48 protein-coding genes, 3 tRNA genes, 2 rRNA genes and 1 pseudogene (1 of these 54 running past the window's edge) are annotated in these 57,671 nt (G+C 66.2%); 25 read left to right on the top strand and 29 right to left on the bottom strand.

The genetic code is table 11. From position 1 onward, the window contains the following. Nucleotides 1-608 (top strand): annotated as a pseudogene (locus tag IB223_RS01520) (IS30 family transposase) (it extends 553 nt beyond the left edge of the window). Nucleotides 609-754: 146 nt separating this feature from the next. On the opposite strand, the gene IB223_RS01515 reads toward IB223_RS01520, so the two are convergent. The 5 genes from IB223_RS01515 to dtd all read right to left on the bottom strand — a co-directional run bounded on the left by IB223_RS01515 (nt 755) and on the right by dtd (nt 6,870). Beyond that, nucleotides 755-830: transfer RNA gene (locus tag IB223_RS01515), tRNA-Ile, on the bottom strand. After that, nucleotides 793-2,763, bottom strand: a complete 1,971-nt coding sequence (gene mdoH / locus IB223_RS01510) for a glucans biosynthesis glucosyltransferase MdoH (protein ID WP_192201197.1) — start codon at nt 2,761-2,763, stop codon at nt 793-795. Before mdoH ends, IB223_RS01515 begins: the two co-directional genes overlap by 38 nt. A gap of 2 nt (nt 2,764-2,765) precedes the next feature. After that, on the bottom strand, nt 2,766-4,304 hold the full coding sequence (locus IB223_RS01505) for a glucan biosynthesis protein G (RefSeq protein WP_343227123.1): 1,539 nt from the start codon (nt 4,302-4,304) through the stop codon (nt 2,766-2,768). 168 nt (nt 4,305-4,472) lie between these two features. Next, complete coding sequence (gene rpoD / locus IB223_RS01500; protein WP_192199927.1) at nt 4,473-6,329, bottom strand: RNA polymerase sigma factor RpoD; 1,857 nt, start codon at nt 6,327-6,329, stop codon at nt 4,473-4,475. A gap of 100 nt (nt 6,330-6,429) precedes the next feature. Next, complete coding sequence (gene dtd, locus IB223_RS01495; RefSeq protein ID WP_192199926.1) at nt 6,430-6,870, bottom strand: D-aminoacyl-tRNA deacylase; 441 nt, start codon at nt 6,868-6,870, stop codon at nt 6,430-6,432. 98 nt (nt 6,871-6,968) lie between these two features. Between dtd and IB223_RS01490 the strand changes: the two genes are divergently transcribed. The 5 genes from IB223_RS01490 to IB223_RS01470 are packed head-to-tail and all read left to right on the top strand — an operon-like array spanning nt 6,969 to nt 12,459. Next, complete coding sequence (locus IB223_RS01490) at nt 6,969-7,868, top strand: lauroyl acyltransferase (protein ID WP_192199925.1); 900 nt, start codon at nt 6,969-6,971, stop codon at nt 7,866-7,868. Between the two features lie 22 nt (nt 7,869-7,890). Next, nucleotides 7,891-9,348, top strand: a complete 1,458-nt coding sequence (locus IB223_RS01485; RefSeq protein ID WP_192199924.1) for an SEL1-like repeat protein — start codon at nt 7,891-7,893, stop codon at nt 9,346-9,348. Between the two features lie 5 nt (nt 9,349-9,353). Then, complete coding sequence (locus IB223_RS01480) at nt 9,354-9,842, top strand: PH domain-containing protein (RefSeq protein ID WP_225590751.1); 489 nt, start codon at nt 9,354-9,356, stop codon at nt 9,840-9,842. An 11-nt stretch (nt 9,843-9,853) separates the two neighbouring features. Then, nucleotides 9,854-11,374: a PH domain-containing protein gene (locus IB223_RS01475; protein ID WP_343227122.1), complete on the top strand. Its 1,521-nt coding sequence runs from the start codon at nt 9,854-9,856 to the stop codon at nt 11,372-11,374. Between the two features lie 2 nt (nt 11,375-11,376). Beyond that, complete coding sequence (locus IB223_RS01470) at nt 11,377-12,459, top strand: glycosyltransferase family 9 protein (protein WP_192199921.1); 1,083 nt, start codon at nt 11,377-11,379, stop codon at nt 12,457-12,459. Here the strand turns inward: IB223_RS01470 and IB223_RS01465 are convergent. From IB223_RS01465 to IB223_RS01455, 3 genes are read right to left on the bottom strand one after another with little or no spacing between them, the layout of a single operon-like run. After that, complete coding sequence (locus tag IB223_RS01465) at nt 12,435-13,250, bottom strand: glycosyltransferase family 2 protein (protein WP_192199920.1); 816 nt, start codon at nt 13,248-13,250, stop codon at nt 12,435-12,437. The two genes, IB223_RS01470 and IB223_RS01465, sit on opposite strands and share 25 nt — an antisense overlap. Nucleotides 13,251-13,306: 56 nt before the next feature. Further along, nucleotides 13,307-14,335, bottom strand: a complete 1,029-nt coding sequence (locus tag IB223_RS01460) for a CDP-glycerol glycerophosphotransferase family protein (RefSeq protein WP_192199919.1) — start codon at nt 14,333-14,335, stop codon at nt 13,307-13,309. Then, nucleotides 14,335-15,162, bottom strand: coding sequence for a glycosyltransferase family 2 protein (locus IB223_RS01455; protein ID WP_192199918.1), 828 nt, complete (start codon nt 15,160-15,162; stop codon nt 14,335-14,337). Before IB223_RS01455 ends, IB223_RS01460 begins: the two co-directional genes overlap by 1 nt. A gap of 152 nt (nt 15,163-15,314) precedes the next feature. Here IB223_RS01455 and IB223_RS01450 point away from each other — a divergent pair, with 152 nt between their 5' ends. The 3 genes from IB223_RS01450 to IB223_RS01440 are packed head-to-tail and all read left to right on the top strand — an operon-like array spanning nt 15,315 to nt 18,054. Next, a complete protein-coding gene (locus IB223_RS01450; RefSeq protein ID WP_192199917.1) occupies nt 15,315-16,253 on the top strand; it encodes a UDP-glucuronic acid decarboxylase family protein in 939 nt (312 codons plus the stop codon). Between the two features lie 2 nt (nt 16,254-16,255). Continuing rightward, nucleotides 16,256-17,167, top strand: a complete 912-nt coding sequence (locus IB223_RS01445; RefSeq protein WP_192199916.1) for a glycosyltransferase family 2 protein — start codon at nt 16,256-16,258, stop codon at nt 17,165-17,167. After that, nucleotides 17,164-18,054, top strand: coding sequence for a glycosyltransferase family 2 protein (locus tag IB223_RS01440; protein ID WP_192199915.1), 891 nt, complete (start codon nt 17,164-17,166; stop codon nt 18,052-18,054). The genes IB223_RS01445 and IB223_RS01440 overlap by 4 nt, the downstream gene beginning before the upstream one ends. A gap of 33 nt (nt 18,055-18,087) precedes the next feature. Here the strand turns inward: IB223_RS01440 and IB223_RS19000 are convergent, their stop codons facing one another. The 4 genes from IB223_RS19000 to def form a co-directional block, all read right to left on the bottom strand. Then, on the bottom strand, nt 18,088-19,302 hold the full coding sequence (locus IB223_RS19000; RefSeq protein WP_192199914.1) for an O-antigen ligase family protein: 1,215 nt from the start codon (nt 19,300-19,302) through the stop codon (nt 18,088-18,090). 213 nt (nt 19,303-19,515) lie between these two features. Then, entirely contained in the window at nt 19,516-20,811 is a 1,296-nt protein-coding gene (rsmB, locus tag IB223_RS01430; RefSeq protein WP_192199913.1) for a 16S rRNA (cytosine(967)-C(5))-methyltransferase RsmB, read from the bottom strand. Continuing rightward, nucleotides 20,808-21,728, bottom strand: coding sequence for a methionyl-tRNA formyltransferase (gene fmt / locus IB223_RS01425; RefSeq protein ID WP_192199912.1), 921 nt, complete (start codon nt 21,726-21,728; stop codon nt 20,808-20,810). The genes rsmB and fmt overlap by 4 nt, the downstream gene beginning before the upstream one ends. A gap of 75 nt (nt 21,729-21,803) precedes the next feature. After that, nucleotides 21,804-22,316, bottom strand: coding sequence for a peptide deformylase (gene def, locus IB223_RS01420; protein ID WP_192199911.1), 513 nt, complete (start codon nt 22,314-22,316; stop codon nt 21,804-21,806). 132 nt (nt 22,317-22,448) lie between these two features. Here def and IB223_RS01415 point away from each other — a divergent pair, with 132 nt between their 5' ends. From IB223_RS01415 to IB223_RS01370, 10 genes are all read left to right on the top strand, one after another. Further along, the gene (locus IB223_RS01415) at nt 22,449-23,573 is read left to right on the top strand and encodes a LysM peptidoglycan-binding domain-containing protein (RefSeq protein ID WP_192199910.1); all 1,125 of its coding nucleotides are present in this window, start codon (nt 22,449-22,451) and stop codon (nt 23,571-23,573) included. Between the two features lie 78 nt (nt 23,574-23,651). Beyond that, nucleotides 23,652-24,827, top strand: coding sequence for a DNA-processing protein DprA (gene dprA / locus IB223_RS01410; RefSeq protein WP_192199909.1), 1,176 nt, complete (start codon nt 23,652-23,654; stop codon nt 24,825-24,827). Then, nucleotides 24,824-25,297 (top strand): DUF494 family protein, encoded by a 474-nt coding sequence (locus IB223_RS01405; protein WP_142123186.1) that lies wholly within the window; start codon nt 24,824-24,826, stop codon nt 25,295-25,297. The genes dprA and IB223_RS01405 overlap by 4 nt, the downstream gene beginning before the upstream one ends. Before the next feature lie 26 nt (nt 25,298-25,323). Continuing rightward, nucleotides 25,324-26,061: a GYF domain-containing protein gene (locus tag IB223_RS01400; RefSeq protein WP_192199908.1), complete on the top strand. Its 738-nt coding sequence runs from the start codon at nt 25,324-25,326 to the stop codon at nt 26,059-26,061. A gap of 51 nt (nt 26,062-26,112) precedes the next feature. Continuing rightward, nucleotides 26,113-27,015, top strand: coding sequence for an RDD family protein (locus IB223_RS01395; protein ID WP_192199907.1), 903 nt, complete (start codon nt 26,113-26,115; stop codon nt 27,013-27,015). A 19-nt stretch (nt 27,016-27,034) separates the two neighbouring features. Then, nucleotides 27,035-28,081: an RDD family protein gene (locus IB223_RS01390; RefSeq protein ID WP_192199906.1), complete on the top strand. Its 1,047-nt coding sequence runs from the start codon at nt 27,035-27,037 to the stop codon at nt 28,079-28,081. A gap of 207 nt (nt 28,082-28,288) precedes the next feature. After that, nucleotides 28,289-30,811 (top strand): DNA topoisomerase I, encoded by a 2,523-nt coding sequence (locus IB223_RS01385; protein WP_192199905.1) that lies wholly within the window; start codon nt 28,289-28,291, stop codon nt 30,809-30,811. A 24-nt stretch (nt 30,812-30,835) separates the two neighbouring features. Further along, complete coding sequence (locus IB223_RS01380; RefSeq protein WP_192199904.1) at nt 30,836-31,399, top strand: L-threonylcarbamoyladenylate synthase; 564 nt, start codon at nt 30,836-30,838, stop codon at nt 31,397-31,399. 65 nt (nt 31,400-31,464) lie between these two features. Continuing rightward, nucleotides 31,465-32,181, top strand: coding sequence for a DUF4124 domain-containing protein (locus IB223_RS01375; RefSeq protein ID WP_192199903.1), 717 nt, complete (start codon nt 31,465-31,467; stop codon nt 32,179-32,181). After that, nucleotides 32,178-32,831 (top strand): DUF4124 domain-containing protein, encoded by a 654-nt coding sequence (locus IB223_RS01370; RefSeq protein ID WP_225590749.1) that lies wholly within the window; start codon nt 32,178-32,180, stop codon nt 32,829-32,831. The genes IB223_RS01375 and IB223_RS01370 overlap by 4 nt, the downstream gene beginning before the upstream one ends. A 47-nt stretch (nt 32,832-32,878) precedes the next feature. Here IB223_RS01370 and IB223_RS01365 read toward each other — a convergent pair whose 3' ends face one another. After that, a complete protein-coding gene (locus IB223_RS01365; protein WP_192199902.1) occupies nt 32,879-33,934 on the bottom strand; it encodes a type 1 glutamine amidotransferase domain-containing protein in 1,056 nt (351 codons plus the stop codon). 181 nt (nt 33,935-34,115) lie between these two features. Here IB223_RS01365 and IB223_RS01360 point away from each other — a divergent pair, with 181 nt between their 5' ends. Continuing rightward, nucleotides 34,116-34,775, top strand: coding sequence for a hypothetical protein (locus IB223_RS01360; RefSeq protein WP_192199901.1), 660 nt, complete (start codon nt 34,116-34,118; stop codon nt 34,773-34,775). On the opposite strand, the gene IB223_RS01355 is transcribed toward IB223_RS01360, so the two are convergent. Continuing rightward, nucleotides 34,763-35,539 carry an SDR family oxidoreductase gene (locus IB223_RS01355; protein WP_192201194.1) on the bottom strand — a complete coding sequence of 259 codons (777 nt, stop codon included), beginning with the start codon at nt 35,537-35,539 and terminating at the stop codon, nt 34,763-34,765. The genes IB223_RS01360 and IB223_RS01355 overlap by 13 nt on opposite strands. A 58-nt stretch (nt 35,540-35,597) precedes the next feature. Here IB223_RS01355 and IB223_RS18955 point away from each other — a divergent pair, with 58 nt between their 5' ends. Then, nucleotides 35,598-35,726 carry a hypothetical protein gene (locus tag IB223_RS18955; RefSeq protein ID WP_255431469.1) on the top strand — a complete coding sequence of 43 codons (129 nt, stop codon included), beginning with the start codon at nt 35,598-35,600 and terminating at the stop codon, nt 35,724-35,726. A 96-nt stretch (nt 35,727-35,822) separates the two neighbouring features. On the opposite strand, the gene map is transcribed toward IB223_RS18955, so the two are convergent. The 4 genes from map to IB223_RS01335 all read right to left on the bottom strand — a co-directional run bounded on the left by map (nt 35,823) and on the right by IB223_RS01335 (nt 40,417). After that, nucleotides 35,823-36,599 (bottom strand): type I methionyl aminopeptidase, encoded by a 777-nt coding sequence (gene map, locus IB223_RS01350; RefSeq protein ID WP_192199900.1) that lies wholly within the window; start codon nt 36,597-36,599, stop codon nt 35,823-35,825. Continuing rightward, nucleotides 36,596-36,808 carry a ParD-like family protein gene (locus IB223_RS01345; protein ID WP_192199899.1) on the bottom strand — a complete coding sequence of 71 codons (213 nt, stop codon included), beginning with the start codon at nt 36,806-36,808 and terminating at the stop codon, nt 36,596-36,598. Before IB223_RS01345 ends, map begins: the two co-directional genes overlap by 4 nt. Before the next feature lie 261 nt (nt 36,809-37,069). Beyond that, a complete protein-coding gene (gene sppA, locus IB223_RS01340; protein ID WP_192199898.1) occupies nt 37,070-38,974 on the bottom strand; it encodes a signal peptide peptidase SppA in 1,905 nt (634 codons plus the stop codon). Between the two features lie 63 nt (nt 38,975-39,037). After that, nucleotides 39,038-40,417, bottom strand: coding sequence for an MATE family efflux transporter (locus tag IB223_RS01335; protein ID WP_192199897.1), 1,380 nt, complete (start codon nt 40,415-40,417; stop codon nt 39,038-39,040). Between the two features lie 101 nt (nt 40,418-40,518). On the opposite strand from IB223_RS01335, the gene IB223_RS01330 reads away from it, so the two are divergent. Further along, the gene (locus IB223_RS01330; RefSeq protein ID WP_192199896.1) at nt 40,519-41,730 is read left to right on the top strand and encodes a DUF3667 domain-containing protein; all 1,212 of its coding nucleotides are present in this window, start codon (nt 40,519-40,521) and stop codon (nt 41,728-41,730) included. A 101-nt stretch (nt 41,731-41,831) separates the two neighbouring features. On the opposite strand, the gene IB223_RS01325 is transcribed toward IB223_RS01330, so the two are convergent. Further along, on the bottom strand, nt 41,832-42,404 hold the full coding sequence (locus IB223_RS01325) for a DUF3106 domain-containing protein (protein WP_192199895.1): 573 nt from the start codon (nt 42,402-42,404) through the stop codon (nt 41,832-41,834). Nucleotides 42,405-42,411: 7 nt separating this feature from the next. Continuing rightward, nucleotides 42,412-43,377, bottom strand: a complete 966-nt coding sequence (locus tag IB223_RS01320; RefSeq protein WP_192199894.1) for a hypothetical protein — start codon at nt 43,375-43,377, stop codon at nt 42,412-42,414. A gap of 444 nt (nt 43,378-43,821) precedes the next feature. Here IB223_RS01320 and IB223_RS01315 point away from each other — a divergent pair, with 444 nt between their 5' ends. From IB223_RS01315 to IB223_RS01305, 3 genes are all read left to right on the top strand, one after another. Continuing rightward, entirely contained in the window at nt 43,822-46,008 is a 2,187-nt protein-coding gene (locus IB223_RS01315) for a primosomal protein N' (protein ID WP_192199893.1), read from the top strand. Beyond that, nucleotides 46,008-47,327, top strand: coding sequence for an MFS transporter (locus IB223_RS01310; protein ID WP_192199892.1), 1,320 nt, complete (start codon nt 46,008-46,010; stop codon nt 47,325-47,327). The genes IB223_RS01315 and IB223_RS01310 overlap by 1 nt, the downstream gene beginning before the upstream one ends. Before the next feature lie 73 nt (nt 47,328-47,400). Beyond that, nucleotides 47,401-48,678, top strand: coding sequence for an NAD(P)/FAD-dependent oxidoreductase (locus tag IB223_RS01305; RefSeq protein WP_192199891.1), 1,278 nt, complete (start codon nt 47,401-47,403; stop codon nt 48,676-48,678). On the opposite strand, the gene IB223_RS01300 is transcribed toward IB223_RS01305, so the two are convergent. The 9 genes from IB223_RS01300 to IB223_RS01260 all read right to left on the bottom strand — a co-directional run bounded on the left by IB223_RS01300 (nt 48,651) and on the right by IB223_RS01260 (nt 57,647). Continuing rightward, nucleotides 48,651-49,154 (bottom strand): DUF1203 domain-containing protein, encoded by a 504-nt coding sequence (locus IB223_RS01300; protein ID WP_225590746.1) that lies wholly within the window; start codon nt 49,152-49,154, stop codon nt 48,651-48,653. The genes IB223_RS01305 and IB223_RS01300 overlap by 28 nt on opposite strands. 44 nt (nt 49,155-49,198) lie before the next feature. Then, entirely contained in the window at nt 49,199-50,623 is a 1,425-nt protein-coding gene (locus IB223_RS01295) for a hypothetical protein (protein WP_192199890.1), read from the bottom strand. A gap of 131 nt (nt 50,624-50,754) precedes the next feature. Next, complete coding sequence (rpoH, locus tag IB223_RS01290) at nt 50,755-51,633, bottom strand: RNA polymerase sigma factor RpoH (protein ID WP_192199889.1); 879 nt, start codon at nt 51,631-51,633, stop codon at nt 50,755-50,757. A 194-nt stretch (nt 51,634-51,827) separates the two neighbouring features. After that, nucleotides 51,828-52,670, bottom strand: coding sequence for a metal-dependent hydrolase (locus IB223_RS01285; RefSeq protein WP_192199888.1), 843 nt, complete (start codon nt 52,668-52,670; stop codon nt 51,828-51,830). Between the two features lie 111 nt (nt 52,671-52,781). After that, a complete protein-coding gene (locus IB223_RS01280) occupies nt 52,782-54,011 on the bottom strand; it encodes a dipeptidase (RefSeq protein WP_192199887.1) in 1,230 nt (409 codons plus the stop codon). 93 nt (nt 54,012-54,104) lie between these two features. Further along, nucleotides 54,105-54,219 (bottom strand): 5S ribosomal RNA (gene rrf / locus IB223_RS01275). 126 nt (nt 54,220-54,345) lie between these two features. Continuing rightward, nucleotides 54,346-57,224, bottom strand: a 23S ribosomal RNA gene (locus IB223_RS01270). 255 nt (nt 57,225-57,479) lie between these two features. Continuing rightward, nucleotides 57,480-57,556: transfer RNA gene (locus IB223_RS01265), tRNA-Ile, on the bottom strand. A 15-nt stretch (nt 57,557-57,571) separates the two neighbouring features. Next, nucleotides 57,572-57,647 (bottom strand) — tRNA-Ala (locus tag IB223_RS01260). Between the last annotated feature and the right edge of the window lie 24 nt (nt 57,648-57,671).

Below are 57,671 nucleotides of genomic sequence, written 5' to 3'. Positions count from 1 at the left end.
TGAAACAGGAGCTGCTCGCGCACCTGAGGCGCACGCGGGCGATGCGTCGTTCACGACATCACACCCAGAAGACAGAGAACCACGGCCGGATTACCGACACTGTCTCGATCAGTAAGCGGCCGGCCAATGCCGAAGATCGGGCCGTGCCGGGGCACTGGGAAGGCGACCTGCTGTTCGGTGACCGGAACAGTCAGATCGCCACGCTGGTGGAGCGGCAGACCCGCTATCTGATGTTGGTGAAGGTGGCAGGCAAGGACACCGAGACCGTGATCAACGCACTGATCAAGAACGCACGCCGCCTGCCGAAGCAGCTGTACCGGTCGCTGACCTGGGATCGGGGCAAGGAAATGGCGGCGCACCGCCGCTTCACCTTGGCCACGGACATCCAGGTCTACTTCTGCGATCCGCATCATCCCTGGCAGCGCGGTACCAACGAGAACACCAACGGCCTACTGCGGCAGTACTTCCCAAAGGGCATCAACCTCGCCGATGTCTCACAGGCCAAGCTGGACGGCGTGGCACGCCAGCTCAACGAACGGCCACGCAAGACGCTCGGCTACGAAACACCGGCAGAGCGATATCGACAAACTGTTGCGTCGATCAGTTGAATCCAAGGTCGAAAGCCGCCAGAACGCCCCCATCTGGCCGTCATTCGGAGGCAAGTCGTTGCAACTATCGCCCTTTTTCATCGTAAGTTGAAACAACGTTTCAACTTACGGGGTCGGTACCAATCGCCGGAATTCAGACTACTTTTTGGTGGGCCCACCAGGACTCGAACCTGGAACCAAAGGATTATGAGTCCTCTGCTCTAACCATTGAGCTATAGGCCCCCAGCGCCAGGATTGTACCGGAGGCCACGGGTGCCGATGGCGCGTCGTCGGGTGCGGCGCGCAACGCCAGGGCGCGACTGAGGATGGCCGGAGGCGTGGACTCCTCGGGAATGCGCAGCCATCCTGCAGCACGCAGGCGCTGGCCGACCACGGTCGATGCCGTCAGGACGTTGATGGGGATGGACAGGACCATGCCCAGCACGACCGGCGCCATCCACGCGGCGAGCGCGGGCGACACCAGGTAGGCGACCACGCCGCTGCTCGCGCCGAACAACGTCAATCCCGCGTAACGGCGCACGAGGCTCGCGAGGGGCACGCTGCCGTCGTCGCGGCGCTGCGTCTCCCAGCCGGAATCCTGTCCGGCCAGTACTTCCGCCACCCCACGCGATTGCACGTACATGGTGACGGGCGCCATCAATGCCGCCATCACGGTTTCCAGCAATGCGCTGCCGATGATGCGCAGCCCACCGCCGCACTGCCGACGCAATGCCGGCTGCACCAGCGTGGCCATGCAACCCATCACCTTGGGCGCCAGCAGTACCGTCATCGTGAAGTAGAAAACCCAAAGGAAGCGGGCGGGATCGCCACCGCGCCAGTAGAGCGCAGGGGTGAAGCCTTCCAGATGCGGCTGGCTCAGGTTGAAGCCGGCCTGCTGCAAGGGGATGGCCAGGCCGACCAGCATCAGCATGGCCCACATCGGCGCAGTGAAATAGTGACCAATGCCGACCAGCAGGTGCAGCCGATGCATGCGGTGCAGGCCACGCGCCGGCAGCACCGCGCCGTGCTGCAGATTGCCCTGGCACCAGCGGCGGTCGCGCACCAGCATGTCCGTCAGTGAAGGCGGGCCTTCCTCGTAACTGCCACCCAGTCCCGGCGCCATGTGGATGGCCCAGCCACCGCGACGAAGCAGCGCGGCCTCCACGAAATCATGGCTGAGCACGGCCCCCTCGAACGGCTTGCCGCCGCGAAGATGGGGCAAGCCGGCGTGCCGGGCGAACGCTGCGGTCCGGATGATGGCGTTGTGCCCCCAGTAGTTGCCTTCCGCGCCATGCCACCAGGCGATGCCATGCGCGACCACCGGGCCATACACGCGGCCGGCGAACTGCTGCATGCGCGCGAAGAACGTGCGCCCATTGACGATCATCGGCAGCGTCTGGATCAGTGCAACGCTGGCGTTGCGTTCCATCGCATCCGCCAGACGGACCAGGGTGGCGCCGGTCATCAGGCTGTCGGCATCCAGGATCAGCATCTGCGGATACGCAGCGCCGAAACGCCGCACCCATTCGGCGATGTTGCCCGCCTTGCGCTCCGTGTTCTCGCGGCGACGGCGATAGAACACGCGTGCGTCGGCACCCAACCTGCGCCGCAGAGCCCGGACGGCCGCCACTTCCTGATGCCCAACTTCCGGGCGCGTGGTGTCGCTGAGGATGAAGAAGTCGAAGCGATCCCCTTGTCCCGTACCTTGCAGCGACTCATGCATCGCATGCAGGCCGGCCAGCACGCGATGCAGGTCTTCGTTGTAGGTCGGCAGCAGCAGGGCCGTGCGCGTCGATAGCACGGGAAGCGCCGCCGCGTCATCGATGCCGAGTGGATGCGGGCGTCGGCGCAACAGCAGCACGAAGCCAGCCAGTGCGCTGGAGAACGACAGCGCGATCCAGGCGAACAGCGCAACAAACAACGCGAGCAGCACGCCCTCCAGCACATTGATGCCGTCGCCGCGCAATACCCACCAGATCTGGTAGGTCGCGAACAGGGTCAGCGCGATCGCAGTACCCATTACCAGCGCACGCCGCCGCCTGATGGCGGGGGGCGATGTCGGCAGCGCTCTTGACGATAGACGGCCTGTCCGCAGGTCCTGTACCGGCATGGCAAGCGGCGATTCCGGGGGCAGCCACTCCTGCTGCAGCGGATCATCCACGCGATGTATGTTCATGGTCAGGTGCTCCAACGGTACAGCCAGGTTTCGGACAACGGCACGTGCCCCTCCAGCACGCGCGCATGCAGTTCCACGTCACGTCCATGCGTGTTCCCTGCCTGGGGGCGGAATTCAAAGCTCAACCGCCAGCCTCGCGTCTCCGGATTCGGATAGACCACCGCGCCGACGATGTCGCCCCTCGCCGCCCAGACATCCGGTGTCAACTTCGCATCGCGCGGCAGCGAGGCCAGGCGGCCGCCATCCAGATCGATCACTACCAGTCGACGCGCAGGATCAGGCGCCGCGCCAATGCGCGTGTCGGTGACGACGGCCAGGTCCGCGTCCCACTGATACGTGTCGCACCAGTGCATGCGGTAATCGAAGTGGTATTCACGGCCCGCACGCAGCGGCGCGGCGGGCCGCCAGAACGCCACGATGTTGTCGTGGTATTCGTCGCCGGTGGGAATCTCCACCAGCGTGACGGCACCTCTTCCCCAATTTCCCTTGGGTTCGATCCAGAGACTGGGACGCTGGTGGTAACGCGCCTCGATATCGGCATAGTCGCCAAAGCCACGCTTGCGCTGCATCAGGCCGAAGCCGCGGGGACCGGCATCGGCGAACGCACTGTGCTGGACCCGCGGCGGGTTGCTCAGCGGACGCCAGATCTGTTCGCCGTGCCCGTTGAAGATGGCCAATCCATCCGAATCGTGCACGGCCGGACGGTAGTCGTCGGTTCCCACGCGATCACCGGCATCGAACTCGAACATGCTGGTCAACGGCGCGATGCCGGCATGCGCCAGGTCCACGCGGGGATACAGGCGCGACTGCACGTCGATGGCGGTTTCGCCACCCGGGCGGATCACGAAACGGAATGCGCCCGTCACGCTGGGACTGTCGAGCAACGCATGCACGACCAGGTGCTTCGCGCCTGCCGAAGGCTGCTCGATCCAGAAGGCACGGAACAGCGGGAACTCCTCCGCGCCCGCGTCGCCACTGCCCAACGCCAGTCCCCGTGCGGAGAGACCATATGCGTGTCCCTTGCCCAGCGCGCGGAAATAGCTGGCGCCCAGGAACGCGATCAGTTCGTCGAACACGTCCGGCTGGTTGAGCGGAGCATGCACGCGGAAGCCGGCGAACCCGAGCGCGGGGTCCCGCGGCGGTGTCACCCCTTCCGGAAAGTCGAACAGGTCGGGGGAGTAGGTGATCGGTTCGGCAAGCCCCTCGTGCACGCGCCACAGCTCGACGCGCTGCTTGAACAGGAAGCCCCGATGGAACATCTGCACTCGAAACGGCAGCCCCTCCTTGCGCCAGATCGCCTGCGCGGGATCGAAGCGTATGTCGCGGTAGCCGTCATAGCCGACATCCAGTGACGCCGGCAGGGTTTCATCGGGTGCGCGATAGGGCTGGCGCGCCAGCGTCCGTGCAAGTCTTGGAACCGTTTCCAGTGAGAAGTGGCCTGGCGTGGCGCCTGCCGTGACGCTCGCCTGTGCCCATACACGAGGCATCGCGCCCCACGCCGCCAACGCGATGGCGCCCTTCAATACCTGTCTGCGCTCCACGCCTTTCCCATGACAACGAGTGTCTTGCCCATTCTAGATCGCGCGATGTGAGCGGAATGACAAGACCACATACCTGCACACAATCACGCGCGAGTACGCCATGCACCAAAAAGAAACGCGGCCCACCGGGGCCGCGCTTCATTGGTGCAAACGCGAGGTTCCGCTGCGTCAGTCGATGTCGAGGAAGCTGCGCAGCTGTTCCGAACGCGACGGATGACGCAGCTTGCGCAGTGCCTTGGCTTCTATCTGGCGGATGCGCTCGCGGGTCACGTCGAACTGCTTGCCGACCTCTTCCAGCGTGTGATCGGTATTCATGTCGATGCCGAAGCGCATGCGCAGCACCTTGGCTTCCCGCGGGGTCAGGCCGGCGAGTACATCGCGAACCGTTTCCGACAGGTTGATGTTGGTGGTGTTCTCGATCGGGGACTCCACGTTGGTATCCTCGATGAAGTCGCCCAGGTGGGAGTCCTCATCGTCGCCGATCGGCGTCTCCATGGAGATCGGTTCCTTCGCGATCTTCATCACCTTGCGGATCTTGTCCTCCGGCATGTCCATTTCTTTCGCCAGTTCTTCCGGCGTGGCCTCGCGGCCGTACTGCTGGAGCATCTGGCGGGAGATGCGGTTGAGCTTGTTGATCGTCTCGATCATGTGCACCGGGATGCGGATGGTGCGCGCCTGGTCGGCGATCGAGCGGGTGATGGCCTGGCGGATCCACCAGGTGGCATAGGTCGAGAACTTGTAACCGCGCCGGTATTCGAACTTGTCCACCGCCTTCATCAGGCCGATGTTGCCTTCCTGGATCAGGTCGAGGAACTGCAGGCCGCGGTTGGTGTACTTCTTGGCGATGGAGATGACCAGGCGCAGGTTGGCCTCGACCATTTCCTTCTTCGCCTTGCGTGCCTTGGCTTCGCCATAGGCCATCGCGCGGCTGATTTCCTTGATGTCGGCCAGCGTCAGGTACATCGCCTGTTCGACGGCGATGGTGGCTTCCTGCTCGGCGACGATCTGCTCCCTGACGTCACGCAGACCCGACGACCACTTCTGCTTGCGCTTCAACACCTCGTCCACCCAGCCCAGGTTGGTCTGGTTGCCTTCCCACGCGCGCAGGAACTCCTTGCGCGGCATCTTGGCGACATTGGCGCACAGGTGCAGCACGCGGCGCTCATGGTCCTTGACCTGAGCCACGACCTCACGCAGCTTGCGCACCAGCGTGTCGGTCAGCGGAAGCGGCAGCTTCAGGGTGACGAAGGTCTCGCCCAGTTCGGTGCGCAGCTTGACCACGGCCTTGTTCTCGGGGCCGTTCTTCGCATAGGACTTCTTGAACTTGGCGTAGCCGTCGGCCAGCACCTGCATGCGACGCGCGACTTCTTCCGGATCCGGGCCGGTCGGGCCCGCTTCCTCGGCCACATCGTCGGCGGCTTCTTCTTCGTCGTCGGCGGCATCGTCGGCGGCTTCGACGGCTTCCTCGGCCACCGGCACTTCCGGCGCCGGCTCCTCGACATCGTTGAAACCGACGATGACCTCGGCCAGGCGCTTCTTGCCCGCCTTGTGCAGTTCGTAGTCTTCCAGCAACAGCTCAATCGACCACGGGAAGTTGCCGAGCGATGCCTGCACCTGGCCCAGGCCTTCCTCGATGCGCTTGGCGATGGCGATTTCGCCTTCGCGGGTCAGCAGCTCGACGGTGCCCATTTCGCGCATGTACATGCGCACCGGGTCGGTGGTGCGGCCGCCTTCGGTATCCAGCGAAGTGAGCGCCGCGGCGGCTTCTTCGGCCGCGGTTTCGTCGACTTCGCGGTTGCCGGTGTTGCCATCGGCAAGCAGGAGGGTTTCGGCATCGGGAGCGACTTCATGGACATCGATGCCCATGCCGTTGATCATGCCGATGATGTCTTCGATCTGTTCCGGATCGACCAGGTCGTCGGGAAGGTGATCGTTGACTTCGGCGTAAGTCAGATAGCCCTGCTCCAGGCCCTTGCTGATCAAGAGCTTGATGTCGGACTGCTGCGCAGGACGTTCGTTGGCCATCGAGGTTGCGCCACCGGGAAGAGGAAAGGGAGAACCCCGTATTATACCAGCCCGGACCGGCTTGGGTTCCTGAAGCCTGTCTCCCGGCAAGGGGAGAACGTCACGGGCGGAGCAGGAAGGTCACGGGCCCGTCATTGACGAGGCTGATCACCATATGGGCGCCGAAACGCCCGGTTTCCACCCTGCCGGCGTGCTTTTCGCGGCAGATGTCGACCAGCCGGTTGAAGCCCTGTTCAGCCTCGGCGGGCGGGGCCGCGGTGGTGAAGCTGGGCCGCATGCCCGAACGGGTATCGGCGGCCAAGGTGAACTGGCTGACCAGCAGCAGTCCGCCGTTCGTATCGGCCAGGGACCGGTTCATGCGCCCCGCCTCGTCGGCGAAGACCCGGTAACCCAGCAGGCGGTCGGCCATGCGGGCGATCTGCGCCTCGCCATCCCCGGGTTCCACCCCCACCAAGGCCAGCAGACCGGTGTCGATGGCCCCCACGACGATGTCGTCGACCGCGACGCTCGCCCGGGTCACACGCTGGATCAGGGAAAGCATGGGATGGGTCCGGACGGCACGAAGGGAAGAACAGGATACCGGGGTCACCGTCGTGCACCGGCAGCAAGGGCGGCGCGCCGGTTGGCTACACTCGGCGGATGAAACCGGACACCCTCGCCGCCTTCGGCTACCACGCCGCCGCCTTCATCGGGCGCCTCCCCTGGCCTTGGCTACGCGCACTGGGAAATGCAATGGCCTGGGCGTGGCGGCGGTTCGACGTGCGCGAAAGCCGGGTGGCCCGCCGCAATCTGGAGATCGTCTATCCGGACCTGCTGCCGGGACAGCGAGACGAACTGCACGCCGCCATCCTGCGCACGACCGCGCGGCAGGCGCTGGAAACGCTGCGCTTCTGGACGCGGCCAGCAGGCGAGAACCTGGCCTGCCTGCGCGAGCGTCACGGCGAGGCGCTGTACGACGAAGCGCTGGCCAGTGGCAAAGGCGTGATCGTCGCTGCGCCCCACTTCGGCAACTGGGAGCTGCTCAACCAGTGGCTGGCCTCGCGCGGCCCGATCGCCATCGTCTACCGCCCGCCTGAGTCGCCGGCGGGTGACGCCTTCCTGCTGCGGGTGCGTGGAGCGGACAACATCCGCCAGGTGCGCGCGGAGGGCCCCGCCGTGCGCCAGCTATGGAAGGTGCTGAAGGATGGGGGTGCGGTGGGCATCCTGCCCGACCAGCAACCCAAGATGGGCGATGGCGAATTTGCGCCGTTCTTCGGCAAGCCCGCACTGACCATGACGCTGGTGTCGCGGTTGGCGGAGCGCACGGGGGCGACGGTGCTGTTCGCCTGGTGTGAACGCATCGGTCCGGGGCCGGACTTCGCGCTGCACGTGGAGCGCGCACCCGCAGCGATCGCCGATGCGGACGCCGTAACGGCAGTGACAGCGCTCAACCAGGCCGTCGAGCGGATCGCGCGTCGCGATCCCGCGCAGTACCAGTGGACCTACAAACGCTATACCCTGCGGCCGGAAGGCAGTGGCGAGGGCAATCCCTACCACTGAGGGGACCACACAGGGGAACACGATGCGGATGCGGAGATGGCTGGCCGGGACGTTGGCTGGCGCACTGGTGCTGCCGGCGTGGGCGGCGCAGGACATAGCCACGATGAACGACGTGAGCCGCGCGTGGGATCGCTACGCAGCGCTCAGCAGCCAGGACAATGCCGAGGCGGTAGACCTGCTGGCCACGTCCAGCGAGAACCACTTCGCGTTCCTGCGCGACCTGGCCTTGTATGCGTCCCCCGGACAGCTCCGCCGCTTGCCCAGCCTGGATCGGGTTCTGGTGTACCTGCTGCGGGCCACCCAGGCGGATGAAGCGCTGCAGGCGATGGATGGGCGCGCGGTGGCTGCACTGTGCTTCACCCGGGGCTGGATCGGCGTCGAACCGGCGTCCGAAGACGCGCCGATCCTGGCACTGAGCAATGTCACAGTGGTCGGGGACGAGGCCGTGGGCGAGATCGGATCGCCGACCGAGACCCAGTTCCAGTTCGGCCCCATCCTGGCTCGCGAAGATGGCCGCTGGCGGTACCGCTACGAATCGATGGTGATGGATGCGTCGACGCTGATGGACCAGTCCTTCCGGCAGGCCGGCATCGGCGACGTCCAAGCCATGGAGATGTCGATCTCGACGATGCTCGAGTCCGAAGCGCCAGCCTTGGCGACGCTGGACCGCGCACCGCTGGACGACGCGGCCATCCGGACCCGCCTCAACGAGGATTGGCCCGACTACATGCACAGCTACCGGCTGCGCGTGCAGGCGATGCGGCAGAAGGCCGCGGACGGCGACCTCCTGGCCCAGTTCGGAGTCGGCTCTCTGCTCTACAGCGGCGCGATGCCGCAACTGGCGCCGAAAGACGAAGACGAGGGCCTGGCCTGGCTGGAGAAGGCAAGCGAAGGCGGCCACGCGCAGGCGGCGTGGGTCGCATCGAACGCGATTCCGCAGCGTGGCAAATTCTCCGAGGCGTCGCTGGCCCGTGCACTGCCGCACCTGCAACGCGCTGCTGCGCACGGGCGCGAACCGATGGCCCTGCTCGGCATGGCCAACTACTACTTCGAGGGCGTGGCCGGGCTGCCGCGCGATTGCAGGCAGGCGGCCGATTGGGCCACCCGCGCCGAAGAAGCTGGCGCGAAGCAGGCACGCAACGAACGCGTATGGATCTGGGCGACCTGTCCTGTCGCCGGCCAGCGCGATCCGGCCAAAGCGCTGGAACTGGCCCAGTTCATGATCCGGCGCAAGGATGAACTGAATTGGCATGAACTGGATACGGTGGCGAGCGCGCTGGCCGCCAACCGGGACTTCGAACAGGCCGTCCAGTTCCAGCTGCTGGCGCTCGAGAAGCTGACCGCCGACACCGAGACGACGGAAGACAAGCGCGCGGGCACCAAGAAACGGATGACGGCGCGCTTGAGCCGGTACCGCAATGGCAACGACTATGTGCTGGACTATCGTGCGATAGATGAGATCAGGGCAGGACGGATGTGATGCATATGGAGCCTGAATCCGCTGCGGATGCGCCAGAGTGGCAATCGCTGCCGTCCCGCGGCGCCTGGCTGGCCGCGCTGGGCGGGGCTGCCCTGATGTTCCCGCTGGCGATCCCTGCGTTCTTCATCTCCCGGGCTACTGACGTCGTGTCGCCCTGGCTTGCCGTTCCGGCAGCGGCGCTGGCCGGCGCATTGATCGGCGCGTGGGTCGCGGTCAAGCGCCATCGGCGCACCCGCTGGCGCCTGGACGATCAGGGTTTCGCGTTGCGTCGCGGCAACTGGTGGCAGAGCGAGACCCACGTGCCCATTTCGCGCGTGCAGCACCTGGATCTCAAGCGGGGACCGCTCGAACGCAGCGCACGCCTGTCGACCCTGGTGGTGCATACCGCAGGCACGCGGATGGCGGCGGTTTCCGTGTCGGGGCTGGATGCAGAGGACGCGGAACGCCTGCGCGAACGCCTCGCCACACAGGTCGACCACGACGACGCGCTGTGATGGATGGCGCCGTGCAAACCGATGCTCCCGACGAACGCCGTCTGCACCCCTGGTCATGGCTGTTCGTGCTGCTGCAACAACTCAAGCAGTTCATCTTTCCGCTGGTCGCGCTGGTGGTGTTCGGCGCCCGCAGGAGCAGTGGCGATGGCGACGTCTGGGCGTCGCTCGCGCCCGTCATCGGCATCATCGTGCTGGTGGTGCTGGCGATCCTGCAGTACTTCACCTATCGCTACACGATCGGGCGCGATGGCCTGACGGTACGCGAAGGCCTGTTGCACCGCTCGCGACGGGAGATTCCGTTCTCGCGCATCCACAATGTGGTGGTCCACCAGTCGCTGCTGCACCGCATGTTTGGCGTCGCGGAGGTGCGGCTCGAGTCCGCAGGAGGACAGAAGCCCGAGGCCCAAATGCGGGTCCTTGGCCTGCACGACGCGCTGGCCCTGGAAAACCTGGTGCGGCACCAGGCGCATGGCACGGCCGCCCACGAGGCGCCGGGTACCACGGACGCAGCACACCCGGCCGACACCACACTTCTGTCGCTCTCGACGAGGGAGGTCATCAAGCTTGGCTTGATCTCCAACCGCGGCATGATCGTGGTCGCCGCGGGCTTCGGTGCCGCATGGCAGATCCTGCCGGAGAAGATGATCGAACAGTTCTTCCGCCAGGGTGCGAAACAGGCTTACGGCTATGCCGAGCAACTGCATCTGGGCTGGCTCGCGGGCGCGGCCAGCGTCGTCGCACTCGTCATCCTCGCGCTGGGCCTGGTCCGGGCCTTGTCCGTCGTGCTGGCACTGCTGCAGTTCCACGGCTTCCGGCTGACCGAAGATGCACGCCGCCTGATGGTGGAACGCGGCCTGCTTGCACGCCTGCGCACCAGCGTTGCGCGCCGGCGCATCCAGGCATGGACCGTCCATGAGGGCGTGCTGCACCGGGTGTTCCGCCGCCGCTCGCTGCGCATCGATACCGCCGTCGCCGAGAAGGCGGGGCAACAGGACACGCGCGCGCTGAAGGACGTGGCCCCCGTGGCGTCGCCAGACGCGTGCGATGCACTCATACGGCACCTGCTGCCGCATGTGCAATGGCCACGCGAGGACTGGCAACCCGTCGAAGACTCCGCACGCTGGCGCTTGTTGCTGCCGTCGCTGGCCCTGCTGGTACCGGTCACCGCGCTCGCAGCGTGGCACGTCGGCCACTGGGCCTGGCTGGGGCTCGCATGGTTCGCTTTCGCCGCGTACGCCGCACACCGGCAGGCGCAGCGCATGGGCTGGGCCCTGGACAATCATGTCGTGGCGGTGCGCAGTGGCTGGTGGTCACGCTACTGGCGCTTTGCCGAGATCGACAAACTGCAGGCGTTGCGCCTGTCGCGCTCGCCCCTCGACCACGCCTGCGGCACCGGCACGCTCTGGCTGGATACGGCGGGCGCCAGTGGGATCGCGGCACCGCTATGCCTGCGCTTCGTCCGTTTCGAAGAAGCGGCCATTGTTTATGATCGCCTGCGTGACACATTGGCAGCTCGCCGCCTGACATGGTGAACATGGAATCGATCCCGCAATCGGACGCCGCCGCTCCGCTCGTGGTGCGCTGTGGCGCCTTCGGCGACGTGGTGATGCTGACCACCCTCATCCGCCTGCTGCACGCACGCTACGGCCGTCCCGTCGACGTACTGGGCGCCGGACCCTGGACGCACGCCCTGCTCGAGCCATTGCCGGAGGTGGGCTCCGTGTGGACGGTCAGCAGCCGCAATACGCCCTACCTGCTCTGCCCCAGCCAATGGACGGCAGTCAGTCGGCTGCGCGCACGTGGGCGCGGCCCCGTGTACGTGTGCGAAACACATCCGCCCACACTGCGCCTGCTGCAACGTGCGGGCATCCCCGACGAGGACCAGGTGCGGCGCGCACTCGAGGACGATGAGCACGACGGCGTCCCGAGACTCTGGCCTGACCGCTGGCTGCTGCTGGGTGCGAGCAATCCGGCGCGCCCTTACCCGCATGCCGCCGAGGTCGATACCGCCGCCTTCCGCCTGCCCCGGCTGGTGGTACGCCCGGCGGACCGCGAGGACGTGCTGCGCTGGAAGGCCGCCCACGGATTCGGAACCGCGCCGTGCGTCCTGTTCCAGCCTGGCAACAAGCGCACCCACAAGCGAGGCCGCCTGGGCGCACTGAGCCACTCCAAGCATTGGCCGCCCAGTGCATGGGCCGGACTGGCGGACGCGATCTGGAGCGACCTTCCCGATGCCCGGATCGTGCTTTGCGGATCGCCGGCCGAACGCGGCGTGCTGGACGACATCCACGCGGCCGCTGGGCACACGCCCCGGATGGTCAACGCCGCAGGAGAACTTCCGGTGCCGCGCCTGCTCGCATTGCTGGAACAGGCGCACAGCATGGTGTCCGTCGACACCGGCCCCGCCCATGCCGCTGCCGCGCTCGGCTGCCCGCTCGTCGTGATGTTCGGTTCCGCGTCGCCCGCGAAATGGCGACCCATCGGTCCCGGAGCGATCCATGTGCTGGGCGGCGAACGCGGCGAGGCGAGCCGCGTCAGCGACCTTCAGGTCGCCGACGTGATCCACGCATGGCGCACGCTGCCCATGCGCGATCAGCCCGTCTTCTCGATGCCGTAAGGCGTCCGGGTGATGCGCTGCGCGCGGGTCTGCGCGCGGATGGCGAGGTTGCGCTGTATGGACTCCGACGTCTTGTAGCTCCGCGCGTGGTCCAGATGCACGCAGACTGCACGATGGCGGATCTGCTTTCCGTGCACTCCATGGTTCTCCAGACGCTCGCCCAGTTCGCGATCGGGGCCGCCGTACTTCATCCGTTCGTCGTAACCGTTGATCGCCAGCAGATCCTGCTTCCATGCGGAAGAGTTGCAGTTGTTGAACGTCGCGCGCGTGGTGGTGATGGCATCCAGCAGGGGGCCGGTCCGCGTCCCCGCGCCCAGCTTGAGCGCAGGCGAGAATCCCACGCGGTCCAGCGCGCGCAGCCAGTCGAGCTGGAAGCATCGGCCGTCGCTGATGTCATTCAGTGTGATCGCCTTGCTCGCCTTCATGCTCAGCTTGCAGTAGCCCCCGGACAGGAAGCGCCCCGGCTCCGCCAGTGCCGCGTGGACGCCGACGAAATCGCGGCGCGGAATGCAGTCGCCGTCGGTGAAAAGGATGTAGTCGTGCGACGACTCCAGGATCGCGCGATTCAGGATTTCCTGTCGCCGGTAACCCGCGTCTTCATGCCAGACATGCCGCAACGGCACCGGATAATCGGCCGCCAGCCGTTCCACCATCTCGCGGGTGCTCGCACGCGAACCATCGTCGGCGATGATCAGCTCAAAATCGCGCCATGTCTGGAACCGGTAGCCGTGCAGCACCTTCTCCAGCCATTCCTCCGCGTTGTACGTACTGGCAATGACAGTGATCTTCATGACACCCCTTCACCCGCCCGATTCTCGCCGGGCCAGATGACAACCGGTCGCGGTCCTCAGGCCGGCCCCCAATAACCGATGCGCTTGCGGATCTTGAGCTTCCGCCACAGGTTCATCGGCTTGGGCCGCGGGTTGCGTGCCCCTGCCACGATGAACGCGTCGATGGCCTCCAGCACGCGCTCGCTCGATCGGCCGTCGCGGTAGGGATGGATGCTGTCGGCGTAGTCGACGATGGCCTGCATAAGCGCCGGCGGCCGGGACAGCGCGCGCCGGATGGCCGGCTCGAACTGGGCCGCATCGTCGATGTCGATCAGTTGCGGGCCCGGCCTGCGGTTCTTGAACGTCACCACCGGCTTGTGCGTGAGCAGGAACTCGTTCAGCGCCGACGATGTGTCCGAACACATCATGTCGACCTGCGGGAACAGGTCCAGGATGTTGTCGTCGTCGGCGAAGCGCAGGTGTTCGTTCTGCAGCGCGCGGAATTTCGCCACGGTGTCCGGGTTCATCTTCGGATGGAAGGTGACGATCCAGCGCCACTCCCCGGTGCGCGACAGACGCTTCACTTCTTCGTACAGCGTCTCTGCGGCACTCCACGACGGGGAGAACGTGGAGTGGTACAGGATGACGGGCGGTTCGCGAACCGGCGGCAGGGCGCCGGCGATATCCTTCATGAAGGGGTCGATCTTCGGCCAGCCCGTCTCGACCACCTTGAAGTGGCCGACGCGCTCGGCGATGTCCGTGAATGCGCGCGTGTCGTTCGGCCCCGTGGTGCAATAGAGGTCGAAGAACCCGCGGATGTAGATATGCCGGGGCTTCCCCGCATCGAAGCCGTGAAAGGTTTCCACCTTCACGCCGGGGAAGAAGTGCGGCACCGCGTTGCTGCCGGTGATCACGGCGATGGCGTTCCAGCGGCGGACTTCCTCCGTGGTGGTCAGCAGCCTCTCGTCCGGTCGCAGGTCCTCCGCCCCTGGGCCATCGAAGAACCAGGCGGCCTCACCGCCGCGCGCACGGATGGCGTCCTGCAACGGTCGCAGGATGGCGAGCGCGTAGCGCTCCGAGCCGTACAGGAGATAATGCTTGGCCATCAGTGTTCCAGTTGGTGTGCAGCGAGCTTGCGATGTGCGGCCTCGATCGAGGCCGGGTTGTGTTGCATCTCGTAGTAGCGCATGCGTTTGTAGACAGCGTAGTTCGCCGCAGTCTGGGCGATGATGAAACCGCGCCAGCCGTCCAGGAAAGCCAGTCGCAGCAGGTAGTCCTTGATAAAGCTCGACAGATAGACCAGCGGGGTCAGCCACATCCGTACCGGCCGCCGCTTGTCGCGCCAGTCCAGAGCCTTGAGTTCGCTGTAACGGAGTACCTTCAGCTGCTTGTGCACCAAGCTGGGGTTGTCGGCGTGATTGAAGGGCGCGCGGAACTCTACCGTCCCGCCATCGAAACGCAACGATTCATGCACGCGGGCATCCGTCCACCGCGCCCGGTCGCGGTGATAGATCCGCGCAGAACGCTCGCCCACCATCGGCCGGTACCACCGCATCGGTGCGCCCATCAGCCAGGTACGACGGCGAAGCCAGGCACCCGCCTTGGCAGAGGCCAGCAAGGAGGGCAATTCGCGTTCGAGTTGGGTGGCAAGTTCCTCCGACAGGAACTCGTCCGCATCCAGCACCAGCAGCCAGTCGTGGCGCGCCTGGGTGCTGGCGAAGTTGCGTTGCGGCCCGAACCCCAGCCAGTCCTGGTGAACCACGCGCGCGCCATGCGCCTGCGCGACCGCGACGGTATCGTCGGTACTCCCGCTGTCGACCACCAGCTTTTCCGTGACGAACGACACGCTATCCAGGCAACGCCCGATATTCAGCGCCTCGTTATGGGTAATGACGACGAGGGAGATGGGAAGGGGGGGCTGCATGGCGGTCATTCTAGACTCCCACGCAGATTCCGGGTGCAGGAGGCCTGCCGATCCTCTACTGGCATGACTTCCTGACTGGCGGCTGTCTTGCGCTTACGCGCGGCCCCACCCTCAGCCCACAGTCCCGGGAAAATACTGCGTCCCCACTACCCCCTTTTCCCATGCAGCGCATCCTGGTCACCGGCGGAGCCGGCTTCCTCGGGTCGCACCTGTGCGAGCGACTGGTCGAGCAAGGCCATGACGTACTGTGTGTCGACAACTTTTTCACCGGCAACAAACAGAACATTGCCCACCTACTCAGTCATCCCCGTTTCGAATTGATGCGGCACGATGTGACCTTCCCCCTCTACGTGGAAGTGGACCGCATCTTCAACCTTGCCTGTCCTGCCTCGCCCGTGCATTACCAGCACGATCCGGTGCAGACCACGAAGACCAGCGTGCATGGTGCCATCAACATGCTGGGGCTGGCCAAGCGGCTCGATGCGCGCATCCTGCAAGCGTCCACCAGCGAGGTGTACGGGGACCCGGAGGTGCATCCGCAGCAGGAAGGCTACTGGGGGCGCGTCAACCCGATCGGCATCCGCAGTTGCTATGACGAGGGCAAGCGCTGCGCCGAAACACTGTTCTTCGATTACTTCCGCCAGCACCAGCTCGACATCAAGGTCGTACGAATCTTCAATACCTACGGACCTCGGATGCATCCCAACGACGGCCGTGTCGTGTCCAATTTCATCGTGCAGGCGTTGCGCGGCGACGACATCACCATCTACGGCGATGGCAGCCAGACACGCAGCTTCTGCTACGTGGATGACCTCATCGAAGCCATGGGTCGCATGATGGAGACAGAGCGCGGCTTCACCGGCCCGGTCAACATCGGCAATCCCGGCGAGTTCAGCATGCTGGAGCTGGCGGAAAAGGTGCTCGCTCTGGTAGGCGGCCGTTCCAGGCTGGTCTTCCAGCCTCTGCCTTCCGACGACCCGAAGCAGCGCCAGCCGGATATCGCGCTGGCGCGCGAGAAGCTGGGATGGGAGCCCCGTATCGCGCTGGAGGATGGACTGAAAGAGACCATCTCCTACTTCCGCCGCCTGCTGCAGGCCTAGGCATGACCACGTTCGCCGTTGTCGTCACGAACTACAACTACCGCGCGTTCGTCGAGGCTGCGGTGGACAGCGCATTGGCCCAACGCCATGCGCCACGACAGGTCATCGTGGTGGACGACGGATCCAGCGATGGTTCGCCCGAACTGCTCCGGCAACGTTACGGTGCCGACCCCAGTGTGACCCTCCTGTTCGGTGAGAATGGCGGGCAATTGTCGGCGTTCCGAAGAGGCGTAATGTCAGCCGATGCCGACGTGGTCTGCTTCCTGGATGCAGACGACCTGTGGGAGCCTGGCTATCTGGAAGCACTCGCCGGCCTTTACGACCAGCGCGCGGATGTTGACTTCGTCTTCAGTGACCTGCAGGTCTTCGGGGATGACAGCGAGCACATCCGCTTCGATGAGAAGCCCGTCGATCTTGGCTTCACCGCCATCAGCACCCTCGTATTCCAGCCCTGGTACGGCGCACCCACGTCGGCACTTTCGCTCCGCCGCCACTGGGCCGTGCGAACGCTCGACCTTCCGGCCTCCTTCGATTCATTGTGGCGACTGTGCGCCGATGCCTGCGTAGTCCACGGCGCCAGCATCCTCGGCGCCCGCAAGTATTTCTTGCCGACCGGCGAGGTACGCTATCGCTCGCACGGGAAGAATGGTTGGTGGGCCACGCGTCGCGACCCTGTTTCGTTGTACCGCAACCGCGTCCGCAACCTCGGCATCATCAACCACTACGCGACCATCGTCGGCCTCGACCGGTCCGCGGCGGATCTTGGCAAGTACGAGTACCGCACGAAGGTCGCGCCCTCGCGGACGGAGCGCAAACGGTATGCTTCGCTCGCGCTGCGCGGAACGGCTCCATGGTGGAAACGATGGGAGCGGGCGCTCGGGATCATGCTTGGCCGCAGAATGGGGAAGCGATGAATACCAAGCCCGCTTCGCGCAAGCCGCATTCGGTCAGCGTCGTCGTCACGACATTCAATTGGCCCGAGGCGCTGGCGAAGACATTGCGTGCGCTCGCAGCTCAGCAGACACTGCCTGGTGAAGTGATTGTGGCCGACGACGGGTCTGGCCCCGCCACGCGTGACTGCATCGAGCGCATTGCACGCGACTATCCGATACCTCTGCATCATTGCTGGCAACCCGACCAGGGCTTCCGGGCTGCGCTGTGCCGCAACCGCGCCATCGCGGCCGCTTCCGGCGAGTACGTGATCCTGCTCGATGGCGACATGGTGCCGCATCCTGCGTTCGTCGCCGATCACCTTGCTGCTGCACGACGTAACACCTTCGTGCAAGGCATGCGCGTGCTGACCGATGCCGACGGTCGTGACAGGCTACTCGCCAGCGACGCCTACACCTTGGGGTTCTTCGATCCGGGCATTCGCCGACGGCGTCACGCCTTGCGCCTGCCATGGTTGTCGCGCTGCATCGCAGCTGTGAGTCCCAGCACGTCCCTGAAAGCCATCAAGACCTGCAACCAGGCTTGGTGGCGTGAAGATCTGGTCGCACTCAACGGCTTCGACGAACGCTACGAGGGATGGGGACGCGAAGATGTTGACCTGGCGGTTCGAGCCATACGGTTGGGCCTCAGGCGTCGGTCACTCCGCTTCGCCGGTCTCGCCAGCCATCTGTATCACCCTGAACGCCACGATGGGGAAACGAGTGCCAACGATGCGCTGATCTTCGAAACGAAACACGGACGGCGCACGCGCAGCCTATTGGGTCTGGACAGGCACCTTGAGACGCCTGGCCAGGCGTCACTGGCCGATCTGGCGAGTTCTGCAGGCGGAGAGCACGCTAACGCAGCATGAAGCATGTGCCAGCAATGATGCGCGGGCACGCGCTCACTCGTTTCGCATGCCGATGCCAAGCAGCAGTCCTACCAGCACCACGTACGCACTCGTGCTGAGCGCGTGGGAGAACATGGACTGCGTCAGGCCGGAAACCATGTAGATGGCCACCAGCATGCCGGCCGCCCAAGGGGCTCCTGCCGCCTCCCCCGTGCGTCCCGTGCGGATCTGGCGCGTCGCGACTACCAGCGGGAGCAGATACAGGGCCAGCAAGCCGATGATCCCGGCGACCCCCATGGTCGCGCCCCATTGAGCCAGGTCGTTGTGTGCGTGCCCCAGCCCACAGAAGTGCCGCTCCGCACCCCTGCAATAGACGCTGGCATCCACGCGCGCCTCGAAGGCGTCGATCCCGATACCGGTGAGCGGTGACTCCCGGAAAGCATCCCATGCCACGGAGAGAAGCGCGAGGCGCGCGCTGATCGGCTTGTCCACCTGGCCCAGCGCATAGCCGGACACGTCCGCATGCAGTTGGTCCAGCCTGAACTGGGTGGACAGCCATGGCACGGTCCATAGCGCGACGAACAGGGTCGCGAGCACACCGCCGGCGATACTCAGCCGCCGCCACCGGTACTGCGTTGCACCGCCCACCAGCAACATCAGGACCACCAATCCCAGGCCCAGCAGCGCACCGCGGCTGCCGCTGAGAATGACGGCCACATTGGCCAGCACGATCACCCCCACCAACAGCAGCGGCATCAGGAGACCCCTGCCCGGCGGCCGACAGAACACCGCGACCACCAGCAACGTCAGCACCGCGTTCGCGAACACGATCGGGTTTGCGTCACCGCCAGCCCGCTCGACGCCCAGCCACACCTGCACGATCGAGATGGCGAACGCGATGAGCAGCCCCGCCAGCGCGCCATACCACAGGCTCGACATTCGCACGCCAGTCGTCCATGCCAACCAGGCGCACCAGGGCAGCAGCAGCGCGCGCGAAGGATTGTCCAGCGCTGTCCAACCCGCGCCAGCCGTCCAGGTGGAGATGGCCGTGATCGCGACAACGATCAATGCCGCCGCCAACAACGCATACCAGGCACGTGGGATTGTGCGTCCACTGCGCCAGAGGTCGGGGAGCACGGCCAAGGTTGCCGCCAGCATCAGTATCGCGAATACGGACAGTCCCTTGGGCACCACCAGCAGCGTGGCCGCGCTGAATCCCGCCAGCCACGCCAATCCACGCGCGACATCCTGTCGACGATAGCTCCTCACCTGTACACCTCGGGTCCTGCGGATTGTGGCGGCACGATCATGAAGGCGGCAGGCGGTACCCCGGGAAACAGAGTCTGAGCCAACCGCTTCCTTGTTACGTCAAAGTGATGTGAATCGACGGTTCTCTGCGCGCGGAAGTATGCGGCAATCGACGCACTCTCGGCACGCGGTACGCCCCATGCAGTCGGGTCAGGCCGCGTCCTGCGACGGGGTTCACCCTTTGCGCCATGATGCGTAGAAGAACCCGTCGCGGTCCTCCTCCCCGGGCAAACACTGCCGGCCGCCCGCGTCTTCGTGACCCCATGCGTCATCCAGTGCATCCAGCACCGCTTCCGGGTGGCGTGAGCGGAACGCATCTACCTGTCGCCCGTTCTCCGCGCGCAGAATCGAACATGTCGTGTAGATCAGTTGCCCGCCGCGGGCCAGGACATGCCAAGCCGCATCCAGCAGGTTGGCTTGCAGCCGCGTCAGCGCCGCAATGTCCTCGGCCCGCCGATGCAGCAGCACGTCCGGTTGCCGGCGCACGATGCCCGTGGCGGAGCAGGGCGCATCCAGCAGCACGACATCGAACGGCTGGCCATCCCACCAGGACGCCGTATCGGTGGCGTCGGCTGCCTGCAAGTGTGCGCTGACACCCACCCGATCGAGTGTCTCCCGGACGCGCTGCAACCGGCGGGCGTCCACATCCAGTGCAACCAGTCGCAATGAAGGATCACGTTCCAGCAGGTGCGCGGACTTGCCCCCGGGCGCAGCACACATGTCCAGCACGCGGGCTCCCTTGGGCAATGCAGCTGCCAGATCGGCCACGCGCTGTGCGGCCCCGTCCTGCACGGAGACATGACCCTGGGCGAAGCCGGGCAACGCCGTGGCGGCCAGCGGTTCGCGCAGGACCAGCGCATCCGCCATCTTTTCTGCGAGGTCCGCCACGATGCCCGCATCCGCCAGTCGTTGCCGGTACTCGTCGCGACTTCCACGAGATCGATTGACTCTCAACCACAGCGGCGCTTCCTGCTGGCTGGCCTCGAAGATCGCCTCGGCATGCTGCGGCCAATCGGCCCTGATCTGCCGGCGCAGCCATTCCGGCCAGAGCGCGTCAGCAGGCACAGCGGGCAGGCCTTCACGCTGCGCACGACGCAGCAGCGCATTCACGACCTTGTCCTGGTGCGGCCTCCCCAGCGCGCGCACGGCTTCCACGGTTGCCGACAGCGCCGCGTGCGGGGGAAGCCCAAGGACGACCACCTGCGCGAACCCCACGTGCAGGAGCGCACGCAACTCGTTGTCGCGCGGCCCCAGCGGCCTGCTCATCCACTGCCCCAGCGCTGCCTCGCTGCGGGCACGCGAGCGCAGCACGGCGAAACAGATCGCCTCCAGCAACGCGCGATCCCGTGCGTCATCGATGCGGGGCAGGCAGGCGGCCAGTTCCGCTTTCAGCGAACGGCCACGGTGCATCACGGCATCGACGACACGGGTAGCCAGGACCCGTACCGCGACGCCGGCCTGCGTGTTCATGCCGTCACCAGATCGCGCCGTGCGTTGAGGTAGTCCGCCGCGGTGATGGCCTTGCCCCCTTCCCGCTGGACGACACGCAGGCGCAGGACGCCATCGCCGCAGGCGATGTCCAACCCCTGCCGGCCTGCCGCAAGCAACGTGCCCGGCGTGGCGCCGTGAGACTGGTCCACCACAACCGCGCCGTGGATGCGCAAGCGCTCGCCGGCGACCTGCGCTTCGGCCACGGGCCAGGGATTGAACGCACGCACCTTGCGGGCCAGCACTCCGGCCGGTTGCGCCCAGTCGAGCTTCGCTTCGGCCTTGTCCAGCTTGTGCGCGTACGCCACGCCCTCTTCCGCCTGGGGATGCGGCGGCAGGCGGACGCCGGCACGCAGCAGACCCAATGCATCGCGCAACACCTGGGCGCCCAGATCGGAAAGCCGGTCGTGGAGTTGCCCGCCGGTATCTTCCGGACCAATCGGCATGCTCTGCGCCAGCAGCACCGGCCCGGTGTCCAGACCCGCTTCCATCTGCATCAGGCAGACACCCGTCTCGGTATCGCCCGCCTCGATGGCACGCTGGATCGGCGCGGCACCGCGCCAGCGCGGCAGCAGCGAGGCGTGTACGTTCCAGCAACCGTACTGGGGAATGTCCAGGACCGCCTGCGGAAGGATCAAGCCATAAGCCACCACCACCATGACGTCCGGTTGCATCTCGCGCAGTGCGTCCTGGGTGGACTTCTTACTCAGCGAGAGCGGCTGCAGCACCGGGATGCCGCGCTGGATCGCTTCCAGCTTGACGGGCGAAGGGGTCAGCCCGCGCCCGCGCCCCGCCGGGCGATCGGGCTGGGTGTAGACCGCGACGACTTCATGGTGGGCATGTGCGGCGCGCAGGCTGGGCACGGCGAACGCCGGCGTGCCGGCGAAGACGATTCTCATGCGGGTGAGACCTCAGGAAAGGGATATCGGAACGGGCGGGACCAGCCCGGCACCCGATCCCGCCACGCCCGCACGTCAGGCGACGTGCTTGCGCTGCTTGGCCAGTTTCTTGCGCACCATTTCGCGCTTCAGCGGCGAGAGGTAATCGACGAACAGCTTGCCGTCCAGGTGGTCCATCTCATGCTGGATGCAGACCGCCAGCAGGCCATCGGCCCGCAGTTCCTGCGGCTGCCCCTGGCGGTCGAGGAAACGCACGGTGACCGCATCGGCACGGGTCACGTCGGCAAAGATGCCCGGGACGGAGAGGCAGCCTTCCTGGTAGACCTGTTCGCCCGACTTGTCGCTCAGCTCGGGATTGATGAAGACCTGCGGCTGGTTCTTCTCTTCACTGATGTCGATCACCATGAAACGCTGGTGCACATCCACCTGGCTGGCGGCCAGGCCAATGCCGGGAGCGTCGTACATGGTCTCGAACATGTCGTCCAGCAGGCGCTGGAACGCCGACGAGGTCACATGCCCCGCATCCACCGGCACGGCCTTCGTGCGCAGGCGGGGATCGGGGAATTCGAGGATGGGGAGCAGGGCCATGATGCTTCTCTGGATGGGGGCGCCAGTGGAATCCGGCAAGCCCTCACGAATTCTAACGCGGGCGCTTGCTTTGCGTCGGGTTTTCTGGACTATAGTGCTGACCACCTGTCGGGGAATCAGGTAGATACCGCCATGTTTAAATATTTTCGTACGGTTCTCGCCGTTGCGGCGCTGACCGTCGGCACTTACGCGGCCGCTGCCGAGATGGCGGGGAGCCACCCTGATACCTACGTGGTCAAGCGTGGCGACACGCTGTGGGATATTTCGGCGCGCTTCCTCAAGAAGCCCTGGCTGTGGCCGGAGATCTGGCAAGCCAATCCGCAGATCCAGAACCCGCACCTGATCTATCCGGGCGACGTGATCAGCCTGGCCTATCTGGACCGCGTGGCCGTGCAGCCGGGCCCGCGCCAGGAAGCCCCGCTGAACGCCATCCCGCTGTCCGACATCGAGGCGTACCTGAAGGATCGCCGCGTCGTCGACAGCTTCGAAAGCTTGCCGCATGTCGCAGGGCTGGATGAAGACCGCCTGCGCGGCTCCGGCGGCCACAACATCTACGTCCGCGGACTGGAGGGCGCGCAGCCGGGCCAGCGCTTCGCGGTGGTCCGGCCGACGGCCCGCTTCACCGACAACCCGCGCGCGCAGGACCTGGACTTCCGCGGCAAGACCATCCGCGGCGAAGTGGACCAGTGGAAGGACATCGTCGAACAGAGTGGCAAGGGCGCTTTCCTGGGCTACGAACTGGCCAAGGTCAACGTGGCGACCTTCACCCGGGGTGTCGTCCCGGGCACCGAGGTCAGCACGCTGGTCGCCGACATCGGCGGACATGAGGTCCGCGTCGGTGACCGCCTGATCCCGGTGGACGCACAGCCCTACGACCTGCACTTCTTCCCGCACCCGCCCGCCAGCGATCCGGCCGGCAAGTTGCGCGTGCTGGCGGTGGCGGATGCCCTCACCTCGGGCGGTACGCGCGACGTGATCGCCATCTCCGGCGGCCGCCTGGACGGCGTGGACAACGGCACTGTGTTCTCGATCTGGCGCAATGGCAGCCACACCGCCAACCGCATGGCCCATCCGGAATCCTCGCGTATCAGCGAGTCGCCGAAGTCGGGCGCCGGCCGCGTCAGCCTGCCTGACGAGTACGCCAGCCATGCGATGGTGTTCCGCACCTTCGACAAGGTCAGCTACGCGCTGGTCATGGAAGGCGTGGAGGCCACCCGCGTCGGCTACGAGCTGAAGCACCCCGACGCGACCTACTGACACGCGTCAGGCAATTCCTACGCAAGACCGCGACGGCGCCCGAGGGCGCCGTCGTCGTTTCCGGCCTACGCTCGCGGCATGCATACCGACGACACGATCGCACTGGCCAGACTGGTCCTGGCCAGTGGCCCGGTGTTGTGCCGCCGACGCCTGCTCGACCAGCACGGCACACCGGCGGCGGCCCTCCGGGCAGGAGCAAGCGCCTGGCGAGCGGCAGGAATGGATGACGTACAGATCACCCGTCTGCGCGGCCCTGCCGATGACGCACATATGAGAACACTGGAGTGGCTGCAGGCCCCCGGTCATCATCTGATCGGCTGGCACGACGCGGACTACCCGGCCCCGCTGCGGCAGATCGGAAGCCCGCCGCTGGCGCTGTTCGTCGAAGGCGATCCAACCCTGCTGTGGCGGGCCGCCGTCGCCGTGGTCGGCAGCCGCGCGCCGACCAGCGGGGGACGGGACAATGCCCACGCCTTCGCACGGGCGCTCGCATCGACAGGGATCGTGGTGGCAAGCGGCATGGCGCGGGGTATCGACGCCGCAGCGCACGAGGCCGCGCTGGCGCTGGGGCCCGGCACTACCCTTGCGGTCGTCGGCACCGGCCCGGACATCGCCTATCCCCCGGGGCATGACCGGCTGCGCGATCGCCTGGCCACCCAGGGCGCCGTGGTCAGTGAACACCCACCCGGAACACCTGCGATGCGCAGCCATTTCCCTTCGCGCAACCGCATCCTCGCGGGCCTGACGCTGGGCACGCTCGTGGTCGAAGCCGCCGAGCGGTCAGGCGCGTTGATCACTGCCCGCCAGGCCGGCGAAGCCGGGCGCGAGGTCTTCGCCATCCCCGGCTCGATCCACAACCCCTTGGCGCGGGGCTGCCACCGCCTGATCCGGGACGGCGCCGCCTTGGTGGAATGCGCGCAGGAAGTCATCGAGGCGGTGGCGCCATTGGCCGCAGACCTCGCCAACGCCTTGCGTGGCCGCCTAGGCGAGACTGAATCGGCGGCAATCGCAGGGCCAGGCGAGACGCCCTTGCGACTGGACGCCGACTACCAGAAGTTGTGGGAAGGCTTGGGTCACGACCCAACAGGTATGGATCAGCTCGTCTCACGAACCGGATTGACGGCTGCGGAACTGTCCTCCATGCTGCTGGTCATGGAACTGGATGGCTTAGTAACGGCGGAACACGGCCGATACCAGAGAAAGACCGGTTTCTTCACCTCCACAGCGTCGATGACGCAGGCCGAGGGGCAATGAAAGAGAGCATCCTGGATGTACTGCTGTACCTGTTCGAACATTACTTCACTGAAGATGCGGACCCCGTCCGCGATCGCGACTCTCTCCAGAACGGCCTGATCCAGGCCGGTTTCAGCCCCGCCGAAATCAGCAAGGCCTTCGATTGGCTCGATGCCCTGGCCGACCAGCGGCCGGCCGCGTCGACGCCACGTGTGGGCGGCCCCACCCGCGTCTTCCACGGTCCCGAGCTGGAAAAGCTAGACGTCGAATGCCGGGGCTTCCTGCTGTTCCTGGAGCAGCATGGCGTACTGGACGCGGACCAGCGCGAGCTGGTGCTGGACCGTGCAATGGCACTGGACCAGGACGAACTGGACCTGGACGACCTGAAGTGGGTCGTGCTGATGGTGCTGTTCAACCAACCCGGCTCGGAAGCCGCCTACGCGTGGATGGAAACCCAGATGTTTGCGGACGAACCCGAGCCGGTACACTGAGGCGTTGAAACGCTTCAGGGGGAAGCATGTCGGGTTGGTACTACGCTGACCGGAACCGTCAGCAGCACGGGCCGGTGTCGTCGGAAGAACTGGTCACCCATTACCGTTATGGCCGCGTCGCGCTGGACAGCCTTGTCTGGCGCGAAGGCCTGCCCGAGTGGCTGCCGCTGCGGGAGTTTTCCGCCGAGCTGGGACTGCATGCGGCACCGGCCGATGGCGGCGGGACGCCACCGCCCGTTCCACCTCCGCCGTCGGCGCATGTTGCCGCTTCTTCCGCGCAGGAACGCCTGTTGCGCACACCCGCGCAGCCCGTCGCCAAGAAAGGAATGTCGGGCGGCAGGATCGCACTGATCGTGGCGGCGGCACTGGTGCTGCCCTGCGTCGGCATCGGCGGCATCCTGGCCGCCATCGCGATCCCTGCGTACAACGATTACACCCTGCGCTCGAAGGTTTCCCAGGCGGTGATCGACAACTTCGAACTGCGCAGCGACGTGAAGGCCTTCCATGACCGCGAAGGGCGCTGCCCCACCAATGGCGAAGGCGGCATCGGCACGCCGGAAAGCTACGCGGGTACCTACATCACGCGCGCCGTCGTCGGCGACTTCGACGATGGCACCTGCGGTTTCGAGCTGGAGTTCGGCAATACCGGCAACGCGCAGATCGACGGCAGGAAGCTGTGGTGGGACATGGGGAGCGACCACACCGAATGGCAGTGTTCGTCGGAAATCGACGACAAATGGCTGCCCATGGAGTGTCGCGGCTGAGGAACGTCGACGTGGCGCGGCAGGCCACGTATTTCATCGGGGATCGAACGCATGACGCACTGGTATTACGCCGACGCCCAAGGGCAGCGGCAGGGGCCGTTCACGGCCGGGGAACTCGGCGGCCATGTCCGCCAGGCGCGCCTGGGCGCGCAGTCCCTGGTGTGGCGAGAGGGACTGGAGGACTGGAAGCCGCTGAGTGCGCTGGCCTCCGAACTGGACCTGCCGGTCGGCACGATGGACCCGCCGGCAGAGGGTGCCGACGACGCCACTGAACTCCACATCCCCGCCGCAGACGCGCCTTACGCACCGCCTGCGGCACAGATCGCAACGGAACAGCATTACGTGGGCGATGGCGACGTGGTGCTCGCTGGCTTCTGGCGGCGCCTCGCGGCGCTTTTCATCGACTCGATGGTGGTGGGCTTCGCCTACTACCTGGTACTCATCGTGTGCGTGGTCGTGCTGGGCGTCGGCGGCAGCCTGCTGATGCGCGGCGGGAACGACGCCGAAGGCATGGCGGCGATGTTCGGCATGATGGCGCTGGTCTACCTGCTGTATCCGGTGATCAGTGCGGCGTACTACGTCGGTTTCGAGTCCTCGGGCAAGCAGGCCACGCTGGGCAAGATGGCGGTCGGCATCAAGGTCACCGACATCGACGGGCGCCGCCTGACGCTGGGTCGCGCGCTGCTGCGATGGCTGGCCGTCATGCTGAACTACCTCACGCTGTACATCGGCTACCTGATCGCGGCCTTCACCGAGCGCAAGCAGGGCCTGCACGACATGGCGGTGGGCACGCTGGTGGTGGATCGCTGGGCGTACACCGCGCATCCCGACTGGCAGCAGCGCGGCCTCGGCACCGCCACCAAGGTGATCCTGGCGATCGCGGGCGTCATCTACGGGCTGATCTTCATCGCCATGATGGCCGCCATCCTGATTCCACTGGCCACACAATCCTGAAAGGGCAAGGAGACCCTGCATGACCGAGTGGTATTACGTTGATATCCGGCACGAGCGCCAAGGCCCGGTGTCCCCGGAGGCTCTCACGGGGCTCTACCGTTCCGGTGCCCTGACCAGTGCATCGCTTGCCTGGCGCGAGGGCATGAACCAGTGGACGCCGCTGGGCGAACTCGCGGTCGAACTCGGCATCGCGGACACGCGCCCCGTCCCGGCTTCACCTGCGCCCGCCGCGCAGGAGCCCGAACCGGAGCCGGCACCCGTAGACCGTCCGCTGACCGGCCGGGCCGTTTTCACCGCCAGCGAACCCAGTTATGCACGGCATGCGCCCGCGCATGCCAGCCAGTCCGATGCCGTGGCGGCCGCAGCCGCCGCCACCCGCGCGGTTGCGGCGGGGGAATCCCCGGAGGCGGCCGTGTCGCCCTATGCAGCACCACGCGCGGACATGGGCCGCGTCACCTACAGCCCCCCCGTCGCGGACGGTCACGTGGTGTATGCCGGTTTCTGGAAGCGCGTGGCGGCCAGCTTCATCGACGCATTCGCCATCGGCATCCCGGTGGGCATCGTGGCCACCATCATCGCCGGGCTGCTGGGCTTGGGCAGTTCGTTCGCCGATGGCTTCTCGGGGGCGGCGGGCGCTTTCAACGTCGGCGAAACTGCCATCTCGTACGTGCTTTCTGCCATGGCCTACGGCTGGTTCCACTCCGCAGCCGGGCTGATGGCCACACCCGGCAAACTGGCCATCGGCATCAAAGTGGTTCGCGCCGACGGGGACAGGATCAGCTTCCTGCGCGGCTTCGCCCGCTACTGGGCCACCATACTGTCGGCCGTCATCCTCGGCATCGGCTTCCTCATGGCCGCCTTCACGTCGCGCAAGCAGGCCCTGCATGACCTGGTCTGCGACACGCTGGTGGTCGACAAGTGGGCTTTCACCTCGCAACCGGGGCGCCAGCGCGAAGAACTGGGGTCGGTGGCCCTGGTGGTGCTGATCATCGGCGGCCTGCTGATCGCCGGGGCGGTGATCCTGATGCTGGTGGCCTTCGCCGCCCTGTTTTCGATGAGCCGCTGACCGGCCCAACGGCGCGATCCGGGTCACGGAACCCGGCCCGGCCCCACCACGGCGGCTTGACAGGCCGGGGCCGGCCGTGACACCACTATAAATAGGAAATCTGAACGCCCGGGGCCCCCGCCCCGGGCGTCCGCTTCTCTGGCGCCCGCATCTGGGCCACCCTAGCCGGCCCCGGACGGCCCACCCGAACTCCCCTGAACCCCTGACATGCCCAAGCACCTGCTCATCGTCGAGTCGCCCGCCAAGGCCAAGACGATCAACAAATACCTCGGCAAGGACTTCACCGTCCTCGCGTCCTATGGCCACGTCCGGGACCTGGTGCCGAAGGAAGGAGCGGTGGACCCCGACAACGGGTTCGCGATGCGCTACGACCTGATCGAGAAGAACGAGAAGCACGTCGATGCCATCGCCAAGGCCGCCAAGGGTGCCGATGACATCTTCCTGGCGACCGACCCGGATCGCGAGGGCGAGGCGATCAGCTGGCACATCGCCGAGATCCTGAAGGAGCGTGGCCTGCTGAAGGACAAACCGCTGCACCGGGTGGTCTTCACCGAAATCACGCCGCGCGCGATCAAGGAAGCCATGGCCCAGCCGCGGCAGATCGCCGGCGACCTGGTCGACGCCCAGCAGGCACGCCGCGCGCTGGACTACCTGGTCGGCTTCAATCTTTCGCCGGTGCTGTGGCGCAAGGTGCAGCGCGGCCTGTCCGCCGGCCGCGTGCAGTCGCCCGCCCTGCGCATGATCGTGGAGCGCGAGGAAGAGATCGAAGCCTTCATCGCCCGCGAGTACTGGAGCATCGAGGCCGAGTGCGCGCATCCGCGCCAGGCCTTCACCGCCAAGCTGACGAGGCTCGACGGGCAGAAGTTCGAACAGTTCACCGTCACCGACGGCGACACCGCCGAAGCGGCCCGCCTGCGCATCCAGCAGGCCGCGCAGGGCATGCTGCACGTCACCGACGTGACCAGCAAGGAACGCAAGCGCCGCCCGGCCCCGCCGTTCACCACGTCCACGCTGCAGCAGGAAGCCTCGCGCAAGCTCGGCTTCACTACCCGCAAGACCATGCAGGTGGCGCAGAAGCTGTACGAAGGCGTCAACATCGGCGACGAGGAAGGCACCGTCGGCCTGATCAGCTACATGCGTACCGACTCGGTGAGCCTGTCGGCGGAAGCGCTGGCCGAGATCCGCGACGTCATCGCGCGCGACTTCGGCACGCAGGCGCTGCCGGACAAGCCCAACGTCTATGTCACCAAGTCGAAGAACGCGCAGGAAGCGCACGAAGCCGTGCGTCCCACCAGCGCGCTGCGCACGCCCGCGCAGGTCGCCCGGCACCTGAGCGACGACGAGCGCAAGCTGTACGACCTGATCTGGAAGCGCGCCGTCGCCTGCCAGATGGTCCCGGCCACGCTCAACACCGTCTCGGTCGACCTGGCCGCCGGCAGCCAACACAGCTTCCGCGCCAGCGGCACCACCGTGGTCGATCCGGGCTTCCTGGCCGTGTACGAGGAAGGCAAGGACCAGAAGAACGCCGAGGACGACGACGAGGGCCGCAAGCTGCCGCCGATGAAACCCGGCGACACCGTGCCGCTCGACCGCATCCACGCCGACCAGCATTTCACCCAGCCGCCGCCGCGCTTCACCGAAGCGGCGCTGGTGAAGGCGCTGGAGGAGTACGGCATCGGCCGTCCCTCCACCTACGCCTCGATCATCCAGACCCTGCAGTTCCGCAAGTACGTGGAAATGGAAGGCCGCGCGTTCAAGCCCAGCGACGTGGGCCGCGCGGTATCGAAGTTCCTGTCCGGCCATTTCACCCAGTACGTGGACTACGACTTCACCGCCAAGCTGGAGGACGAGCTGGATGCCGTTTCCCGCGGCGAGGAAGACTGGGTGCCGCTGATGGAGCGGTTCTGGGGTCCCTTCAAGGATCTGGTCGCCGAAAAGGCGGAAACCGTGGACCGCAGCGAAGCCACCGGCGCGCGCGAACTCGGTACCGACGCCAAGTCCGGCAAGCCGGTCAGTGTGCGCCTGGGCCGTTACGGACCGTATGCGCAGATCGGCGACAAGGACACCGACGAGAAGCTGGAGTTCGCCTCGCTGCGTCCCGGCCAGTCGATGCATACCATCACGCTGGAAGACGCGCTGGAACTGTTCAAGCTGCCTCGCAAGCTGGGCCAGGACAAGGACGAGGATGTCAGCGTCGGCATCGGCCGCTTCGGCCCGTTCGCCAAGCGCGGCAGCGTGTACGCGTCGCTGAAGAAGGAAGACGATCCCTACACGATCGACCTGGCGCGCGCGGTGTTCCTGATCGAAGAAAAGGAAGAGATCGCGCGCAACCGCATCATCAAGGAATTCGATGGCAGCGACATCCAGGTGCTGAACGGTCGCTTCGGCCCGTACATCAGCGATGGCAAGCTCAACGGAAAGATCCCCAAGGACCGCGAGCCGGCGTCGCTGACGTTCGACGAGGTGACCAAGCTGCTGGAAGAAACCGGCAAGCCGGTGCGCAAGGGTTTCGGCAAGAAGACCGCCGCCAAGAAAGCCGTGGCGAAGAAAGAAGCCGCACCGAAGAAGACTGCTGCCAAGAAGGCACCGGCGAAGAAGGCAGCGAAGAAGACAGCGAAGAAGGCCGCCGGGAAGACGGCGACCACGTCCGCCGGCAAGAAAACAGCAGCAAAGAAGACGGTGAAGAAGGCGGCATCCAAGGCGGTCGCCGGAGACGACGCTCCCTTCTGACCCCACCACGACGCCGACGACGCCATGCCCATCGAACGGACCATCGAGGAAGCCGCGGAAGTCATCCGCAGTGGCGGCATCGTCGCCTACCCCACCGAGGCGGTGTGGGGCCTGGGCTGCGATCCGTTCGACGAAGGCGCGGTGCACCGGCTGCTGGCGATCAAGCAGCGCCCGGTGGAGAAGGGGCTGATCCTCATCGCCGCCACGCTGGAACAGCTCAAGCCGCTGATCGATGTCGCCGCCGTTCCAACGGACCGCCTCACCGAGGTCCTGTCCAGCTGGCCAGGCCCTCACACCTGGGTGATGCCCGCCACCGCGCAGGCCCCCCGCTGGATCACCGGCGTGCACCGCGGCATCGCCGTGCGCGTGAGCGAACACCCGGTCGTGATCGGCCTGTGCCAGGCCTATGGCGGCGCACTGGTGTCCACCAGTGCGAACCTCAGCGGCAAGCCCGCCGTCAGCGACCGCGACGCCCTGGACCCGCTGCTGCTGCCACGCGTCGACGCCGTCGTTGCCGGCCACACGGGCGGCCTCGCCCGTCCCACGGTCATCCGTGATGCACTGACCGGCCAATCGCTGCGCGAATGACCGGCGGCCGTACACGGCCGTCCTTCCACCTTCCCATCCCTCCGGCACGCGCGCACCATGGCCGCATGCTCCGCCTCGCCCCACCGCTGTTGACGATGCTGCTGACGCTGTCGCCCGCCGCCATGGGCGCGCAGGCGACGCCCGGCGCCGGGCAGGTCACCATCTACCGCTGCGTGACCGCCAACGGCAGCGTGGCGCTGCGCGATTCGCCGTGCCTGAAAGGCGAGAAGCAGGAAGTCCGTGCGATGCAACGGCCGCTGGATCCCGTGCCACCGCCTGCTGTCGCTGCGCCTGCGCCCGCGCCGCCGCCTGCCGAGCCGCCCCCCACGCGCGTGGTGTACCTCACCCCGCCGCGGCCGATGTACGAATGCACCACGCCCGAGGGCAAGCTCTACACCAGCGACAACGACGACGGCAATCCGCGCTGGGTCCCGTATGGCGTGGCCTATCCCACCTGGCCGCGCATCGGCAGCGGTACCAGCGTGTCCGGCAGCGTCTCGGTCGGCAACGGCCATCTGTCCTTCGAAAGCGGTGACCGTCGGCCGCCGCGTCCCCCGGGCGGCCACTATCCGGGGTATGGCCCGGTGATCCTGCCCGGCGGCACCTGGGTCCGCGACACCTGCCACCCGTTGCCACAACAGGAAGTGTGCGCGCGCCTCTCCGACCGCCGCTACGAGATCCTGCGCCGCTACGGCAGCGCCATGTCGAGCGAGCGGCGCGCGCTAGACTTGGAACAGCGCGGCATCGACGCGCGCATCGCCAACGATTGCAGGAATCCATGAGTCCCCCCGTACGCGCCACCACCGCCTGTCTTCCGTTGCTGGTCCTGTGCTGGATCACCGCGACCCCGGCCGCCCACGCGGACGAAGTGACCATCTACCGCTGCACGGATGCGAGCGGCGCACTGACGCTGCAGAATTCGCCATGCCCCAAAGGCATGAAGCAGGAAGCGCGCACCATGCAGGGCGTCAACACGGTGCCGATGACGTCCGCGCCCACGGCCACGTCGCCCGCTTCGCCCGCGCAGGCATCACCGGCCATGGCCGCGCCTGCGGCGCCCGCATCCGCAACACCTGCCGTGCCAGCGACCGCCGGCAGCGCGCGCCGGCTGCCCCCGCCGGTGCTGTTCCAGTGCACCACGCACGACAAGGGCACCTACGTCACCGAAGACAGCGAACCCGCCTCGCGCTGCGTGACGTTGCGGACAGTGGGACTGGATGGCAACCCGCAATCCGGCGCCGGCCAGGCCTGCGAAGTCGTGCGCGACACCTGCGCCCGCGTGCCCGATGGCGCGCTCTGTGAGGCGTGGCAGAAGCGCCTCGACGAAACCGAAGTGGCCTGGCGCTTCGCCCGCCGCGAGAACGTCGATCGGAACAAGGCCGAACACGAGCGCGTCGCGCGCATCGTCAGCGAAAGCAACTGCGGGCAATGACGCTAGGCCCTTGATCCCTGCATCGGCGCCTCGCCGTTGCATGCCCCTCAGTCGCGCGCCAGCGCCTGCAACCGCCACGCATCACCGAGTCGCCCCTGCATGGCGGCCACCAGCGCATGCATCAACAGCAAGCGCTTGTCCGCCCCCGGCCGCTCCGCACGCGCCTTGCGCGCGTCATCGACACCATGCGCGTGATAGGCCGCCAGCACCTGCACCGCCAACTCGTCGCGTCCCGGTGCGCGCGCGACCGGCGCATGGCCCAGCGCACGGACCATCGCCTCCGCAGTGGACCATGTCGACCACGGATTCTGTCCGGTGATCACCCGACCATCGACCACGGTGTTGTCCAGGTACATCGGACCCTCCACGTAACGCGCGCCTTTTTCCACCAGGCGGTCCTGCAACAGGTACGGGAAGCGCGCGCGTGCATCCTCGATCAGGAACAACTCTTCCGCATTGCTGAATCCGGCCACGCGACGGCCGCGCAGCAGCGGCGTGCCATCGTCCAGCGTCACCTCCAGCAACGCGGCCGGCCCGTGGCACACCGCGCCAATCACGCCGCCTGCCTGGTACACCGCGCGTACCAGCCGCTGGATGGCTGGATCATCGGGGAAGTCGAACATCGTGCCCTTGCCGCCGACGAAGTACACCGCCGCGTAACGTTCGGGATCCACTTCGCGCACTGGCAGGCTGGCATCGAGTTTCCCGCGCGCGACGGCATCGTTGAGGAAGGCATGGTCGGCTTCGACCATGTCCTCGTCATCCCGCCGCATCGGCGGTGATCCCCCTTGCGGACTGGCGATGTCGACGTCATAGCCGTTGGCCCGGAACACGTAGTACGCCCGCGCCAGTTCGGTCAGCTCGAAGCCCGCGTTCTTCTCGCCACCCGGGAAGTGCGAGGTGCTGGTGACCACCGCCAGGATCTTCCCGCGCGTTGGCGGCAGCACATCGCGCATGAAGGCCAGGTCCGCCACCGTGCTGTCCGGATCCGCAGGCGGCTGTGCATCCAGGTCCAGCGTGTATACGTAGGCGAACCCTCCGACTCCCACCACCAGCATCGCCGCCAGGCAGGCCAACAGCCCGCGCTTGATCCATCGCCGCATCCCGATGTCCTCATCTCCAGGTCGGCACACGCTACGTCGTGCGTGTAAAACGAACTTCAATCGCACCCTCCGTCGCACCGTGGCGACTGTCGCCGCACTACGGAACATCGCGGATGGCGATGCGGCACGCGTGCGCAGGGCGCTGGGTAGAATCGGGTGTTCCGCCCCGGGAGACTGACCGATGCCGCACGACCCCCTGCCCCGCCTGCTCCGCGAGATGCGCCTGATGCGTGCCTACGCCGGCGCGCTGACCATGGCCTTCATCGCCTTGCTGCTGGTGGCCTTCAAGGCGCCCGACCCGCATTTCGAACGGTTGTCGGTGGAGCGGCTGGACGTCGTGGACGCGGACGGCACGCCGCGCGTGGTGCTGACCAACCAGCAACGCTTTCCGCCGCCGATGTTGAATGGAGAAACCTTCAAGCGCGCCGTCACGCCCGCGGGACTGGTGTTCTACGACCGCAAGGGCAACGAAGTCGGCGGCCTTGCACTCACCGACGTCGAGGCCGGCAAGGTCTCGGCGCTCGCCTTCGACAATCCCAACATGGACGCCATCGGCCTGCTGACGCGCATCGGCGCCGACGGCGAGCCCATCAGCAGCGGCCTGCAGATCAACCAGGCCGTGCCCTCGCACGTGAAGGTGCTCGACGCGGCCAGGCAGGCCACGCGCCGCATCGTGATCCAGAACGAACACAACGATGCCGAGATCCTGCTGGCCGACGCGAGCGGCAAGGACCGCATCCGCCTGCGCGTGGATCGTGCCGGCGACGCCCGCATCGAAGTGCTGGATGCGGACGGCCGGGTGGTGTTCCGCGCGCCCGAGGCGGCGGCTCAGAACCCGTAACGCAGGAACCCGCCGTCCACGGCGATGCATTCGCCGGTGACATAACTGGACGCAGGCAGGCACAGGAAGCCCACCGCAGCCGCGACTTCCTCCGGTTCGCCGATCCGGCGCATCGGCGTATGCGCGACCACTTCGTCGTAGTAGTCCGGATCCGACAGGGGCCCGGACGTACGGCGCGTGCGGATGTACCACGGCGCCACCGCGTTCACGCGCACGCCGTCCTCGGCCCACTCGGCGGCCAGGTTGCGGGTGAGCTGGTGCAGCGCGGCCTTGGTCATGCCATAGGGCGCGCCGCTGCGCACGGCGGTGATGCCGGATACGCTGCCCACGTTGACGATGCACGAGGCGGCATGCCGCGTCAGCAGCGGATGCGCGTAGCGCGACAGCTCGAATGCCGAGAACAGGTTGGTCTCGAAGATGTTGCGCCACTCGTCCTCGGTGTAGTCCACCGCCGCGCGCGTGACGTTGCCGCCAGCGTTGTTCACCAGGATGTTGAGGCCGTCATCGTGGTCTTCCACCCAGTCCAGGATGGCGCGGCGATCCTCGTCGTCCGCCACGTCGGCAGCCAGCGTGCTGATGCCGCGCTCGGGGAATTCCTCCGCCAGTTCGGCACGCGCCGCCTGCAAGGCATCCTCGTCGCGTGCCACCAGCAGCACGTCGGCACCAAAGCCCAGCAGCTCGCGCGTGATCGCCAGCCCGATGCCCGCACTGGCCCCGGTCACCAAGGCCAATTGCCCGTCCAACCGCCACCGGTTCGCCGCCACATGCGTCTCCTTCATCGATGCGCGTAGCATAGCGCCACGTCACAGGAGGACCGTCGCCATGATCCGGATCCGCCTCATCCTGCTTGCCCTGCTCGCCTTGGCCTGCGTGGCCTGCCGCGCTCCCGAGCCGCCGCCGACCGACGAACCACCGGAACCGCAGGCGAGCGCGGACGGCGTGGCGGCCTGAGCTGCACATCGGATTGACGCGTCGGCGACGCGAGAGACGATGCCGATGCGACGTCTCGCCCGCTCCTCCGCATGCGGGTGAGCAGGGATCAGAGATTCAGTGGACGTCGCGCGGCGGCGTCTCGCCATTGCGTAGCGTCAGCACCCGCGCGCCGGTGCGGGTCACGGCGATGGTGTGTTCGAACTGCGCGGACAGCTTGCCGTCGCGCGTATGCACCGGCCACTGGTCGGGGCGCGAGCGGATCGCGGCGCGGCCCTGGTTCAACATCGGCTCGATGGTGAACACCATGCCTTCCTCCAGTTCCAGACCGGTGCCGGGCCTGCCGTAGTGATGCACGTGCGGGGCTTCGTGCATCTCGCGGCCAATGCCGTGGCCGCCGTACTCCTTGACCACGCTATAGCCCTGTTGGCGCGCGTACTGCGCGATGGCATGGCCGATGTCGCCCAGCCGCGCACCGGGACGTACGGCGGCGATGCCCTTCCACATGGCGCTGTACGTGGCTGCCACCAAGCGCCGCGCCGGATACGCCACCTCGCCGACGAGATACGTAGTGCTGGAATCGGCGATGTAGCCGTTCTTCTCCAGCGTGATGTCCAGGTTGACGATCTGGCCGCTGCGCAGCACATCCGCTTCCGACGGCATGCCATGGCAGACCACGTCGTCGATCGAGGCATTCAGCACGTAGGGGAAGTCGTACTGCCCCTTGCTGGTGGGCCGCGCGTGCAGGTCGTCCACGATCATGCGCTCGACGAAGTCGTTGATCGCCATCGTGCTCATGCCTTCCAGGGTGAGCCCGCCGAGCGCGTCGAACACGGAGGCCAGCAATGCGCCGGCCTCCGCCATCAACGCAAGCTCGGTCTCGCGCTTGATCACGCGTGTCCCGGGCGCACTGGCTGCGGTTGCACACCCGCCGCGCGCAGTTCATTGGCGACGATGTCCTGGAAGCTCAGTTCCGGGTGCATCTCGCACAGCATCCCGACCTTGATCCAGAAGTTGGCCTGCGCATTGATCGAGCGGTGACTGACGGTGCAGGCGCGGCGGAGCTGGTCGTGCAGCGCGTCGTCGATGTTGACGATGCCCATGGAGGTGCCTTGAAAGGGAACGGAATACATGAATCATATATGTTTCATATATTCATTGCCAGCCGGGTGATCCTGCACCCCGTGCAAGGCGGTCCGCAGGCGGTATCCGCCGCGTTGCGCCGGGCCACGGCTGTGGCGATGGCGCCATGCATCGGCGTCCAGACCCGGCGCACCCGTCACCTGCGTGGCAGGCGATGCCGCAAACGCAACGGGCCGCGCGGTGTCCCGCGCGGCCCGTCGATCAGGCGATGACGATGAGGTTCAGAACCCGCAGAAGCAGTACGCCAGGCTCTTCACCGGGGCACCGTGGCGGTCGTTGACGGCTTCGTCGACGAAACGCAGCTGTGCTTCCATCTCCGGCAGGCTGCGCGCCAGCAGGGCGCGGGCGAAGTCGGAGTCCTTCAACCACGCCGAGCCCAGGCGGCTGCCGGCGAAGCCGCCCATGAACTGCGAGAACGGCGAGGACATCTTCTCGATGTAGCGCACGCGGTACTTGTCGGGTTCGCCCAGCTTGGCGCGCTTGGCGGCATCGGCCAGGGCCGCATCCAGACCAGCCAGTTCATCGACCAGGCCACGTTCCTTGGCCTGCGCACCGCTCCACACGCGGCCGCGTGCCACCGCGTCGATCTCTTCGACCGGCTTCTTGCGCGCCTCGGCGACCTTGCCGGTGAAGTCGGCGTAGCCCTTGTCGATGACCGACTGGATCACCTGGCCCACGGCCGGGTCCAACGGGCGGCTGATGTCGAACGCGCCGGCGAAGCGGGTGGTGCCCACGCCGTCGGTACGCACGCCGATCTTCTCCAGCGTGCGCGGCACGGTGGGGATCAGGCCGAAGATGCCGATGGAACCGGTGATGGTGGACGGGTCGGCATAGATGCGGTCGGCATTCATGCTGATCCAGTAGCCGCCCGATGCGGCCAGGTCGCCCATCGAGACGACCACCGGCTTGCCGGCCTTCTTCAGCGCGGCCACTTCGCGGCGGATCTGTTCGGAGGCATACACGCCGCCACCGGGCGAATCCACTCGCAGCACCACGGCCTTCACGTCCTCGTCGTCGCGTGCCTCGCGCAGCAGTGCCGAGGTGGACAGGCCACCGACGCGGCCGGCCGGCTGGTCGCCGTCGGTGATCTCGCCTTCCGCGACCACCACGGCCACCTGCGGGCGCTTGTCCAAGGGGTTCGTCCTGGCATCGAGCTGGGGCAGGTAACCGGCCAGGCCGATGGCGCGGAAGCCGGTGTCGGAATCCTCGTCGGCCACGCCGCGCTCGATCAGCAGGTTCTCGACTTCTTCCTGCGTCTTCAGGCCGTCCACCAGCTTCTGCTGCAGGGCGTACTTGGCCAGGTCGCCACCGGCGGCGGCGATGCCTTCGGGCATGGTGTCGATGCCGGCGGCCAGCGCCTCGGGCGTGGTCTTGCGCACCTTGGCGATGTCGGCAAGCAGGCGCTGCCAGACGTCGTTCATCCAGTACAGGTCGGCTTCCTTGGCTTCCTTCGATGCAGCGTCCAGCACGTACGGTTCGGCCGCGGACTTGTATTCGCCCACCTTGAACAGGTGCACGTCCACGCCCAGCTTCTCCTGCAAGCCCTGGCGGTAGTACTGGCGATAGCGGCCCAGGCCCTCGAGCATCAGGCTGCCCATCGGGTCGATGTAGACCTCGTTGGCCTGCGCGGCCAGCAGGTACTGGGTCTGGCTGACGTTCTCGCCGAAGGCGACGATCTGCTTGCCCGAGGCGCGGAACTTCGCCAGCGCGGCGGCGACTTCACGCAGCGAGGCGTAGCCGGTGGGCTGCAGCTGGTCCACGCGCAGCAGCATGCGTTCGATCTTCTCGTCCTTCTGCGCGGCCTCGATGGCGCGCAGCAGGTCGCGCAGCTGCACTTCCTCGGCGCTCTTGTCGCCGAACGCCTTGGCCAGCGCGCGGGTGGCGGGGTCGGCGGTGAACTGTTCCACCAGGCGGCCTTCCGGCGCCAGCACGAAGGTGGTGCGCTCCATCAGCGGCTTCACCCCGCCACTGCCGGCGGCGATGACGAACACGATGAAGATCAGGAACAGCAGCCCGAAGAAGATCAGGTTGAGGACCAGCTTGCGGGTGAAGTTCATCACGTCCCACAGGCCGACGAAGAACGTGGTGATCGGGCTGCGGCGGGGTGCAGGTGCGACTTGGCTCATGGGGAACTCCGGGAAACTGGGGTCACTGTAGCGTGTGCCTGCGGGGCTTACATGCCCCGTTGGTCACCGTGCGGAAGCTGCGGGCGTGGCGGCGGTCCAGCGCAGGCTGCTGCGCTGAAAGCGCCAGCCCAGCAGCACGGCGGCGGCGGTCAGGCCCACGATCAGGCCCAGCCACATGCCCTGCGGTCCCCAGCCCAGGCCCAGGCCAAGCCCGGCGCCCAGCGGCATGCCCAGGCCCCAATAGGCCGCGACCGCCAGCCACATCGGCACGCGGGTGTCCTTCAGCCCGCGCAGTGCACCGGCGGACAGCACCTGGATGCCATCGGGGAACTGGAAGGCGGCGGCAAACAGCAGCAGGGTGCCGGCGAGGGCGGCCACGGCCAGGTCATCGGTATACAGCGCCACCACCAGGTCATGGCCCAGCAGCAGGAACAACGCCGACATGGCCTGCGTGGCCAGCACGATGACGTAGCCCGCGTGCGCGGCGCGGCGGATGCCGGCCACGTCGCCCGAACCGACCGCATGGCCCACGCGCACGGTGGTGGCCTCGGCCACGCCCATCGGGATCATGAAGCACAGCGCCGACACGTTGATGGCGATCTGGTGCGCGGCGGCGGGCGTAGCGCCCAGGCGCGCGATCAGCAGCGCGGTGACGATGAAGAGGCTGCCTTCCATCAGCACGGTGATGCCGATGGGCAGGCCGGTGCGCAGCAGTTGCAGAATGGGTTCGCGACGCGGCGGCTCGAAATGCGCGAACAGCTGCAGGTCGGCGAAGCGGCGCGCGCGCGCCAGGTAGATCGCGAACGCGATGGCCTGCAGCCACATGGTCAGCGCCGAGGCGATGCCCAACCCGCCTGCGCCCATCTCCGGGAACCCGAGCTTGCCGAACGTCAGCACGTAGCCCACCGGCGCCAGCACCAGCAGGCCGCCGAAGCCCAGGATCATCGTGGGCAGCGTCCAGTGCGTGCCTTCGCTCAGATAGCGCATGCAGAAGTAGAACGTCAGCGCCGGCACGCCCCAGCGGATGCCGTGCAGGAACGCCGTCGCACCGGGAATGATGTCGGGCGTGATGCCGAACGCGGTCAGCGCGTAGGGCGCGGCACTCAGGAAGGCGAACATCAGCAGGCCCAGCCCCAGCGACAGCCACAGCGCCTGGCGGAACAGCGGCGCGATCTCGTCGCGCCGCTTCGCGCCATCCAGCTGCGACACGGACGCCGTCAGCGAGATCAGCGTACCGATCGGCACCATCATGGGCAGCCACAGCAACGCGGTACCCACGGTGACGGCCGCCAGCGTCTGGGTGGCGTGGTGGCCGGCGATGACGTTGTCGACGAAGCCGATCAGACCGGTGGAGACGTGGCCCAGCACCAGCGGCAACGCGAGCGTGCCTGTGGCGCGCACTTCCTGTCCGAAGCGCGGGGTCGGGGAGGGGGAACGGGACATGGGATCAACCGCCGGACTGCGGCCGCGCGGATTCGCGCTGGCACCGGGTCACGGGAGGCCGGTATCTTACCCGCTAGCCCGCCGCGCCACCCGAACGCCCCATGACCCCATCGCACGATGCCGTGCACGCCAGCGCGTGCGAGAACTGCCATACACCGCTGCAGGGCGAGTTCTGCCATGCCTGCGGACAGACCTCGCACAACCCGTTGCGCAGCTTCGGGCATGCGGTGGAAGAAGTTTTCGAGTCGTTCTGGCACCTGGACGGCCGCATCTTCCGCACCCTGCGCACACTGATGTCGCCGGGCAAGCTGGCGAACGCCTACCTGTCAGGCCATCGCGCGCCCTTCGTGGCGCCGCTGCGGCTGTTCGTCGTCCTCAGCGTGCTGACGTTCTTCGTGGGCAAGTTCGCCATGGGCAGCGGCGATGTGCTGAGCCCGCCAGCCGTGGCGGACGGCAAGGGCGGCACGACGGTCAAAGTGACGGGCGCGGGGGACGAAGGCGTCGACTTCGAATCGTTGACCGACCCCGACGAAGTGGTGCGCCTGCGCGACCGGACCATCGACGGGCTGCTGGCCGCGCGCGCCACCATCCCGCCGCCGCTCGCCTTCGCGCGCGGCCGCGTGGAAGACAACATCCGCGGCACCCAGGCGCGGGCACGCGCGCGCATCGCCGCACTGCAGCCGGATCATCCGGCGCTGGCCGAACCCGACCGGATTCCGGAGGGCGGGCCGATGCCGGACTCCACCGGCTCGCTGTTCTCGCAGAACGGAAAGCCGTGGCATCCGACCGACAATCCGATCCGGGTGGACTGGCTGCCGGCGTTCGGCAACCGCTGGTTGAACAAGAAGATCGCGCGGGCGCAGGACAACATCCCGCGCCTGCAGAAAGACCCCGAGCTGTTCAAGAACACCATGATGGGGTCGGTTCCATCGGCGCTGTTCGTGCTGGTGCCGGTGTTCGCGCTGCTGCTGAAGCTGGCGTACATCGGTACACGCCGTGTGTACCTGGAACACCTGGTGGTGGCGCTCTACAGTCACGCCTACCTGTGCCTGTGCGTGCTGGCGTTCTTCGCCCTGTCCTTCATCGACAGCCTGCTGCCCGCGCAGGCGACCGTGGCACGCGCGCCCGTGTGGCTGGCCGAGCTGCTGATCATGTGCTGGATGCCGGTGTACCTGTTCTGGATGCAGCAGCGCGTCTATCGCCAGCACCCGGTCGTCACGCTGGTGAAGTACCTCGCGCTGGGCATGCTGTACTTCATGCTCGTCGTCACGGCCATGGTCCTGCTGTCCCTGACCAGCCTGGTGAATGCGTAGGGAAACGCCGCACGGCGCCGCCATGCAGGCACGTCGCCTTGCATGCCGTTCGTGGTGAGCCCGTCGAACCACGAACGGGATCCGGTGTTCTGTGCTCCTGGCTAGCGATCACGCTGGTGCCGCAGCCATGCGCGCCGCTGGCTGACAGGCACCGCCAGCAGTTCACGACGGAACGCATCCCGGTCCTGCGGCGGCAAGCGCTGCGCCAGCGCGGCCAGATCGTCCCGTTGCTCCGCGTCGAGCTGGTGCAGCACCGAGAGCGCCGCGTCGCGCTCGCCGGGCGGTACGTAGGCGAACAAGGGTTGCAGGCGCGGCCAGTCAGCACCGAGCGCCGGCCCCAAGCGCCATCCGTTGCGCTGCATCGCATCCTGCACGGCGAACTGCGTGCGCAGGGCAGCCTGGTGTTCCGGCGGCAGCGCGGCGACCTCGGCGGCCGCGGCGCGCAACCGCGCGCGCTGTACTTCGTCCAGTGAACGCCAGGCGGCGTAGCGCGCGCGACGGTCTTCGCGTTCGTGCAGGAGCAGCGCATCCCACGCGATGCGCCGTTGCTGCCACGCCGCCTGCGCCGCCGGCGACATCGCCTGCCAGCGCGCGCCGGCGGCGGCGTCCTGCGCGGCGGAGACGGCGATGCCGGCGATCGAGACCACCAGACCCACGGCGCCGAGTAGAGCCATCCGCATCTCAACGCGCCGCATCGTCATCCTCCACGGCAGGCGTTTGAGGCGTGCCTGCGCCGGCCACGTACCAGGCCAGGAAGTCCGCCTCGCGGGCGAGGGCCTCCTCGTCGGCATCGGCGAGCAGCGCGAAGTCCGCATGTTCGTGCGGCGCCATCGCAGCGTCGGAGCGCACGGCAGGGGCGTCGGCAGCCGGCAGTTCGGCCACGGCGATCACCGGATCCGGAGGCAGCGCCAGCGCGCCGTCGCCGCCCGCCGGGACCCCTGCCGTGCCAGACGGCGGCGGGGCGTCCTGCCTGTCCCACCACCACCCTGCCGCAGCAGCCGCCAGCAACAGGAGCACCGCGAGCAGGCTCCAATGCCAGCGTCGGCGGCGCGGAGGAGCCGTCACGGCCAGCGCAGCGGGCTTCGCCACCGGCGGCACGGGGCGCGTGCCGGCAAGGGCGTCCTCCCGCAGGCGAGCCAGTGTGGCGAGACGGTCAGGAGACAGGTCGCGCAGGTGTTGCTGGATGGCTTCCGCCAGCGCACGCCATCCGGCAGCGTCGGGCTGCCCGGTCGCATCACGCGGACAGGCACGGGCCAAGGCATCGCGATAGGCCGGGCCGTCGATGCCGAGCGCTTCGGCGGCCTCGGCCTCCTGCAGGCCGCCTGCCAGCCGCAGCAGCAGGGCGGCGCGGTCGGCAGGCGCCGGTGCCGCCAGGGCCGCAAGCGAACCCGACCAGTGCGCGTACGCGCCGTCCGCCCGCAGTTGCGGGGTGGCGGCGAGCAGCGACCAGAAGCGCACCGGCCAGTCCGCCATCGGCAGCGCCGCCGCCTTGGCACGGAACGCGCGCAATGCCGCCGCCAGGGCGACGTCGCCACGGTCGGGGTCTCCGCACTGGAGCGCGGCGAACACCGCGCCCCGGCGTTCGCACCCCCGCAGGAAGGCGGCAAGGGCGGCGGGCGGCGGGTCGGAAGCGGGGGTGGGAGCCATGGCGAAACCGGTTGCGGACGACCCGATCATAGTCAGCCTGCGGGCCCGTATGGACGCTTGACATCGCGCCGGAACCTGCTCTCTTCGGCCGCACAAGGCTTTCCGCGAAAAACGTTGTGCACAGCGGTCACCAAACCGTCATGCCAGGCCCGGGACTCCCCCGTCAGGACATTGTGTCAATCGGGTTTCACGGGCAACTGCATGATTTCATTGAAAAATACAGGGATGGCGCTTTTTTCGCCAAGGTGGCACCGAGGCTTGCAGGACCGTCATCGCGCCGTGAAGCAATCTCGCCATGCACAGATTTATCCACAGCTGGTGTGGATAAATCGGAATCCCCTTGTGGGATGGGCACTTGCGTGATTTTCGTCAAGATTTTGACAGGACATCACCGCAACTGCGCGAGATGTGCCCCCGCCGGGAGGGGCCGATACACTGCACACAATGTCGCCCGTTTCCGTCCTCCAGGTCGCGCTGCCGGTCCCTCTGCCACGGCTGTTCGACTACCTGCCCCCGCCCGGCCACGCCGCCTCGCCGGAGGACGTGGGCAAGCGGGTCAAGGTGCTGTTCGGCAACCGTGCGCTGACCGGCTTCGTGGCCGGCGTCGGGCAGCCGGCCGACCCGGATCTGGAGCTTCGCCACGCCGAGGCGCTGCTCGATGCCAGCCCCCTGCTGCACGGGGAACTGCTCGACTCGCTGCACTGGCTGGGCCGCTATACGCACGCGCCGATGGGCGAGGTGGTCGCGACGGCCCTGCCGGTCCAGTTGCGCCAGGGCGAGCCCCTGCCGGACACCCACGCCTGGCACTGGCGCCTGACGGAAGCCGGCCGCACCCAGCAGGATCGCCTGCGCGCCGGCAGCCGGCCACGGCGTTTGGCCGACCTGCTGGCCGCACACGCCTCGCTCGACGAGGACGTGCTGGACCTGCACGTGGATGCCGGGCGCGCCACCGCACGAGACCTCGCCAGGCGCGGGCTGGCCGAACGCGTCGCCGCGCCCGCCACGACGACGCCCCCTTCGCCCCGGCCTGGTCCGGCGCTCAACGACGAACAGCGCGTCGCGGCCGAGACGATCATCGGCACGACCGGCTTCGGTGCCCTGCTGCTGGACGGGGTGACCGGCAGCGGCAAGACCGAGGTCTACCTGCACGCGATCGCCGACTGCCTGCTTCGTGGACGCCAAGCGCTGGTGCTGGTGCCGGAGATCGGCCTGACGCCGCAGACGCTGGCGCGCTTCCGCGAGCGCCTAGGGGTGCCCGTGCATGCGCTGCACTCCGGCCTCAACGATGGCGAGCGCGCCCGTACCTGGGCCGCCTGCCTGCGTGGTGAGGCACGGGTGATCGTGGGCACGCGTTCGGCGGTGTTCACCCCGTTGCCGGAGGCCGGCCTGATCGTGATCGACGAAGAACACGACGGCAGCTACAAGCAGCAGGACGGCATCCGCTACCACGCTCGCGACTTCGCGCTGGTGCGCGGCAAGGCGCTGGACGTGCCGGTGGTGCTGGGCAGCGCCACGCCATCGCTGGAGACGCTGCACAACGCGCGCAGCGGCCGCTACGCGCACCTGCGCCTGTCGCGGCGCGCGGGCGAGGCGCAACCGCCCGGCGTGCGCGTGCTGGACATGCGCAAGCGACCGCAGCAGGCCGGCCTGCTGCCCGACACGCTGCAGGCCATCCGCCAGGCGCTGGAGGCGGATGGCCAGGTACTGGTGTTCAAGAACCGCCGCGGGTACGCCCCGGTGCTGCTGTGCCACGACTGCGGCTGGAGCGCGCACTGCAAGCGCTGCGACAGCGCGATGACGGTACATGCGGGCGGCAAGCGCCTGCAGTGCCATCACTGCGGCGCGCGGCAGGCCGCCCCCCCGGCATGCCCCGACTGCGGCGGCCTGGCATTGCAACCGCAGGGGATCGGCACGGAGCGGCTGGAGGAAACGCTGTCCGACCTGTTCGCCGACGTGCCGGTGCTGCGGGTGGACCGCGGCACCACGCAGAAGCGTGATGGGCTGGCGCAACAACTGGCCAGGCTGGGCGATGCGCCCGGCATTCTGGTGGGCACGCAGATCCTGGCCAAGGGCCACGACCTGCCGCACCTCACGCGCGTGGCGGTGGTCGGCGTGGACGAGGGCCTGTTTTCCACCGACTTCCGTGCGGGCGAGAAGCTCGCCCAGCAGCTGATCCAGGTCGCGGGGCGCGCCGGGCGCGCCGGCAAGCGCGGCGATGTGTGGCTGCAGACGCATCACCCCGATCATCCGCTGTTGAACACGCTGATCACCGGCGGCTACCACGCCTTCGCCGACGCAGAGCTGGAGCAACGCCGGATGGCGGGCTTCCCACCGTTCGCACATCTGGCCCTGCTGCGTGCGGAAGCCCAGCACGTGGATGCCGCGCACCAGTTCCTGCAGGCCGCCAAGCAGAGCCTGCGCGCACAGGACGCCACCCTGGAAATGCACGGCCCCCTGCCCGCACCGATGCCACGCCGCGCCGGCCTGCACCGCGTGCAATTGCTGCTGTCCTCGCCGGAACGCCGCACGCTGCACCGCGCACTCGACCTCGCGTTGCCGCAGATCCATGCCATGCCGGAAGCGCGCCGTACGCGCTGGTCGCTCGACATCGACCCGATGGACCTCTACTGATGAGCGCCGACACACACGCTGCCATGACGCCCGCGCGCCGCCTGCGCAGCATCTTCAGCGGCTCGGTCGGCAACCTGGTGGAGTGGTACGACTGGTACGTCTACGCGGCATTCTCGCTGTACTTCGCCGACGTGTTCTTCCCCGGTGGCGACCGCACCAGCCAGTTGCTGAAGACCGCCGCGATCTTCGCAGTGGGCTTCCTGATGCGCCCGCTTGGCGGCTGGCTGCTGGGGCGTTACGCCGATCGTCATGGCCGCAGGCGCGCGCTGATGCTGTCGGTGGTGATGATGTGCGGCGGTTCGCTGATCATCGCCTGCACGCCAGGCTACGCGACCATTGGCGTGGCGGCACCGATCCTGCTGGTGATGGCGCGGCTGCTGCAGGGCCTGTCCGTCGGCGGCGAATACGGCACATCGGCGACCTATCTCAGCGAGATGGCCACGCGCGGGCATCGCGGCTTCTGGTCCAGCTTCCAGTACGTCACGCTGGTGATGGGCCACCTGATCGCGTTGGCCGTACTGATCGCGTTGCAGCGCGTATTCCTGACCGACGGGCAGCTGCGCGAATGGGGCTGGCGCATCCCGTTCGCGATCGGCGCCGCGGCGGCGCTGGTGGCGTTGTGGCTGCGCCGGAACATGGTGGAAACCGAATCGTTCTCCCGCCGCGAGGCCGCGGGCACGCCGGACCTGCAGGAAGCGCAGGGCACGCTGCGTGCCCTGATGCAACACCCGCGTGCGGTGCTCGCGGTGGTCGGACTGACGATGGGTGGGACGCTCGCGTTCTATACGTACACGACCTACGTGCACAAATTCCTCGTCAACAGCGCCGGCATGGCGAGCCAGACGGCCAGCCTGATCAACGCCTCGACGCTGTTCTTCTTCATGCTGCTGCAGCCGGTGGTCGGCGCGCTGTCGGACCGGATCGGACGCCGGCGCATCCTCATCGCTTTCGGTGTGCTGGGAACGCTGTGCACGTGGCCGATCCTGTCGACGCTGCAGACGGTCTCGAGCCCGGCGCAGGCATTCTGGCTGCTGATGGCGGCGCTGGTGATCCTCAGCGGCTACACCGCGATCAACGCAGTGGTGAAGGCGGAGATGTTTCCTGTCGAGATCCGCGCCCTCGGCGTCGGCTTGCCCTATGCGCTGACCGTGGCGATTTTCGGCGGCACCGCCGACATGGTCGCGCTCTGGTTCAAGGACATCGGCCACGAAACCGGCTTCTACTGGTATGTCACGGCGTGCATCGCATGCTCGCTGCTGGTGTACCTGTGGATGCCCGATACGCGCAAGACCTCGCTCATCGATCGCGATCCGGAATGATCCTGCGCGCCCCGGATACGGCGCGTGCGACAATCCGCGACGGCGCCACGCGACCATGGCAGCAGGAGACGGCATGCAAGCAGGACACCATCTCGTCATCGTCGGCGGCGGCTTCGCCGGGCTCTGGGCCACGCGTGCGCTGGCTTCCGCGCCGGTACGCATCACCCTGATCGACCGCCACAACCACCATCTGTTCCAGCCCCTGCTCTACCAGGTGGCCACCGCCGGGCTGTCCGCACCCGATATCGCCGCGCCGCTGCGCCACATCCTGCGCAAACAGGAGAACGTCGAAGTACGGCTGGCCGACGTTGCATCGATCGAGCCGGATGCAAAGCAGGTCGTCCTGGCGGACGGCACGACGATCATGTTCGACTCGTTGCTGCTGGCCACGGGCGCGACGCACGCTTACTTCGGTCACGACGAATGGGCGCGACACGCACCGGGCCTGAAGACGCTGGATGATGCGCTGCAATTGCGACGTCACCTGCTGCTCGCGTTCGAGCGTGCGGAGGCAGAGACCGATCCAGGCAGGCGCGCCGCCTGGCTGAGCTTCGCGGTCGTCGGCGGCGGACCGACCGGGGTCGAACTGGCGGGCACGCTGGCGGAGATCGCGCGGCATACGCTGAAGAACGAATTCCGCCGCATCGACCCCTCGCAGGCGCGCGTGCGACTGGTGGAAGCGGGACCGCGCGTGCTGGCATCGTTTCCCCCCGCACTGTCGGAAAAGGCGCGCAGGCAGCTGGAAAAACTGGGCGTCGAGGTCGTGACCGGCACGCCGGTCAGCGACATCACCGACGAGGGTTACCGGCTGGGCGACGCCTTCGTGCCGGCGAAGACGGTGGTGTGGGCAGCCGGTGTGGCGGCATCACCGCTGGCGCGCTCGCTGGACGTGCCACTGGATCGCGCTGGCCGCGTGCCGGTGCAGCCCGATCTCAGCGTCACGGGACATCCGGACATCTTCGTCGCGGGAGATCTCGCCGCCGTGACCTCGGACGGGCGTCCGGTGCCCGGCGTGGCGCCGGCGGCGAAACAGATGGGCCGGCACGTGGCGCAGGTGCTGCGTGCGCGACTGTCGGGTGGTCCGGCGCCCGGCGCGTTCCGCTACCAGGACTATGGCAACCTCGCGACCATCGGGCGGATGGCGGCGGTGGTGGATTTCGGCCGGCTGAAATTTTCCGGGCTGCTGGCGTGGTGGTTCTGGCTGACCGCGCACGTGTTCTTCCTGATCGGCTTCCGCAACCGCCTGGTCGTGCTGCTGAACTGGTGCTGGGCGTACTGGAGCTACCAGCGCGGCGCGCGGATCATCCTCGGCAAGGACGAGGATCAGCCGGGATCGACGCGGCAGGCGTAGCAGCCGGGACGTGCGTTATGCACGTGCAGATAGGCGACACCGGGCGCGTCGAGCAGACGCTGCAGGTGCGGTGACGCGTTCGCTCCTTCCACCACCTCGGCGTCCCGCATCAGACCGTCCTCGTCATAGGCCCGTAGCGACAGCAACCGGCGCGGGAATGACGGCGGCAATGTGTCGTGGTATTCGGCGGCATGGATATGCAGCGCCGCTTCGCGCACGTAGATCGGCCCACTGGCGCGATACGGACCGGCGACATCGTGGTGCAGGTAGGGAAGCAGCAACAGGGTCTCGCCCTGCTGCGCATCCTGCAGCGTGACGCGGCAGGGAAAGCCTCGGTCGGCATCGGCGACGACGCGACGGATGTTGCGTGCCGCCAGTGCGGCGGCGTCGAGTGCGAACAGAGGACGGAAGGGTTCGGGCGACAGCCCGCGGATCACGAACGACATGGCATCACGCTGCGGGAAACGGGATGCCATGTTCGTGCCGCCCTTGAGGCGGCGCTATCCGGATCTTGTCCGGCCTACTTCGGGTCCAGCGGATAGCGCTTGCCGTCGGCCATGACCAGCTCGCCGTCGCCGATGCGCTCGCTGTCCGCATCGACCGTGATGAATTCGGCCTCGAGGCGGCCCGCGCCCTTGCTGCCTTTCAGGTCGAAGACATACAGCTCGCCTTCCGCTGCCCAGGACGCGTCACGGTCGAAGGCCGCCTCGCGGATGTCACCGATGTGGCGTTGCACGACCGGATGCGCCTGCATCGCCGCGTTGGCCTGCAGCACGAAGATGCCATCCTGCCGCGCGAACGTGTCGGGCACCTCGCCACGATCCGTATCGATGCGCGGCGACGCCAGTTCGCCCTCCATCGGCGCCTCGCCCTCGAACGCAATCTCGCGGCCATCGGCGAGCGTCAGCACGCCCTTGCCGAGACGCTCGGTGTCGGCGTCCACGGTGATGAATTCCGCGAGGATGCGGCCACGGCCCTTGTCGCCCGCCAGTGCGAACACGAACTCGTTGGCACCCTCGGCCTCGCCCGTGGCGGCCAGGTCGAATTCGAACGAGGCGAGCGTGCCGATGTGCTGCTGCACCAGCGGGTAGCGCTGCACGGCGACGCGCGCCTGGCGGGTGAAGATGTTGTCCTGCATGTCGCCGAACATGTCATCGACGCCCGCGTCATCGGCGGGCTCGTCTTCACCACGCGGCTCGCCTTCGAACGGCAAGCGGCGGCCATTGGCCAGCGTCAGCACGCCCTTGCCGAGGCGTTCGGTCTCGGCGCTGACGGTGATGAAGTCCGCTTCCAATCGCCCACGGCCCTTGTCGCCCACCACGTCGAACACGAAGGTGTTCATGCCCGGCGCGGCACCGGTAGCCTCCGTGTCGATCTCGAACGTCGTGATCTGGCCGATGTGCTGGCGGATCAGCGGATACCGCTGCGCGGCTTCCTGCGCCTGACGGGTGAAGAGGTCGGCGCCCGCCCCGACGTCCTCATCGTGGTCGTGCCCATGGTGGTCGTCTTCCGCAGCCAACGCGTCGGCGTCGCCTTCGATCACGTGCTTGGTGCCGTCCGACATCACCAGAACGCCGGGGCCGAGCGCCTCCTCCGTCGCACTGACGGTGATGAAGCGTGCGGTGACGCGCCCCTTGCCGCGGCTGCCCTCGACATCGAACACCAGGACGTCGGGGCCGGGCTGGTCCATGCTCGCGGCATCGTCCAGCACTACCTTGCGAATCGCGCCAAGCTGCGCGGACACCACCGGATCGATCTGCATCGCGGCGCGCGCCTGCGCGTCGTATTCCTCGCGATCGATGCTGAAACTCACGCCGCGCGTTTCGCCGGAGGATTTGGTGTTGCCGGTTTCGGCCGCCATGGCCGGCGTGCCGCCCGCGCCCGCCCCCATGCCGCATGCCAATGCCAACGCGAGTACCCACTGCCGCTTGTTGCCCCACGCCATGCCCTGCTCCTTTATGTTGCCGCCTGAGGCGGATCGCGGCGTAGTGGATCACACTTCCGTCGATCGATGAACCTTGCAAACGAAAAGAGGCCCCTCACGGGGCCTCTTCAGTACGCTGACGCGATGCCGGGTCAGGCCGCGAACAGCGCCTTCATCTTCTTCAGCGCATTGGCTTCCACCTGGCGGACACGCTCGGCGGAAATGCCGTACTCGTCGGCAAGTTCCTGCAGCGTGATCTTGCTTTCGCCATCCAGCCAGCGGCGCTTGATGATGTCGCGCGAACGCTCATCCAGATTCGCGAGACCCTCGCGCAGCAGTTCCATCTGGTTGTCTTCGCTGTCCGCACGCTCGTAGGCCTGCGAAGGATCCTCATCGTGGGCGACCAGGTAGCTGGCCGGCGAAGGCGGGGCATGATCCTCGTCCTCGTCAGAAGAGGCGTCGAAACCGATGTCACGACCAGACAGGCGCGCTTCCATCTCCAGCACTTCGCGCTCGGACACGTTGAGGTCCTTGGCGATGACGCTGACTTCCTCGGCATTCATCCAGCCCAGGCGTGTCTTGGACTTGCGCAGGTTGAAGAACAACTTGCGCTGCGCCTTGGTCGTGGCGACCTTCACGATGCGCCAGTTCTTCAGAATGAACTCGTGCATCTCGGCACGGATCCAGTGCACCGCGAAACTCACCAGGCGCACACCCATGTCGGGATCGAAACGCTTCACGGCCTTCATCAGGCCGATGTTGCCTTCCTGGATCAGATCCCCCAGCGGCAGGCCGTAGCCGTTGTAACCGCGGGCGACATGCACCACGAAGCGCAGGTGCGAATGCACCAGCTCGCGCGCCGCGTCGAGGTCTTCATCCTCGCGATAACGGTGGGCGAGCGCTCGCTCGTCCTCGACCGACAGCACCTGGATCTGGTGCACGGCACTGATGTAGGCGTCCAGCGAACCCAGGGCACTGGGAATCGGCAGGCTGTTGGTGACCAGGGCGGTAGTAGGAGTGTTCTGGCTCATGGGCAGGGATGTTAGCAGTCGGGGGGTTCGACTGCTAACCACCAGGGAAGTTCCCCATTGTCCTACGTCTGCAACAATCTCCCTCCGGCGGACTAATCCAGGAATATTCCTGCCCTATCAATTACTTGGCGATCCCGGATCACGTAATGCCCAGATAGTTCGGAAATCTGCCACCCGCCCCGGCGATCTGGCGTTCAGGTTCGGGAGGACACCGCCACGACGGTCGGCGGCGCTTTCCGAGCCTGCCTCGCCAGCACCTGGGCGGCAAGGTCGTCGGCACCCTCCAAACGCGAAGGATGGAAGTCCCGACGCAGGTACTCGCGCAGGTGACGAAGGGTGCGGCGCGCCATCCCATGCCCCTTCCCGAAGTGATGGGCCACCTGCCGCCAGGAGGCCTTTCTCCACAACAAGCGATCCTGGACCAACAGTGACGCCGCCATGCCGATCATCAAGGCGTAGAACAGCGTGGTTGTCGTCAGCGCACCCAGCAAGCGCACCGCGTAGCGAGGCGCAATCACCTGCAGCAGATCGAACGCAACTGCACGGTGCTCGATCTCTTCGGCGAAGTGCCATTCCATCAGGTCGCGCACGCTTGGATCTGCCTCGACCAGGATCGACTGCGACAGGAACTCATAGCCCAGGAATGCGTTGATGTGTTCAACGCAACTTACAAGCGAGACACGTAGCCACAGCGGCGCGTAGCGGTCCATCGTGCGGAAGATGACACGATCCACCGCACGCTCGAAGCCACGGTATGCGTATCCCTGCGCATCCAGGTTGTCCCAGTAGCGCTTGTGCGCCACTCCATGTTGCGCCTCCTGCCGGATGAACGTCTGGCAGCGCTCGCGCAGTGCGTCGTTGGCGACATGCCGCATGCACGCATTGAGCGTGCGGATATAGAAGGCTTCGTTCGCGGGCACCAGGATGGTGTATGCGTTGAGCAGCGACGAAACCACTTCGTTGCCCGGCAACCAGTGCTGGGGAATGTCGAGAGGAAGGCCTGCAACGAAGCGTCGCGGCGTGATGGATTCACCCATGTCTCTGCCCTGCCCGTGCTCACCCGCGAGGGCGAGGGCGTCCTGACCCACCGCATCGATTCACCCACAGCGGAGCGGTCGTCGAAGAGTATCGGCAGTGCACCCTTGCGATCATGGAGATGCCGGGGGCGCGGCGCCCTCCTGCGCCTGCCGCAATACGCGCAGGAGGTTGCCTCCCCAGATTTTCCGGATGTCCACTTCGGAGTAGCCTGCCGCCAGCAGTGCTTCGGTGATCCGTGGCAGGGCACTGACATCTTCCAGGCCAACGACGCCACCGCCGCCATCCCAGTCTGCGCCGATGCCGACATGATCCACGCCAGCAACCTTCAGGATGTGCAGCAGGTGTGCCATGTATTCGTCGAACGTGGCACGCCTGGTGGGATACCGCGCTTCTATTGCGCGGCGCTCGGCCAGATAGTCCGCCACGCGATCCGCCGGCAGCCGGCTTTCCGAGCCGAACTTCTTCGACAGGCTTTCCATCGCCGCTTCGCGTTCCGGAATCTTCGGGATGTCGACCAGGTAGCCGCCGTAAGCATTGACGTGGATCACCCCGCCTTTCGCCGCGAGCTGGCGGATTCTCGCGTCGTCGATATTGCGCGGATGGTCGTAGATCGCATCCGCACTCGTATGCGACAAGACGATCGGCGCCGAAGACAACGCGAGCAACTGGTCGAACACCGCGTCGCTCGCATGCGACGCATCCAGCACGACGCCGAGCCGGTTCGCCTCGGCCACCAGGGCGCGTCCAGCCGGACTGAGCCCCTTCCACTCGGCACCTGCCGGATCGGTGGAAGAATCGCCGAAATCGTTGTTGCGCACATGGGTGATGCCGAGCATGCGCAACCCCAGGCGATGGTAAGCCGTCAGCAGGGTCGGATCACTCGCCAGCGGCGCGGCGTTTTCCATGCTGATGAACGACACGCGCTTGCCGGCACCCGCGATCCGCTCGGCGTCATCCGCGGTGAGCGCGAGTTCCATCTCGGCAGGATGCGCCGCGAGCATCTCCAGGATACTGGCGAGACGCTTGAGACCATGGTCGCGCGCGGCGCGCTTGCCGGTGTCATCGCGCGCACCCTGGGCCGTGTAGATCACCCAGAAGCCACCATCCAGCCCGCCAGCCTTCATGCGCGGCAGGTCGACCTGCGAGAGATCGCCTTCATGCTGGTGATTGTCTGCGATGCTCCATCCGGGGCGCCGCAGATTCGCGGGCGTGTCCAGATGGGTATCAAGCACCAGCGCGGCTTCATGCACGCGTTGCGCCGCCATCGACGTGCCTTCTGCCGCAGCACCAGCACCGGGCACGATCAGCGCAATCGCAAAGACCAATCGACACCGCTTCATGCATCGTCCCCCTGTGAGATGAGGATCGATTGTTGGCCAAAGCGACGCAAGAAAAAACCCCCGTCCTATTGGACGGGGGTTTCGGGGTAAAGCCCCTGGCGATGACCTACTCTTGCATGGCTTAAGCCACACTACCATCGGCGCGGCTGCGTTTCACTTCCGTGTTCGGGATGGGAACGGGTGGGACCACAGCGCTAATTTCACCAGGGAGAGGGTTGGAGCGTCGCCATCCAGATAACGGATTAAGGCGCCAATCTCTCATAGGGTCTTGTGACGTAGCGGGCATTGGATTTTCTCTGACGATATCGTCGAGTCCAAGGCCACTTGAGGTTATATGGTCAAGCCACACGGATCATTAGTATCAGTTAGCTCAATGGGTTGCCCCACTTACACACCTGACCTATCAACCACCTAGTCTTGATGGTTCCTTTAGGGGGCTTGTGCCCCGGGAGATCTCATCTTGAGGCGCGCTTCCCGCTTAGATGCTTTCAGCGGTTATCGCTTCCGAACATAGCTACCCGGCAATGCCACTGGCGTGACAACCGGAACACCAGAGGTTCGTCCACTCCGGTCCTCTCGTACTAGGAGCAGCCCCTCTCAAATCTCCAACGCCCATGGCAGATAGGGACCGAACTGTCTCACGACGTTCTGAACCCAGCTCGCGTACCACTTTAAATGGCGAACAGCCATACCCTTGGGACCGACTACAGCCCCAGGATGTGATGAGCCGACATCGAGGTGCCAAACACCGCCGTCGATATGAACTCTTGGGCGGTATCAGCCTGTTATCCCCGGAGTACCTTTTATCCGTTGAGCGATGGCCCTTCCATACAGAACCACCGGATCACTAAGTCCTACTTTCGTACCTGCTTGATCCGTCGATCTCGCAGTCAAGCACGCTTATGCCTTTGCACACAGTGCGCGATGTCCGACCGCGCTGAGCGTACCTTCGAGCTCCTCCGTTACTCTTTGGGAGGAGACCGCCCCAGTCAAACTACCCACCATACATGGTCCCCGATCCGGATTACGGACCTAGGTTAGAACGTCAAGCACATCAGGGTGGTATTTCAAGGTTGGCTCCACCGAAGCTAGCGCCTCGGTTTCATAGCCTCCCACCTATCCTACACAGACGAACTCAACGTTCAATGTAAAGCTATAGTAAAGGTTCACGGGGTCTTTCCGTCTTGCCACGGGAACGCTGCATCTTCACAGCGATTTCAATTTCACTGAGTCTCGGGTGGAGACAGCGCCGCTGTCGTTACGCCATTCGTGCAGGTCGGAACTTACCCGACAAGGAATTTCGCTACCTTAGGACCGTTATAGTTACGGCCGCCGTTTACTGGGGCTTCGATCAAGAGCTTCGCCTTGCGGCTGACCCCATCAATTAACCTTCCAGCACCGGGCAGGCGTCACACCCTATACGTCCACTTTCGTGTTTGCAGAGTGCTGTGTTTTTGATAAACAGTCGCAGCGGCCTGGTTTCTGCGACCCCCCTCAGCTATAGCCCGCATGGGCCACCAAAGAGGGTGCACCTTCTCCCGAAGTTACGGTGCCATGTTGCCTAGTTCCTTCACCCGAGTTCTCTCAAGCGCCTGAGAATTCTCATCCTACCCACCTGTGTCGGTTTACGGTACGGTCTGCGTGAGCTGAAGCTTAGGAGCTTTTCCTGGAAGCGTGGTATCAGTGACTTCGTCCAAAAGGACTCGTCTCGGTGCTCGGTCTTAAAGGATCCCGGATTTGCCAAAGATCCAAACCTACCGCCTTTCCCCGGGACAACCAACGCCCGGTACACCTAACCTTCTCCGTCCCTCCATCGCACTCACGCGAGGTGCAGGAATATTAACCTGCTTCCCATCGACTACGGCTTTCGCCCTCGCCTTAGGGACCGACTAACCCTGCGTCGATTAACGTTGCGCAAGGAAACCTTGGGCTTTCGGCGTGCGGGCTTTTCACCCGCATTATCGTTACTCATGTCAGCATTCGCACTTCCGATACCTCCAGCAACCTTCTCAAGTCACCTTCAACGGCTTACGGAACGCTCCTCTACCGCGCATAACAAAGTTATGCACCCCAAGCTTCGGTTTCGTGCTTAGCCCCGTTAAATCTTCCGCGCAGACCGACTCGACCAGTGAGCTATTACGCTTTCTTTAAAGGGTGGCTGCTTCTAAGCCAACCTCCTGGCTGTCTGTGCCTTTCCACATCGTTTTCCACTTAGCACGAAATTTGGGACCTTAGCTGTGGGTCTGGGTTGTTTCCCTTTTCACGACGGACGTTAGCACCCGCCGTGTGTCTCCCGTACATTCTGTCTTGGTATTCGGAGTTTGCCATGGTTTGCTAAGACGCGATGTCCCGCTAGCCATAACAGTGCTCTACCCCCAAGAAGATTCATACGAGGCGCTACCTAAATAGCTTTCGAGGAGAACCAGCTATCTCCGGGTTCGATTAGCTTTTCACTCCTAATCACACCTCATCCCCTACCTTTGCAACGGGAGTGGGTTCGGGCCTCCAGTACCTGTTACGGCACCTTCACCCTGGGCATGACTAGATCACCCGGTTTCGGGTCTACTGCCCGCGACTATGCGCCCTTATCAGACTCGGTTTCCCTTCGCCTCCCCTATACGGTTAAGCTTGCCACGAACAGTAAGTCGCTGACCCATTATACAAAAGGTACGCAGTCACCCTTGCGGGCTCCTACTGCTTGTACGCACACGGTTTCAGGATCTATTTCACTCCCCTCTCCGGGGTTCTTTTCGCCTTTCCCTCACGGTACTGGTTCACTATCGGTCGGTCAGGAGTATTTAGCCTTGGAGGATGGTCCCCCCATGTTCAGACAGGGTTTCTCGTGCCCCGCCTTACTCGTCTTCACTGAAAAGGTCCTTTCGAATACCGGGCTGTCACCGTCTATGGCCAGTCTTTCCAGACTGTTCTTCTAAAACCAATCCAGCTTAAGGGCTGGTCCCCGTTCGCTCGTCACTACTCAGGGAATCTCGGTTGATTTCTTTTCCTCCGGTTACTTAGATATTTCAGTTCACCGGGTTTGCCTCCAGCAGCTATGTATTCACTGCAGGATACTGCCGAAGCAGTGGGTTTCCCCATTCGGACATTGCGGGATCAATGCTTGTTGCCAGCTCCCCCACACTTTTCGCAGGCTGCCACGTCCTTCATCGCCTCTGACCGCCAAGGCATCCACCGTGTGCGCTTATTCGCTTGACCATATAACCCCAAGTCGCCTCGGAGTTACATGCCGTGCTGGTGGGGTACAAAGCCACCAACGCGAACATACGACTCAATTTATTAGGGACTCGAAGTCCCCGCCTTAGCCTCAACGACACGTCTAGATGAAAATCTAAAACGCTCGCTACGTCACAAGTTGTTAAAGAACACGAAGCCGGCTTCAGCGCCGATCCGTTTCAAAATAATCTTTTAGTGTGCGATTGCAGGTTTCAGAAGTAATAGCCAGCCTGGTTTTGGTGGGTCTGGGAGGACTCGAACCACCGACCTCACCCTTATCAGGGGTGCGCTCTAACCACCTGAGCTACAGACCCAAAAGTCGTTCTCAGTGGTGGAGCCTGTCGGGATCGAACCGACGACCCCCTGCTTGCAAAGCAGGTGCTCTCCCAGCTGAGCTAAGGCCCCGTTTTACGGGCTTACTCTGAAAAA

This window comes from Pseudoxanthomonas sp. PXM03 (genome assembly GCF_014852005.1).
Classification (GTDB): Bacteria; Pseudomonadota; Gammaproteobacteria; order Xanthomonadales; family Xanthomonadaceae; genus Pseudoxanthomonas_A.
Note: the sequence above shows the minus strand (reverse complement) of the source record. Positions and strands in the feature narration are given on the sequence as shown.

Coding starts and splice junctions, on each gene's coding strand:
- IB223_RS01405 (WP_142123186.1), top strand. CDS start 24,824: ATGAAAGAGAGCATCCTGGATGTACTGCTGTACCTGTTCGAACATTAC.
- rsmB (WP_192199913.1), bottom strand. CDS start 20,811: ATGAACACGCAGGCCGGCGTCGCGGTACGGGTCCTGGCTACCCGTGTC.
- rpoD (WP_192199927.1), bottom strand. CDS start 6,329: ATGGCCAACGAACGTCCTGCGCAGCAGTCCGACATCAAGCTCTTGATC.
- IB223_RS01335 (WP_192199897.1), bottom strand. CDS start 40,417: ATGTCCCGTTCCCCCTCCCCGACCCCGCGCTTCGGACAGGAAGTGCGC.
- def (WP_192199911.1), bottom strand. CDS start 22,316: ATGGCCCTGCTCCCCATCCTCGAATTCCCCGATCCCCGCCTGCGCACG.
- IB223_RS01485 (WP_192199924.1), top strand. CDS start 7,891: ATGCGGATGCGGAGATGGCTGGCCGGGACGTTGGCTGGCGCACTGGTG.
- IB223_RS01415 (WP_192199910.1), top strand. CDS start 22,449: ATGTTTAAATATTTTCGTACGGTTCTCGCCGTTGCGGCGCTGACCGTC.
- fmt (WP_192199912.1), bottom strand. CDS start 21,728: ATGAGAATCGTCTTCGCCGGCACGCCGGCGTTCGCCGTGCCCAGCCTG.
- IB223_RS01300 (WP_225590746.1), bottom strand. CDS start 49,154: ATGGCATCCCGTTTCCCGCAGCGTGATGCCATGTCGTTCGTGATCCGC.
- IB223_RS01400 (WP_192199908.1), top strand. CDS start 25,324: ATGTCGGGTTGGTACTACGCTGACCGGAACCGTCAGCAGCACGGGCCG.
- IB223_RS01440 (WP_192199915.1), top strand. CDS start 17,164: ATGAATACCAAGCCCGCTTCGCGCAAGCCGCATTCGGTCAGCGTCGTC.
- IB223_RS01295 (WP_192199890.1), bottom strand. CDS start 50,623: ATGGCGTGGGGCAACAAGCGGCAGTGGGTACTCGCGTTGGCATTGGCA.
- IB223_RS01365 (WP_192199902.1), bottom strand. CDS start 33,934: ATGCGGCGATGGATCAAGCGCGGGCTGTTGGCCTGCCTGGCGGCGATG.
- IB223_RS01460 (WP_192199919.1), bottom strand. CDS start 14,335: ATGGCCAAGCATTATCTCCTGTACGGCTCGGAGCGCTACGCGCTCGCC.
- IB223_RS01390 (WP_192199906.1), top strand. CDS start 27,035: ATGACCGAGTGGTATTACGTTGATATCCGGCACGAGCGCCAAGGCCCG.
- IB223_RS01305 (WP_192199891.1), top strand. CDS start 47,401: ATGCAAGCAGGACACCATCTCGTCATCGTCGGCGGCGGCTTCGCCGGG.
- IB223_RS01455 (WP_192199918.1), bottom strand. CDS start 15,162: ATGACCGCCATGCAGCCCCCCCTTCCCATCTCCCTCGTCGTCATTACC.
- IB223_RS01490 (WP_192199925.1), top strand. CDS start 6,969: ATGAAACCGGACACCCTCGCCGCCTTCGGCTACCACGCCGCCGCCTTC.
- IB223_RS01465 (WP_192199920.1), bottom strand. CDS start 13,250: ATGAAGATCACTGTCATTGCCAGTACGTACAACGCGGAGGAATGGCTG.
- IB223_RS01310 (WP_192199892.1), top strand. CDS start 46,008: ATGAGCGCCGACACACACGCTGCCATGACGCCCGCGCGCCGCCTGCGC.
- mdoH (WP_192201197.1), bottom strand. CDS start 2,763: ATGAACATACATCGCGTGGATGATCCGCTGCAGCAGGAGTGGCTGCCC.
- dprA (WP_192199909.1), top strand. CDS start 23,652: ATGCATACCGACGACACGATCGCACTGGCCAGACTGGTCCTGGCCAGT.
- rpoH (WP_192199889.1), bottom strand. CDS start 51,633: ATGAGCCAGAACACTCCTACTACCGCCCTGGTCACCAACAGCCTGCCG.
- IB223_RS01285 (WP_192199888.1), bottom strand. CDS start 52,670: ATGGGTGAATCCATCACGCCGCGACGCTTCGTTGCAGGCCTTCCTCTC.
- IB223_RS01330 (WP_192199896.1), top strand. CDS start 40,519: ATGACCCCATCGCACGATGCCGTGCACGCCAGCGCGTGCGAGAACTGC.
- IB223_RS01385 (WP_192199905.1), top strand. CDS start 28,289: ATGCCCAAGCACCTGCTCATCGTCGAGTCGCCCGCCAAGGCCAAGACG.
- IB223_RS01320 (WP_192199894.1), bottom strand. CDS start 43,377: ATGGCTCCCACCCCCGCTTCCGACCCGCCGCCCGCCGCCCTTGCCGCC.
- IB223_RS01450 (WP_192199917.1), top strand. CDS start 15,315: ATGCAGCGCATCCTGGTCACCGGCGGAGCCGGCTTCCTCGGGTCGCAC.
- IB223_RS01315 (WP_192199893.1), top strand. CDS start 43,822: ATGTCGCCCGTTTCCGTCCTCCAGGTCGCGCTGCCGGTCCCTCTGCCA.
- IB223_RS01445 (WP_192199916.1), top strand. CDS start 16,256: ATGACCACGTTCGCCGTTGTCGTCACGAACTACAACTACCGCGCGTTC.
- IB223_RS01375 (WP_192199903.1), top strand. CDS start 31,465: ATGCTCCGCCTCGCCCCACCGCTGTTGACGATGCTGCTGACGCTGTCG.
- IB223_RS01280 (WP_192199887.1), bottom strand. CDS start 54,011: ATGAAGCGGTGTCGATTGGTCTTTGCGATTGCGCTGATCGTGCCCGGT.
- IB223_RS01370 (WP_225590749.1), top strand. CDS start 32,178: ATGAGTCCCCCCGTACGCGCCACCACCGCCTGTCTTCCGTTGCTGGTC.
- IB223_RS01470 (WP_192199921.1), top strand. CDS start 11,377: ATGGAATCGATCCCGCAATCGGACGCCGCCGCTCCGCTCGTGGTGCGC.
- IB223_RS18955 (WP_255431469.1), top strand. CDS start 35,598: ATGATCCGGATCCGCCTCATCCTGCTTGCCCTGCTCGCCTTGGCCTGC.
- IB223_RS01325 (WP_192199895.1), bottom strand. CDS start 42,404: ATGGCTCTACTCGGCGCCGTGGGTCTGGTGGTCTCGATCGCCGGCATC.
- IB223_RS01480 (WP_225590751.1), top strand. CDS start 9,354: ATGGAGCCTGAATCCGCTGCGGATGCGCCAGAGTGGCAATCGCTGCCG.
- IB223_RS01360 (WP_192199901.1), top strand. CDS start 34,116: ATGCCGCACGACCCCCTGCCCCGCCTGCTCCGCGAGATGCGCCTGATG.
- sppA (WP_192199898.1), bottom strand. CDS start 38,974: ATGAGCCAAGTCGCACCTGCACCCCGCCGCAGCCCGATCACCACGTTC.
- IB223_RS01380 (WP_192199904.1), top strand. CDS start 30,836: ATGCCCATCGAACGGACCATCGAGGAAGCCGCGGAAGTCATCCGCAGT.
- dtd (WP_192199926.1), bottom strand. CDS start 6,870: ATGCTTTCCCTGATCCAGCGTGTGACCCGGGCGAGCGTCGCGGTCGAC.
- IB223_RS01345 (WP_192199899.1), bottom strand. CDS start 36,808: ATGGGCATCGTCAACATCGACGACGCGCTGCACGACCAGCTCCGCCGC.
- IB223_RS01395 (WP_192199907.1), top strand. CDS start 26,113: ATGACGCACTGGTATTACGCCGACGCCCAAGGGCAGCGGCAGGGGCCG.